Here is a 56,305-nt window from a genome sequence, read left to right as displayed (position 1 = left end):
GGTCGCCCCGCTCGCGCTGCGTTTCTCCGCCCAGGCCATCATCACCGTCTCGTGCGCGGGCATGACGGTGTGCCTGCTGGCCGCGACCGTCCCGGCCCTCGCGCCCTACGCGTACGCCGGTGTCGGTCTGTTCATCGCGCCGATCTTCCCCACCGGGCTGCCCTGGCTGAACCGCGCCGCCCCGCAGGCCCGGAGGGCCGGTGCCCTGGTCATCGCGGCCTCCATGGTCGGCGGTGTCGCCGCGGGGCCGGCCCTGGGCAAGGCCATCGAGTGGTCCGGTGTCCGCGCCGTGCCGCTCCTGCTGTGCGGCATCTCGGCGCTCTGCCTGGCCGCCACGCTCTGGCTGATCCGCGGCACCCGTTCCCGCTGACTCCCCCCTCCCCATACAGAAGGGAAGCTTCCGCATGCCCGCCCTGACGACGACGTCCGACGGATTCCTGCTGCACGGCGAGCCGTTCCGGATCATCTCCGGCGCGCTGCACTACTTCCGCGTCCATCCCGGACTGTGGTCCGACCGGCTGCGCAAGGCCCGGCTGATGGGCCTCAACACGGTGGAGACGTACATCCCGTGGAACCACCACCAGCCGGTCCCCGAGGGCCCCCTCGTCCTCGACGGCTTCCTCGACCTGCCCCGGTTCCTCCGGCTCGCCCAGGACGAGGGGCTGCGGGTGCTGCTGCGTCCGGGGCCGTTCATCTGCGCCGAGTGGGACGGCGGCGGCCTGCCCGACTGGCTGACCTCCGACCCGGACATCCGGCTGCGCACCAGCGACCCCCGCTTCACCGGCGCCGTCGACCGCTACCTCGACCTGCTGCTGCCCGCACTGCGGCCGCACATGGCGCAGGCGGGCGGTCCCGTCATCGCCGTACAGGTGGAGAACGAGTACGGGGCCTACGGCGACGACAGCGCCTATCTGAAACACCTCGCCGACGCCTTCCGCTCCCGCGGCGTCGAGGAACTGCTGTTCACCTGCGACCAGGCCGACCCCGGGCATCTGGCCACCGGAAGTCTGCCCGGTGTCCTGACCACCGGCACCTTCGGCAGCCGCGTCGAGCAGTCCCTGGGACGGCTGCGCGAGCACCGGCCCGAAGGCCCGCTGTTCTGTGCCGAGTTCTGGATCGGCTGGTTCGACCACTGGGGAGGGCCCCACCATGTGCGGGACGCGGCCGACGCCGCCGCCGACCTGGACCGGCTGCTGTCCGCCGGGGCCTCCGTCAACATCTACATGTTCCACGGCGGGACCAACTTCGGTTTCAGCAACGGCGCCAACCACAAGCACGCCTACACGCCCACCGTCACGTCCTACGACTACGACGCGGCGCTCACCGAGTGCGGTGATCCGGGCCCGAAGTACCACGCCTTCCGCGAGGTCATCGCCCGCCACGTCACCGTGCCCGACGAACCCGTCCCGCCGCCGGGTCCCAAACTCCCGCCCGTGCCGGTCGAGTTGGACAGCCGGGCAGCTCTCCTGCCCCTGGCCGGCTCGCTCGCCGCAGCCGTGCGCACTGACGTGCCCGTGACCATGGACGAGCTCGGGCAACGCACCGGCTACGCCCTCTACCGCACCACCCTGCCGGCCGACGGCGACGGGCTGCTGCACTTCGCCCGCGGGGTCGGCGACCGCGCCCAGGTCTTCGTCGACGGCGCGCCCGTCGGCGTACTGGAGAGCGAACGCCACGACGAGTCGCTGCCCGTGCGCGTGCCGCGTCCCGGCGCGACGCTGGAGGTCCTCGTCGAGAACATGGGCGGGGTCAACTACGGCCCCCGCATCGGCGCGCCCAAAGGCCTGCTCGGACCCGTCTCCTTCAACGGCACGGACCTGACGGGCTGGGACTGCCGCCCGCTGCCGCTGGACGACCTGGAGGCGGTGCCGTTCGCCCCGGCCGGCGACGCGGCGGTCACCGTGCCGGCCTTCCACCGCGGCACCTTCGACGTCGGCACCCCCGCCGACGCCTTCCTCTCCCTGCCCGGCTGGTCGAAGGGCCAGGCCTGGGTCAACGGCTTCCACCTGGGCCGCTACTGGAACCGCGGCCCGCAGCGCACGCTCTACGTTCCCGCGCCGGTCCTGCGTCCGGGTTCCAACGAACTGGTCCTGCTGGAGCTGCACGGCACCACCGCCACCCGCGCCCTGCTCACCGACACCCCCGACCTGGGACCGGAGAACACCTGGTGAGGCATCTCCTGCGCGTTCCCCCGCCCGCCGCTCCCCCACTGACCGGCCACCTGCCCTTCACGGACGCGCCCGGCGTGCCCGACCCGATCGAGGTCACCAGCCGCTGGCTCACCCGGGGCGGGCGCCCCTGGTTCCCGGTCTCCGGCGAGTTCCACTACTCCCGCTACCCGAACGGGGAGTGGGAGGAGGAGCTGCTGAAGATGAAGGCGGGCGGGGTGAGGGCCGTCGCCTCCTACGTCATCTGGATCCACCACGAGGAGGTCGAGGGCCGGGTCCGCTTCGACGGCGACCGGGACCTCAGGCGCTTCACCGAGCTCTGCGCCCGCCACGGCCTGGACTTCATCCCCCGGATCGGCCCCTGGTCGCACGCGGAGGTGCGCAACGGCGGACTGCCCGACTGGCTCCTGTCCCGGACCCGCGCACCGCGCACCGACGACCCGGCCTATCTGGAGCCCGTCCGCGTCTGGTTCGCGGAGATCGCGGAGCAACTGAGGGGCCTGGAACGGGCCAACGGCGGCCCGATCGTCGCGATCCAGATCGAGAACGAGCTCTACGACCAGCCCGGCCACCTGCGCACGCTGAAGCGCCTGGCCCAGGAGGCCGGGCTGAGCGCGCCGCTGTGGACGTCGACCGCCTGGGGCGGGGTCCGGCTCCCGGGCGATGATCTGCTTCCGCTGTACGGCGGCTATCCCGAGGCGTTCTGGACGGAGGCCGACGGCGGCTGGCCCGACACCTGCCGCAAGCACTTCTTCTTCACCCACGAGCGCGACGACGAGGGCATCGGCGCCGACCTGCGGCCCACGCGGGTGTCCGCCACCGCCCCTTCGGCGGATCGGTTCCCCTGGGCCACCTGCGAGCTGGGCGGCGGCATGGCCGTGGCCTACCACCGGCGGCCGAGGGTGGAGGCCGCGGACATCGGCGCCCTCGGGCTCACCAAGATCGGCTGCGGGTCGGTGTGGCAGGGCTACTACATGTTCCACGGCGGCACGAACCCGGCCGGCGAGCTGACCTCCCTGCAGGAGTCGCACGCCACCGGCTACCCCAATGACCTGCCCGTCCTGACCTACGACTTCCAGGCCCCGCTCGGCGAGTACGGGCAGGTGCGGCCCTCGTACCACGAACTGCGCCTCCAGCACCTGCTGCTGGCCGAGCTGGGGCACCGGATCGCGCCCATGCGGTCGGTGCTGCCCGAGCGGTCGCCGACCGGGCAGCACGACCGGGACACCCTGCGCTGGGCCGTACGGACCGACGGCGCCTCCGGCTTCCTGTTCGTGACCGGCCATCAGCCGCACGAGCCGCTGCCGGACCATCCGGAGACGTCCTTCACGATCGACTTCCCGCTCGCGCCCTCGCTGACGCTGCCGAGCACTCCCGTCACCGTCCCCTCCGGCGCGTACTTCTGCTGGCCGCTCCGGCTGGACGTGGCCGGGCTGCGGCTGGAGTGGGCCACGGCGCAGCCCGTGTGCACGGTCGAGGCGGACGGCCGTACGGTCCTGGTGCTGGCCGCGACCGACGGCATCGCGCCCGAGCTCGCCCTGGACGCCGACACGGTGGCGTCCGTCGCCGTGAGGGCCGGGGAGATCACTCCGGTCGCCGGCCGTGTCCTGGTCAGCGGAGTGCGGCCCGGCACCGACGCCCTGGTCGAGGTGGAGGCGGCCGACGGGTCGCGCGTCGGCCTGCTGGTCCTGGACGCGGCCACGGCCCGTACGGTCTACCGGGGCCGGGCGTGGGGCGGTGAGCGGCTGGTGCTGTGCGGGGACGGTGTGGTCTTCGACGAGCACCGTGGCGAGGTGCGGCTGCACAGTCCCGCGGCGGAGCCGTCGTTCGCGGTGCTGCCCGCACCGGACGGCGCCCTGGTGGAGGGGGCCCGTGTCCGGGAGGCGGCGGACGGTGTGTTCACGCGCTACACCGTCGAGGCCGGGCCGCCGGCGGGCACCGCCGCGACCGTCTTGTCCGTCAGGCCCGGTGGCCCTGCGCCCGGGCCCGTGACCGGCGTGCGGGGCCGGGCGAGTGTGCCGGCCGAGAAGGACGTGGCCGCGGCGGCCGCCGAGTACCTGGTCGACGTACCGGAGGACCTGCTTCGGAACCCCTCGGGTGTGCTGCTGCGGCTGCGCTGGACGGGGGACCTGGCGCGGGCCTACGTGGGAGATGTGCTGGTCGCCGACCAGTTCTACTCGGGCCGCGTCTGGGACATCGGGCTGGACCGGCTGCCCCTCGAGGCACTGCGCACGGAGGGACTGCGTCTCAAGGTGCTGCCGCTGGCCCCGGACGCGCCCGTGCACGTGCCGGGGCGGCCGGGCGGCGCCTGGCGGGAGGCACACGTACGGGACGCCGAGTGGATGGTCACGCGCCGCTGGACGGTCCGGGCCGGCTGAGGGCCTTCCGGGCAGCGCCCGGCCTATGCTGTGCTCCTGCCGGGCGGGTTCAGGGCCGCCGTACCGACGCCGAGGAATCACCCGCCATGACACCGAGCGCCCCCGACGCTCCTGTTCCCAAGGGCCGCAGCAGGCGCAACTTCGCGGGGGCGCGGCCGGTGATGGCCGACGTGGCCCGGATGGCCGGGGTCTCCAAGCAGACCGTCTCGCGGGTGCTGAACGACCATCCGGCCGTGCGCCCCGGGACACGCGAGGCGGTCCTGGAGGCCATGCGCACGCTCGGCTACCGGCCCAGCCGCAGTGCGCGGTCCCTGGCCAGTGGCAGGACCAGGATGCTCGGGGTGATCTCCTTCGACGCCGCCCGGTACGGGCCCGCCTCGATCCTGACCGCGATCAACACGGCGGCCCAGGAGGCCGGTTACCTCGTCAGCTCCATCGCCCTCGACACGGCCGACCGCGACACCGTCGTCGAGGCCGTGAACCGGTTGTCGGCCGAGGGCGCGGACGGCGTGATCGCGATCGCGCCGCAGCTGTGGGTGGGCCGGGCGCTGGCGGAGACGACCGACCTGGGCACTCCCCTGGTGGTGCTGGAGAGCGCGCTCGACGACGGCACCGCCCTGGTCACCGGCGATTCCCGCACCGGCGCCCGCAAGGCGACCGAGCACCTCCTCGGCCTCGGGCACGCCACCGTGTGGCACATCGCGGGCCCGGCCGGCTGGACCTCCGCCGACCACCGGCTGGCGAGCTGGCAGGCGACGCTCCGGGCCGCCGGTGCCGCCGCCCCGGCCCCCCTCGTCGGGGACTGGAGCGCCGGCTCCGGCTACGACCTGGGCCGTGGGCTGGCCCGGCGCCCCGATGTGACGGCCGTGTTCGCCAGTAACGACCAGATGGCGCTCGGCCTGCTGCACGCCCTGCACGAGGCCGGGCGGTCCGTCCCCGGGGACGTCAGCGTCGTCGGCTACGACGACGTTCCCGAGGCCGCGCATTTCCTGCCGCCGCTGACCACCGTCCGCACCGACTTCGCGGAGATCGGGACGCGTTCGCTGCGGCTTCTCCTCGACCGGATCGACGGCCCGGGCGAACGGCCCCTCGTCGACACCCTCGTGCCCGTGGACCTGGTGGTGCGGGCCAGCAGCGGTCCCCCGCCGGTGCGCTGAGGGGCGTTCGTCAGGCGTCTCCTCCGGCGGGGGCCCGCGTCCCGAGGGCCGAGGGTCAGCGCAGCTTGTCCTTCGCCTTGTAGTAGGCGCCGCCGAACGGCAGGAACCAGGCGGTGCCGTTGTAGAAGGGGACCGGGACCTTGGGGAAGCCGAGGCCGCGCAGGGGGTTGGCCTCGGGCTTGCCGTCCATCATCTCGGCGACCGCCCGGCCCATGTAGGTGGCCATCTGGACACCGTGGCCGCAGTAGCCCATGGAGTAGTACAGGCCGTTCTCCTCGCCCGCGTGCGGGAGGCGGTCCCAGGAGAAGCCGACCATGCCGCCCCAGACGTAGTCGACACGGACGCCGGCCAGTTGCGGGAAGATCTCGGTCATCTCCCGCTTGAGGATGTCTCCGCTCTTGACGTCGGAGGCCGGGTCGGAGGGCGCGAAGCGGGCCCGGCCGCCGAAGGCGAGGCGGTTGTCGGGGGTGAGGCGGATGTAGTGGCCGATGTTCTTGGAGTCGACCACCAGACGGCCGTTGGGGATCAGCGACTTGGCGCGCTCCTCGCCGAGCGGTTCGGTGACGATGATGAAACTGCCGACGTTGATGAGCCGCTTGCGGAACCACGGCAGCGACTTGTCGGTGTAGGCGTCGGTCGCGGCCATCACCTGCTGGGCGCGGATGGTGCCGTTGAGGGTCTCGACCACGAAGCCGCCGCCGGGCAGGCGGGTGAGGCCGGTGGCCGCGTTGCGCTCGTGGATCTCGGCGCCGGCCCGCTCGGCGGCCTCGGCGAGGCCGTGCACGTACTTGCCGACGTGCAGGGCGGCGCTCAGCGGGTCGAGCAGGGCGCCGTGGTAGTAGTCCGAACCCAGCTCGGACTTCAGCTCGCTCCGGGTGAGGAGCTGGGTTTCGTGGTCGAAGTTGTCGGCGAGGTCGCGCTGGGTGGCCCTCATCGACTCGAAGTGCTGCGGTTTGAAGGCGACTCCGAGGCGTCCCGTGCGGTGGAAGTCGCAGTCGATCTTCTCGGTGCGGGTGAGCTCCTCGACCACGTCGACGGCTTCGCGGAAGGAGTCGTAGAGCTCGCGGGCGCGCTCCTGGCCGTAGCGTTTGCGGGCCTCGCCGACACCGATGGTGAGGCCTTGGGTGCACATGCTTCCGTTGCGCCCGGAGGCGCCCGAGCCGACCTTGTCCTTCTCGACGAGGACGACCCGGGCTCCCTTGCGGGCGGCGTGGTAGGCGGTGGACAGGCCGGTGAGGCCGCCGCCGATCACCACCACGTCCGCCTCGACGGGCAGGTCCTTTCCGGAACGGTCGGGCAGGGCGGGAGCGGTGTCGAGCCAGTAGGGAATCTGCTTCATGGCGTGCGTCCTCACATCCGTACGAAAGTTCAGCAGCCGAGCAGCGCCGGCAGGCCAGACAGGTCGGGCAGCTCGTCGTAGGGCTGGTAGTCGGCGCTGCCGGGGCGGCCGAAGCGGTTGATCCACACCCGGCGCTTCAGGCCGAGGTCGCGGGTGGGGATGTGGTCGTACTCCCAGCCCTGGGCGGTGTGGATGACCTGGGAGGGGTCTACGCCCATGGTCTTGAAGGCGTGCTCGAAGGTCTGGCGGTCCGGCTTGTAGGCGCCGGCCTGCTGGGCGGTGATGACGTGGTCGAACTCGACGCCGATGTTCTCGACGTTGCGCGCGATCAGGTCGTCGTCGGTGTTGGAGATGATGGCGATCTCGTACTTGGTCTTGAGCCGCCGCAGGGCGTCCGGGACCTCCGGGAACGGGCCGAAGGTGGGGACGGCCTCCACGAGGGCGTCGCCGTCGGAGGTGCGGTACTCCAGGCCGTGCAGGCGCATGGCGTTGCGCAGGCTGGAGTGCAGGATCTCGTGGTACGGGCGGTAGGTCTCCAGGACGGCCTGGAAGCGCATGACGCGGAAGTCGTCGAGGAACTCGTCGACGTCCAGGTTGTCCAGGTCGAGACGGTCCTGAAGGACCTTCAGGGTGGTGGGGCCGAGCTGGAAGTCGACCAGGGTGCCGTAGGCGTCGAAGGTGACGATCTCTCGCATGGTGGCAAACCTCGGATTCAGGTATGGGCAGGGGGACTTGGGGGTTTCAGACGACGCGTTCGCCGGGGGCGACGATCGCGTCGAGTGCGGCCAGGTCGGCCGCGTCGGGGGTCCAGCCGGCGGCCGCCGCGTTGGCGGTGACCTGGGCGGGGGTCATGGCGCCGCAGATGACGGAGCCGACCGCGGGGAGCGCGGCCAGTGCGCCCACGGCCACTTGGAGGAGGGTCAGGCCGCGTTCGGCGCCGTACGCGGTGAGCGCCTCGGCCTTGTCGAGGGCGGCGTCGGTGAGCCAGCCCTGCCGCCAGGACAGCCGGCTGCCGGGCGGGGGCTCCTCGCCCCGCCGGTACTTGCCGCTGAGCAGGCCGTTGGCCAGCGGGTAGTACGGCAGCAGGCCCAGGCCGTGGCGCAGGCAGGCGGGGACCAGGTCGTGCTCCACACCGCGGTCGAGCAGGTGGTAGCGGGCCTGGGTGGAGACGAAGGCGTCGGTGAGCTGCTCGGGTGGGAGGCTGGAGCAGCCGAAGTACCGGATCTTGCCCTCGTCCACGAGCTCTTGCAGGGCGGCGACCGTCTCCTCCAGCGGGGTGACGCCGTCCGGCTCGTGGTACTGGTACAGGTCGATCCGGTCGGTGCCGAGCCGGCGCAGGGAGGACTCGACGGCGTGCCGGATGTAGGGGCGGGCGCCGCGCCGGCCGTACTGGTCGGCCTCGGGGCTCATCTCCATGCCGAACTTGGTGGCGAGGACGACTCCGTCGCGGCGGCCCTTGAGGGCGGCGCCGAGGAGGCGTTCACCGTCGCCGCGCGTGCCGCCCTGTTCGCCGAAGCCGCCGTACATGTCGGCGGTGTCGAACAGGGTGATCCCGGCGTCGAGGGCGGCGTGGACGACGGCCTTCGTGCCGTCCTCGTCGAGGCGGGAGCCGAAGTTGTTGCCGCCGACGCCGACGACGGAGACGGCAGGGCCTCGTTCACCCAGCGTGCGGTACCTCATGACCGGTCTCCGAATCCGATGCAGACGTTCTTGGTCTGCGTGTAGCTCGCCAGCGCCTCCAGGCCCTTCTCCCGGCCCCAGCCGCTGTGCTTGTAGCCGCCGAAGGGCAGCTCGATGCCGGTGCCGGCGCTGGTGACGTTCACGTAGACCTGTCCGGCGCGGATGCCCTCCGCCAGGCGCATGGCCTTGTCGATGTCGCGGGTCCAGACGTAGGAGGACAGGCCGTAGGGGCTGTCGTTGGCGATCCGCAGGGCTTCGTCCGCGTCGTCGAAGTCGATGACGGTGACGACGGGGCCGAAGATCTCCTCGCGGGCGCAGCGGGCCTGGTTGGTCAGGCCGGTGAGGACGGTCGGCTCGATGTAGTAGCCGTCGGCGAGCTCGGGGGCGGACGGGGCGCCGCCGCCGACGCGCATCACGGCTCCTTCCGTGCGGGCCAGTTCGAGGTAGTCCAGGACGCGGTCGCGCTGCCGGGCGGCGACCAGCGGGCCGATGTCCGGGTCCGTGAGACCCGGCCCGACGCGCAGGGTCGCGATCCGCTCGACCAGCCGGTCCAGGAACTCTTCGGCGCCGCGCTGGAGCAGCAGCCGGGTGCCTGCCGAGCACATCTGTCCGGCGTTGCTGAACGACCAGCCGAGGATCGCGCTGACCGCCAGGTCGAAGTCGGCGTCGGCGAAGACGACGAACGGCGACTTGCCGCCGAGTTCCGTGACGGAGGGCACCACGTTGGCGGCTGCGGCCTGGGCGACCTTGATGCCGGTCGGTACCGAGCCGGTGAAGGTCACCTGGTCGATGCCGGGGTGTCCGGCGAGGGCCGCGCCGGTCTCGCCGTCGCCTGGGACGACGTTCAGCACGCCTGCCGGGAGCCCGCACTCCAGCGCGATCCGGCCGACCTCCAGCGGAGTGAGGGGTGCCTCCGGGGAGGGTTTGAGTACGACCGTGCACCCCGCGGCCAGAGCCGGGGCCGATCCCCGGGCGGTGTTCTGGAGCGGGTAGTTGAACGGGATGATCTGGCCCGAGACACCGATCGGCTCACGGACGGTGTAGTCGATCAGGCCGGTGCCGAGGGGGACCGTGGAGCCGCCGAGCTTGTCGGCGATGCCCGCATAGAACTCGAAGTAGCGGGCGGCGGACTCGACGTCGGCCTTGGCCTGGCGGAGCGGCTTGCCGACGTCCTGGCACTCCAGTCGCGCCAGCCAGTCGCCCTCACGCCGGATCCCCTCCGCGATGCGGTGCAGCAGCCTGCCGCGGTCGGCGGGGCGCATCCGGGCCCACTCGGGTGCGGTGAAGGCCGCGCGGGCCGCCGCCACTGCCCGGTCCACGTCCGCCTGCCCGGCGAGGGAGACCTCGGCGAGGGCCGCTCCGTCGGACGGGTCGAGGACGGTGAAGCTGCGTCCGTCGGCGGCGGGCACCGGCTTGCCGTCGATCAGCAGCAGCTCGGTCAGTGGGAGTTCGCCGCTCATGGCTGGATCTCTCCCTGCACCTCGCCGAAGATGACGACCTCGTCGCCGGGCCGGACGGTGCGGATCCGGCGCACCCAGAGCACGATGCCGTTCTGCGGGGCGCGGACCTCCTCCAGCGTGTTGCCGTAGTGGTCGACGATCTGGCCGATCAGGTCGCCTTCCTTGCAGGTCTCGCCGGGCTCGGCGTGGCCGAGGAAGAAGCCGCCCGCGGCTGACCGGGCGAAGGTGCCCGACACGGTCGTGTACGTGTCGCGCAGTTCCACGTCGCCGTCGATCATGCCGAGTTGGCGCATGACGTTGCGGATCGAGTGCACGTGCAGGGCGACGTTCTGCTCGCGGTAGGTGCCGCCGCCGGCCTCGATGGTGATGGCGGGCTTGCCGGCCGCGAGGGTGGGGTGGCGGACCGTGCCGCCCCACTTGCCGCCCTTCCAGACGAGTTCGTGTCCGGCCGCGAGGGCGAGGTCCGTGGCGAGTTCCTCGTAGCCGCCCTGGAGGATGACGAGCGGGGCGATCTCGCCGAAGGTGCCGCCGGTGTGCAGGTCCACCAGGGCGTCGATGGCGGGGACGACCTCCTCGACGAAGGTGGCGGCAAGGCGCAGGGAATAGGAGCCGTCCGCGTCACCGGGGAAGATGCGGTTGAGGTTCAGGTAGTCCAGGCCGCTGGTGCGGGCCGCCGCCTCGAAGGCGGGGGTGTTCATGCAGGGGATGCCGACGAGGGTGCCGCGCAGAGCGGCCGGGTCGATCGCGGCGAGGACGCGGCGGATGGCCTCCTGCCCGTCGTATTCATCGCCGTGCACACCGGCGTCCACGCACAGGACGGGGCCGTCCTCGCTGCCGTTGACGACGATGAGCGGTATGCCGAGCTCCACGCCGTAGCTGCTGGTGCCGACCGGGATCAGACCCTGGGCGCGCTCGCCGGGGGCGACGGTCAGGGGGCCGATGGAGTACATGTCGTTCCTTTCCAGAACATGGGTCACAGGCGGGCGGAGGCCTCGTCGAGGGTGTCCGCGATGATGTCGGCGATACGGTCCAGCAGTGCGCGGTCGCTGATCAGCGGGGGCGCGATCTGCACCAGCGGGGCGGCGCGGTTGTAGACCCGGGCGAGCAGCCCGGCCTCGCGCAGCCTGCGCGGGATCAGGTCGGCGACGAGTGCGGCGCGGGCGGTGTCGCTGAAGCCGCCGTCGTCGAGGTCGCCGACGAGTTCGAGGGCGTAGAAGTAGCCGGCGCCGCGGACGTCGCCGACGATCGGCAGCTCGCCCAGGGAGGCCATGCGCCGGGCGAGGTGGTCCTGGTGGCCGCGGACGTTCTCCAGGATCCGGTCCCGCTGCATGATCTCCAGGCTGCGCAGGGCGATGGCCGCGCTCAGCGGGTGGCCGCTGAAGGTGTAGCCGTGGTTCAGGACTTCGCCGGGCTGATTGATCACCTCGGTGATGCGGTCCGAGACCAGGGTCGCGCCCATGGGGGCGTATCCGGCGGTGATGCCCTTGGCGACGGTGACGATGTCCGGGCGGGCGCCGTAGCACTCGCCGCCGAACCACTCCCCCAGCCGGCCGAAGGCGGTGATGACCTCGTCGGCGACCAGCAGGAAGCCGTACCGGTCGGCCAGCGCCCGCAGGCCCTGCCAGTAGCCCTCCGGCGGGGTGATGCAGCCGCCCCGGTTCTGCACCGGCTCGGCGATGAGCATGGCGACGCTCTCCGGCCCGGCCGCGAGGACCGTGGCCTCCACGTCGGCGAGCAGGTACGCGGTGAAGGCCGCCTCGTCGAGGGGCTGTTCCAGGGCGCTTCGGTTGGTGTTGGCGACGAAGTGGGTCTCCACGGCGGGCGGCCCGTACGGCTCGGTGAGGCCGGGGTCGTCGGTGAAGGACAGCGCCCCCAGGGTCAGGCCGTGGTAGGCGCCGCGCCGGGCGATGGCCTTGATGCGACCCGCCTCGCCGCGCAGGGTGTGGTACCTGCGGGCGATCTTCCAGGCGGTCTCCACGGACTCGGCGCCGCCGCCGCTGAAGAAGACGTGCTCGATGCCGTCCGGGGCCAGGGCTGCCAGACGCTCCGCGAGAGCCAGGCCGGTGGGGTGCGCGGAATCCGACCACAGCGGGCTGTAGCACAGTTCGCGCAGCTGCTTCTGGGCCGCTTCGGCGATCTCGTCGGCGTAGGAGTAGCCGATCTGGCAGCAGTACAGCCCGGACAGGCCGTCGATGAAGCGGTTGCCGGCCGTGTCGTCGACGTAGGGGCCCTCGCCGTGGCGCACGACGAAGAGGTCCTTGCCGGGCTCGGCGAGCGATCCGTTGGCGGTCATGTTCAGCAGCAGGTGCCGCTGAGCGGTGGCGGTCATACGGCCTCACCTCCGGGGGCGGCGATCCCTGCCGTGTTCTCGACCGACAGCAGGGACTCCTGCCGTCCGGAGCCGAGCCAGCGCACCAGGGCCACCAGGGCGAGGGCGAGGATCGCGAAGGCGATGAGGATCGCGCTGATCGCGGTCACGCTGGGGTCGATGTCGAAGGTCAGGGAGTTGTAGATCTGCACCGGCAGGGTGACGGTGTCGACCGAGGACAGGAACTGGGAGATGTAGAACTCGTCGAAGCTGGTGATGAAGGAGAAGATCGCCGCGGCGATCATGCCGGGTGCGGCCAGGGGGAAGGTGATCCGCCGGGCGATGGTCAGCCGGCCGGCTCCCATGCTGGCGGCGGCGTCCTCCAGCCGTTCGTCGATCCCGCGCAGGGTGGCGATCAGGATCAGCACCGCGATCGGTGAGGCCAGCACGGTGTGCCCCAGCGCGATCGCGAGCGGGCTGCCCAGCATCGCGGCCGGCTCGAACAGCAGGAACAGGCCCAGGGCGGTGACGATCTGCGGGATGAGCAGCGGTCCGAGGACCAGGGCGTAGACCGCGGAGCGCAGCGGCAGTTCGCTGCGGGTCAGCGCCGTCGCCGCGGTCACACCGATGACCAGCGAGAACACGGTACTCAAGGCGGCGACCAGGGCGCTCAGCGACAGCGCCGCCGGCCACTTGCTGCCGTCGGCGAACAACGACGTGTACCAGGTGAACGTCCACGCTTTGGGCGGGAACGCGGCGAAGGCGTTGCTGCTGAAGGAGGTGACGATGATGACGATGATCGGCAGCGCCAGGAACAGCAGGATGACGGTGGCGACCGCGGTCAGGGTGATCCGCCCGGCGACGGTTCTGCGCAGCTCCATCATGACGCGCTCCTCTTCTTCCGGCTCGCGCCGAGGGAGGTGATGAGCTTGACCAGCAGCAACCCGGCGAAGGTGAGCAGCAGCAGGATCACGCCCTCGGCGGCCGCGCCGTTCCACTGGTTCTGCTTCATCACTTGCTGGTTGATGAGGGAGGCGATCATCGTCTGCTGCGGGCCGCCCATCAGGGCCGGGGTGATGTAGTAGCCCAGCGAGAGGATGAAGCTGAGCAGTCCGGCACTGGCCAGGCCGGGAGCGACCAGCGGCAGGTAGACCCGGCGGAAGATCGTCACACGCCCGGCGCCCATGCTGGCCGCGGCGGCCAGCAGGCGGCGGTCCACGCCGCGCATCACTCCGTACAGCAGCAGCACGGTGTAGGGGAGCATCACGGAGGTGGTGCCGATGACCACGCCGATCTCGTTGTAGAGCAGTTGGAACGGCGCCCCGGGGACCCACAGCTTGGCCATGGCCTCGTTCACCAGGCCCTTGTCACCGAGCAGGATGATCCAGCCGTAGGTGCGCACCAGAGCGCTGATGAAGTGCGGGACGACCACGATCAGCATCGCCACGCCCGCCCACAAGGGCTTCAGCCGCGAGATCGCGTTGGCCAGGATGAACCCGAAGACGAGGCTGAACAGCGCCGTCTCCGCGGAGATCCGCAGCGTCGTGAACAGCACGGAGAGGTTGACGCCCGTCAGCGCGTCGACGTACCAGTGCAGGGTCAGGGAGCCGTCGGTGTTCTTCAGGCTGAGGAAGAGCGTGCTGAGGATCGGGTAGACGAACAGCACCAGCAGATAGACGACGACCGGCAGCGCGTAGAGGATGCCGACCCTAGTTCTGCGGGAGGCCAGCAGCTTGCGCGGACGGGCGGGGGCGTTGGCGGTCAGTGTGGCGGCCATGGCTCACCCGCCCTGTTCGACGGGGAAGAGGTTGACGTCCTCGGGGTCGACGGTGAGACCGATCCGCTCGCCTGCGACGGGCCCGCGGCCGGCCGGTACTTCGAGGCGGAGCAGCGGCGCGTCACCGCCGTCGATGCGTACGCCGGCGCGGACCAGAGTGCCGACGTACGTGGCGGTCTCGACCGTGCCGGTACAGAAACCGTCGTCCGGGGCGCAGGCGCGCAGCCGGCCCGGCTGGACGGCGACCTTGACCGGGGTGCCGGAGGCCAATTCGTGGCGTCGTGCCTTCAGCAGGCCGCCGGACTGGTCGAGGCGGACCACGGTGTGCTCATCGGTGCTCTGCAGCACGCGGCCGGGCAGGAAGTTCGCCGCACCGAGGAAGTCCGCGACGAACGGGGTCCTCGGCCGCTCGAACAACTCGCGCGGCGTGTCGAACTGCTCGATCAGGCCGTTGCGCATCACCGCGATCCGGTCCGACAGGACCAGCGCCTCCTCCTGATCGTGCGTCACGTAGATGACGGTCAGGCCGAGTTCCTGCTGGATGGCCTTGATCTCGATCTGGAGCTGGTCGCGCAGCTTCTTGTCCAGGGCGCCGAGCGGCTCGTCCATGAGGATCACCGGCGGCCGGTAGACCAGTGCGCGGCACAGGGCGACGCGCTGCTGCTGTCCACCGGACAGCTCGCGGGGGCGGCGGCCGCCGAAGCCGGACAGGCCGGCGATCTCCAGGGTCTCCCCCACCCGCCTGCGGATCTCGTTCTTCGGCACTCCGCGCAGAGTGAGCGGGAAGGCGACGTTCTCGCTGACCGTCATGTGCGGGAAGAGCAGATACTGCTGGAACACGAAGCCGAGGTTGCGCTTCTGCGGAGCGAGCCGGGTGACGTCGCGGTCCCCGACGGTGATGGTGCCGGAGTCGGGTTCGCAGAACCCGGCGATCATCATGAGGGTCGTGGTCTTGCCCGACCCGGAGGCGCCGAGGAAGGTGACGAACTCCCCGGCTGCGATCTCCATGGACGCCTCGTCGACGGCGACGACGTCCCCGTACGTCTTGCGCAGGGCCACCACCGACAGCGGTTTGCCGGTCGCGGTGGGCAGCTTGCCACCGGCCACCTCGACGGATGGTGCGACTACACCGAATTCAGCCACGAGCCCACTCCAACCAGCGCTTGGTGACGGTCGCTTCGTTCTTGATCCACCAGTTGATGTCCGCGTCGAAGCCCTTGTCGTAGTACTGCGGCGCACCGGCGAGAACGTTGCGCTCCTCCTTGGTGAGCTTCTGGTAGGCCACCGGGGAGGACGGGTTCGACGGGAAGGTCTTCGCCAGGCGGGCCTGGACCTCGGGCTGCAGCGAGTAGTCCATGAGCCGGTAGGCGGCGTCCACGTGGGCGGCGCCCTTGGCGATGCCGTAGCCCTGGAACTGGCGGCGCATGCCGCCCAGCTGCCGCGCGACGGGGACGCCCTGCTTCTGCAGGTCGGCGATCCGGCCGTCCCAGACGGTGGACATCGTCACTTCCTGGCGGCTGAGGAGCACACCGGGGAGCGGGCCGCTGTCCCAGAACTTCTTGATGTCGGACCGCAGCCGGGTCAGCGACTTGAAGGCGCGGTCCAGGTCGAGCGGGTACAGCTTGTCCATCGGGACGCCGTCGGCCAGCAGCGCGAACTCCAGTTCGGGCAGGTCGGCGTCCGGGTTGCACATCGAACGGCTGCCCTTGAACGCCTTGGTGTCCCAGAAGTCCGCCCACGACTCCGGCTTGCGGCCGCCGAAGGCGTCGGTGCGGTACGCCATGCACTGGCCGTAGAAGCTGTTGCCGACGGCATGGTCGGTGATCTGGTTCTGCGGGATCTTGGCGCTCTTCAGGCTCTTGATCCGGTCGGTGTCCAGTCGCTCCAGTGCGTCCTGGGCCGCGAACTTGGTGTGGTCCATCATCGAGTTGTTGATGAGGTCGAACTGGGGGCGGCCCTGCTTGATCTGGGCCAGCATCTGGGTGCCCTGGAGGTTGACGACCTGGACATTGATGCCGGTCTCCTGGGTGAACGGCGTGTAGACCGCCTTCTGGAGAGCCTCCCCGAAGGTGCCTCCGCTGTCGCGGACGACCACCGACTTGCCGCCGCCCTTGGCGCTGCCGGACGCGGCCCGGCTGGTGCCGGTTCCGCAGGCGGCGAGGGAGGGCACGGCGGCGAGGGCGGCGAGGCCGCCTGCTCCGCGCAGGAGCGCTCTGCGGCCGATCATGGGATCACTCATGACAAATCTCCTGAAATGGCACGTGGGGACCAGCTGTTCGAGGGGAGTGGTGGTTCGGGGGGCGGGTCTGTGGGCGGTGCCGGTCAGTCGTGCGGCACCGCGATGGCGGCGAGTTCCGCGCCGGGGGCGACGGTGAGCCCGTTCATGCCGTAGAGGATCTGTCCGGTGGCTGTGGCGGTGACCTTGTGTTCGCTGCCGTCGGCCAGGTCGATGACGCGGCCGACGGGCTGACCCGCGGTCACCTCGTCGCCGGTCGCGGCGTCCGGGTACCACAGGCCGGTGGCCGGTGAGACGACGGAGCCGGTCCAGACCCAGTCGCGCGGCTGCGCGGTCACCGGTGCGACGTGCTGCGGCGCGTCGATGACGCCGAGGTGGTGCAGCAGCCGGTACAGGCCGTCGAGCAGGGCCCGCGCCTGGGCGGGGTCTCGTTCGCCGAGCTGGCCGGTCTCGATGAGGATGGCGGGAATGCCCAGCCGGGCGGCCGCGGCGTGGCTGTTGCCGCCTTCGGCGTTGCGGCCGAACAGTACTCGTTCGTAGCCGACGGCGTGGGCCAGGGCCCGCGTTCGGGCGTCCAGTTCCGCGTCGGAGGTCAGGCGGTAACCGACGAAGTCGAGCAGGGTCTCGTCGATGCCGCCGCTGTGCAGGTCCGCGTACGCGTCGGCACCGGAGATGACGTGCTCGAACAGCCAGGCCGCCAACCGTTCGGTGGGCCCTGCCGCGGGGTCGCCGGGAAAGACGCGGTTGATGTTGACGTCGTCCAGCGGGGACTTGCCCAGACGACCGTCGTACACGGCCGGCGGGTTGGCCACGGGACAGATCACCACCTGGCCGGTGACGTCGTCCGGCTCCAGGAACCCGGCCAGGCGGGTGGCCGCGTCGATGCCGACGAACTCGCCGCCGTGGACGCCGCCGGTGATGACGACCCGGGGTCCGGGGCGGGAGCCGTTGACGAGGACGAGGGGGATCTCGACGGTCGTGAGTCCGAGGTCCACGGGGATCACCCCGCGGGTCTTGCGGCCCGGCTCGGCCCGCAGCGGGCCTACGGTGAGTGTCATGTCGTTCCTCATTCAGGCGGTGGTGCGGCCGAGCGTGCTGATGAAGTCGATCGGCCGGCAGGTGCGGCCTTCCAGGGCGAGGTCCGCGGCGATGGCGGTCGGGGCCGGTTCAGGACGCGGTGCGGCCGACGGTCGACAGGAAGTCGATGGGCTGGGAGGAGGTGCCGTCCAGCGCCAGGTCGGCTGCGATGTCCCCGAAGGCGGGTGAGAGTTTGAAGCCGTGGCCGGAGAAGCCCGCGAGCAGTACGACGTTGTCGGCGCCGGGCAGCGGGCCGATCAGCGGGCGGCTGCTCTCGGTGTAGCCCTCCATGTAGACGGCCAGGCGGGTCGGGTCCGGGTGCAGGTCCGGCAGGTAGCGGCGGATCTGCTCGGTGAAGATGTCCAGCTCCTCCGGCTGGACGCTGCGGTCCAGAGCGTTGGGGTCGCCGGCGGGCTTGTGCAGCGCGCGGGACAGGCCGAGCTTGACGGAGACGCCGTCCGGGGAGGGCAGTCCGTAGCAGTGCGTGGGGGTGGTGCGGATGAACGCGGGGCGCTCCTCGCCGAACCAGGCGTCGGTCGTGGGGACGTACCAGGCGCTGATCAGGCGGCGGATGTCCACCTCCCACGGCAGGTCGGGAAGCAGGTCGTTCACCCAGGGGCCGACGGTGACGACGACCGCGTCGAAGCGCTCGCTGCCGGCGTCGGTGCGTACCTCCACCCCGCCGCCGGCCGGGGTGATCTCGCGCACCGGCGTGTAGCGCTCGATACGGGCACCCAGCTGCTCGGCGCGCCGGGCCGCGGTCTGGACGGTCAGCTCGGGCCGGATGAAGCCGGCACGGCGGTCGAGCACGGCCGCGTCGCCGTCCTCCAGCCGGTACTGCGGGAAGCGCTTGGCCATGGCCTCGGCGTCGAGCACCTCGTGGTCGAGGCCGTGCTCGGCGATGGACTCCAGGACCGTGGCCATCTGCTGGTGCTCGGTGGACCCCATCAGCAGGCATCCGGTCAGGCGGCGCAGCTCGCGGCCGGTCTCCTGCTGGAGCTGCCCCCACAGGGTGTCGGCGTGCTTGAGGAGCGGGACGTAGCGGGAGTCCTCGAAGTGCGCGCTGCGGAAGATGCGGGTCTCGCCGCCGGCGGCGCTGCGGTCGTGGCCGGGGGCGAAGCGGTCGTAGGCGACGACCTCCGCACCACGGGCCGCGAGGCGCCAGGCGGCCTGGCTGCCCATGGTTCCCACGCCGACGACGGCGACTCGCTTCCTGGCAGCTGACACGGGGCTTTCCTTTCGTATCGCCGGGGCGCATGCTGAGCCCCTGCGTGAGGCTGTTCGATTCGAGGTGGTTTCGGGCGGAGGGGGCGGGTCCTTCGGGGGACCTCGGCTCACGAACGCCCTGTCTCGGAGTTCCGGCTGCGTCCTCGGGATCTTCCGGCGAGCCGTGCCACATTGTGGAATACTGTGCTAGTATCTGGCACAGAGAATGACAGTGGGCCCCAGGGGAGTCAAGAGGTGTCCGTGAGAAATTCTGAGGATTAACAGGGGGAAACCGGATGGAAATGAAGAGCGTCACCAGGTCGCTGCGCATCCTGGAGGCGGTCGCCCAGCATCAGCCGGTCACCGTGGGGGAACTGACGAAGCTCTTCGGCCTTCCGAAGTCGACCGTGCAGCGCACCCTGGTCACGCTGGCCGAGGCCGGCTGGCTGCGGGCCAGCCGCAAGGACACCACCCGCTGGGAGATCGGCGCCCGCGTCCTGGCCGTGCGGCCCGCCGCGCTCCAGGGGTCCAGCCTGTTCGCCGCGGCGCGCGAGCCCATGGTCCGCCTGAGGGACACGGTGAACGAGACGATCCACCTGTCGGTGCCGGACGCCCTGCAGTGCATGGTCGTCGTCGACCGCGTGGACTGCAGTCACGCCGTACGGACGTTCCACACCGTCGGCGACACCTCACCCCTGCACGCCACCGCCACCGGACGCGCCGTCCTGGCCCATCTGCCGAAGCAGGACGTCGAGGAGCTCATCGCGCAGGGGCTGGAGCGCTACAGCGACACGACGCCCACCGACCCGGACGAACTGCGCGCCGAGCTGGACCGGATCCGCATCGACGGATACGCGGTCAACCGCAACCAGTACCGGCCGGACGTCTGCGCGATCGCCGCGCCCGTCCTCGACGAGGAGGGCACGCCACTGGCCACCGTGGCCATCTCCATGCCCGACTCGCGCTACGACGCGAACCGGCTGCCCGAGTGGGGCCGCCTGGTCGCCGACGCCGCCACGGAGATCACAGGGCGCCGCATGGGCGACTGAACGAGCACCTCCGGTAAAGGGCCGCCCTCACGCATCAGCGTGGGGGCCGGCCCTTTTCTCACGTCGGACAGCAGCCGCCGCCCTGCGCCCGGCCGGGGGAATGGCCGGGCGCAGGGGGCTGCCCCGCGGGGGCAAGCGCAGTCAGGGCGCTACCACCGTCCATCACCGCGGGGGGATCCCGCATGCGTGCCGTATTGTGGAACGCCATGCTAGAATCCGGCACGATCATCCCCTCGACTCCGGGAAGGAGTCAAGAGGCTGAGACCGACGAACGAAAACTGACGGGGCCCCGATGGAAATGAAGAGCGTGACCAGGTCGCTGCGCATCCTGGAGGCGGTGGCCCTCCACCAGCCCGTGACGGTGGGCGAGTTGACCAAGCTCTTCGGTCTGCCCAAGTCGACGGTGCAGCGCACGCTGGTCAGCCTCAACGAGGCGGGATGGCTGCGGGCCAACCGCCAGGACACCACCCGCTGGGAGATCGGCGCCCGGGTGCTCGCCGTACGTCCGGCGGCGCTTCAGGGCTCCAGCCTGTTCGCGGCGGCGAGGGAACCCATGATCCGGCTGCGGGACGCGCTGAACGAGACGATCCACCTGTCGGTGCCGGACGCCCTGCAGTGCATGGTCGTCGTCGACCGGGTGGACTGCGCTCACGCGGTGCGGACGTACTACGCGATCGGCGACACCTCTCCCCTGCACGCCACCGCCACCGGGCGCGCGATCCTGGCCCATCTGCCGCCAGCCGACGTGGACGAACTGGTCGCCCAGAGGCTGGAGCGCTACAGCGACGCGACGACGGTCGACCCGGCCGAGCTGCGCGCCGAGCTGAAGCGGGTGCGCACGGACGGCTACGCCGTCAACCGCAACCAGTACCGCCCCGATGTCTGCGCGATCGCCGCACCCGTCCTCGACGAGAACGGCTCACCGCTCGCCTCCGTGGCCGTCTCCATGCCGGACTCCCGCTACGACGCCGACCGGCTGCCCGAGTGGGGCCGCCTGGTCGCCGACACGGCGTCCGGCATCAGCGACCGCCGGCTGGGCGCCTGACAGCCCGGCGCACATGACAGCCGCCCCCTGCTGCCGACGGCAGGCAGGGGGCGTGACGCGTTTGCGCGTCAGGAGCGGCCCGCGCTCTGCTTGTCCACCACTTCCGCGAGAGCGTCCACAAAGCGGTCGAGCTCGCTCTCGCGCATGTAGATGTGGGGCGACACGCGCATGCCGCTGAGGTGCCGCACCTCCCGTTACTTCACATGCACCTGGTGCGCGTCCCGGAGCTCCTGCTCCACGGCTCTGGCGTCCAGGCCGTCGACGGAGAAGAGGCTCACCGCGCCGAGGGTCTCCGTGTCCAGCGGTGTGTGCAGCCTGAACCCGGGATCGCGGCGGCGCGCTCCACCCAGTACCGGGTCAGCTCCCGTACCCGCGCGTGGACGGCCCGGGCCCCGATCTCCCGGTGGAAGCGCGCCGCCGGCAGGATGCCGGCCTGCAGGGCCGAGTTGTACGTACCGAGGTTCCAGTGGTCGAACTTGTCGACGCGCAGCGGCGGCGGATCGAAGGGGGCCAGCAGGGGCCACGTACGGTCGATGACTCCCTCCCTGACGACCAGCATGCCGTTGCCGACCGGCGCGCCCATCCACTTGTGGAGGCTGGTGACGAAGAAGTCGCAGTCCAGGTCACGGAAGCTCACCGGCATCTGCGCGAAGGTCTGGGCGCCGTCCACCACGGTGAGCGTCCCGCTGTCCCTCGCCAGCCGGCACAGCCTCTTCGCCGGCACGACCCGCCCCGTCCAGTGGGACATGTGGGTGATCTGAAGGACACGGGTGCGCGGTGTCAGGACCGCCGCGTACGCCTCGACGATCTCGTCGTCGCTGTCCATGAGGTCGTAGTCGGCGGTGACGACCTCGACACCCTCGCGTTCCTGCCGCTGTAACCAGGCGGCGCGCACGCTCGGGTAGTCCCAGTGCGAGACCACGACCTGGTCGCCGGCGGCCAGCGGGATACCGAAGATCGCCGTGCACAGGCCCTCGGTGGAGTTCCGGTTCAGCGCGATCTCGCCGGGGTCGCAGTCGATCAGCTGGGCGAGTTCCGCCTTGGCCTCGGGGAGCGCGAGGTCGAGGTTGCTCCACATGGTGCGGTCGGGGTTCCGGTTGACCAGCCGGTAGGCGTCGATCGTCACCTGCTCGACGACCAGGGGTGGCGGGCTGACCGCCGCGTTGTTCAGGTGAGCAGGGGCTGCTGCTCCGGGTAGGCCGCGCGGACGTGCTCCCAGAAGTCGTCCTGGCCGGAGGTGGGACTCGCCATGGTGCTCTTCTCCGATGTCATGGGGTCGCCGCCGCCGGTGCGCCCGGCGTGTCGGCCGTGTGCCCCGTGCCCGGCCGGGGGGGGAGGCCGGGCACGGGGCGGCCCGCGTGCGGCCCGGGGGGAGCGGGCCGGTTACGCGGGGGCTTCCCGCGCGGTGCGCGATGGTGCGTGTGTCAGGACGGAAACCCGGTCATCGCACGGGCACCGCGACGTACTGGTACTCCAGGAACTCATCGATCCCCACCCGGCCGCCCTCACGGCCGAGCCCGGACTGCTTGACGCCGCCGAACGGCGCGGCCGGGTTGGAGACGAGGCCGGTGTTCAGGCCCACCATGCCCACTTCCAGAGCCTCGCTGACGCGCAGCCCGCGGTCCAGCCCCTGGGTGAACACGTAACCGACCAGACCCCAGGGCGTGTCGTTCGCCCGGCGCAGGACCTCGTCCTCGTCGTCGAAGGTGAGGATCGCGGCGACCGGCCCGAAGATCTCCGTGTCCATCAGACGGCTCTCGGGAGAGACATCCGCGAGCACGGTCGGCGGGTAGAAACAGCCGGGCCCTTCCGGAGTGCGCCCGCCGACGAGCACCTGGGCGCCGCGTTCCACCGCGTCGGCGACCAGCTCCTCCACCTTGGCGCGTCCGGTGGCGTCGATCAGCGGGCCGACGTCGACACCGCTGCGGGTGCCGGGGCCCACCACGAGCGCACCCATCCGCCCGGCGAGCCGCCGCCCGAACTCGCCGGCGACCGACCGGTGCACGAAGAAGCGGTTCGCGGCGGTGCAGGCCTCGCCCATGTTGCGCATCTTGGCGATCATGGCACCGTCCACGGCCACGTCCAGGTCGGCGTCGTCGAAGACGATGAACGGGGCGTTGCCGCCCAGCTCCATCGAGGTGCGTACGACGGTGTCGGCGCACTGGGCGAGCAGCAGCCGGCCGACGGCCGTGGAGCCGGTGAAGGACAGCTTGCGGATCCGGCCGCCGCGCAGCAGCGGCTCGCACACCTCTGCGGCGCGCGACGTGGTGACGACGTTCAGGACGCCGTCCGGCAGTCCCGCCTCCTTCAGGATCCCGGCGAGGGCGAGGCTGGACAGCGGGGTCTGCGGGGCGGGCTTGAGAATCATGGTGCAGCCCGCCGCGATGGCCGGGCCGATCTTGCGCGTCCCCATGGCCAGCGGGAAGTTCCACGGCGTGATCAGCAGGCAGGGGCCGACCGGGCGGCGGGAGAGCAGCATGCGGTTGCGGCCGTCGGGCAGCGTGCCGTAGCCGCCGTCGATGCGCACGGCCTCCTCGGAGAACCAGCGGAAGAACTCGGCGGCGTACGCCACCTCTCCCCTGGCCTCGGCGAGCGGCTTGCCCATCTCGGAGGTCATCAGGTGCGCGAGTTCGTCGGTGCGTTCCAGGATGATCTCGTGCGCGCGGCGCAGGATCTCGCTGCGCGCCCGGGGTGCCGTACGGGCCCACTCCGCCTGGGCCTGGACGGCCGTCTCCTCCGCGAGCCGGGCGTCCTTCGCGCCGGCGTCGGCGACGTGGCAGAGGATCTCGCCGGTGGCGGGGTCGTCGACGGGCATGGTGGCGCCGTCCGCGGCGTCCACCCAGGCACCGCCGATGAACAACTGGTTCAGTACCTCGGTCATGATGTCTCTCCTGGTTGATCGGCGGCGGGGTCGAGGAGTTCCGCGAGGTGCAGGGCGCGGGTGCCCTGGTCACCGGCGAGGTGGTCGATCTGAGTGGCGCAGCTGAAACCGTCGGCGACCACGGGCCGCCCGCCGAGGGCGTCGAGGCGCGGCTTGAGGGCCAGGTCCGCGACGGCCATCGAGGTGTCGTAGTGCTCCGCCTCGAAGCCGAAGTTGCCGGCGAGTCCGCAGCATCCCTCGGCCTCGTCGACCGTGCCTACGCCGAGGCGGCGCAGCAGGTCGGCGGGGCGGCGGCCCTTGAAGGTGGCGTACTCGTGGCAGTGGGTCTGGAGCACGATGTTCTCGGGCAGGGGCGGCGGGCACCAGTCCTGGTCGGCGAGATCGGTGAGAGCCCCGGTGAAGGTGTGGACACGGCTCGCCACGCGCTGGGCGGCCTCGGTACCGAGCAGTTCGGGGACGTCCCGCTTCAGCGCGGCGGCGCAGCTCGGCTCGGCCACGATGATCGGCCGGTCGTCACCGTCGTCGAGCGCGGCGACCGTGCGGGCCATGATCTTGCGGGCGACGTTCAGCTGTCCGGTGCTGACCCAGGTCAGCCCGCAGCACAGTCCGTCCTGCGGCGCGCAGGAAATACCGGCGTCTGCGAGCACACGGCTCGCCGCTCCCGCGACCTGGGGGCGGAAGGCGCGGGTGAAGCTGTCGACGAAGAGCACGGCCTTCGCCGGCTCCGCGGTCCGGGCGGCGCGCAGAGTCCTGCGCAGGGTGCGGCGGGAGGCGAAGGCGGGGATCGTGCGCTTCGTCGTGACGCCGCCGAGACGGGCGAGGAGCCTGCCGACCGGCCCGCGCAGCAGTGCGTTGACCGGCCGGGCGGCGTATCCGGCCAGGGCGGAGGTCCTGGGCAGCCAGCCGAGCGAGTAGTGGGAACGCGGGCGCAGGCGGCCCTTGTAGTGCTGGTGGAGGAACTCCGCCTTGTAGGTGGCCATGTCCACGCCGACCGGACAGTCGCTGGAGCACGCCTTGCAGGACAGGCACAGATCGAGGGCGTCCTTGACCTCGGTCGAGCGCCAGCCGTCGGTGACTGCTTCGCCGCGGACCATTTCCTGGAGCATGCGGGACCGGCCGCGGGTGGAGTCGTTCTCCTCGCCCGTGGCCCGGTAGCTGGGGCACATCACCCCGCCCGCATCCGAGCGGCAGCGGCCGACCCCGACACAGCGGCGCACGGCACCGGCGAAGCCGTCCTTGTCGTGCGGGAAGCCGAACGTCGTCTCCACCAGCGGTAGTTCGCGCAGTGCGAGGTCGGTGTCCAGCGGGGCCGGGTCGATGATGACGCCGGGGTTGAGCAGCCCGTCGGGGTCGAAGACCCGCTTGACCGCGGCGAACGCGGCGATCATGCGGTGGCTGTACATCACCTTCAGCAGCTCGCTGCGCGCCCGGCCGTCACCGTGCTCACCGGACAGCGTGCCGCCGTGCTCGACGACCAGCGCTGCGGCCTCGGTCAGGAAGCGGCGCATGACCGCCCGCCCGGCCTCGGTGGCCGGGTCGAAGTCGATGCGTACGTGGACGCATCCCGCGCCGAAGTGCCCATACAGCACGCCGGTCAGGTCGTGGGTGGTCAGCAGCTTGCGGAAGTCGCGCAGGTAGGCGGCGAGGTTCTCGGGTGCGACGGCGGCGTCCTCCCAGCCCGGCCAGGACTCCCCGCCGTCCACCAGCCGGGCGGCCAGACCGGCCCCGTCCTCACGCACCCGCCACAGCGAACGCCGCTCGGCCGGGCTCTCTACGACCCGGCCGCCGGTCATCCGCCCCCGGGCCTTGAGCACATCCAGCAGCTCAGCGGCCCGGGCGTCGACCGCGACCTGGTCGTCACCTTCGAATTCGACATACAACCAGGCCCGCCCCTCGGGCAGGCCGGTGACGGAGTCCGGGCCGCGGCGGGCGCGCATGGTGGCCACGATCGCCTCGTCCATGCCTTCGACCGCGCTGGGCGCGAAGCGCAGGATCTCCGGCACGTCCTCGGCCGCCTGGACCACATCCTCGTAGCCGAGCGTGAGCAGTGTGGATGCCTGTGCGGTCGCCACCAGGCGGACCGTCGCTGCGGTGACGACCGCACAGGTGCCTTCGGTGCCCACGAGCGCGCGGGCCATGTCGAAGCCGTTCTCGGGCAGCAGGTGCTGCAGCTGGTAGCCGGAGACCTGGCGCGGGATGCGGCCCAGCTCGGTCCGGATCAGCGCCAGGTTGTCCTCGACCAGCCGCCTGAGGCCGGCTTCGAGCCGGGCGACGCGCCGCACAGCCTCTGCGTCGCCCGGCTCTGCGGCACGCAGCCCGGAGTGGTCGGCGACGGCCCGCACGCCGTCCGCCGTCACGATCTCCAGGGCCTCGACGTGGCCGCTGGTCCGCCCGTCGCGCACCGACCGGTTGCCGCACGCGTCGTTGCCGATCATGCCGCCGAGGGTGCAGCGGCTGTGCGAGGACGGATCCGGACCGAAGTCGAGCCCGTGCAGGGCGGTCGCGCTGCGCAGCGCGTCGAGGACGACACCGGCCTCGATCCGCGCGGTGCGCGCCTCCTCGTCGAGGTCCAGGATCCGGTTCATGTACCGGGAGAAGTCCAGGACCACACCAGGCCCGACGGCATTGCCCGCCATGCTGGTGCCGCCGCCCCGGGCCGTGACCGGGATGCGCGCCTCACGGCAGGCCCGCAGCACCGCGACCACGTCGTCGGCGGTGCGCGGGAAGGCCACGGCGCGCGGCAGCACACGGTAGTTCGAGGCGTCGTAGGCGTAAGGACCCGTGGCCCCCGGACCTGTCTCCACCCGCAGGCCGGGCGCGATCTCGGCGATGCGGTCCGTCAGACCCGCCAGGTCGCGGGTGGCTGTCGTCATCGCTCCGCCGCTCCCGAGGCACCGGCCTCCACGGCGTTCGCCCACGCCTGGAGGCCCTCGTCGACGCCCGCCTCGTCGATCACGAGCGCCGGGATCATACGGACGACCTGGTTCGAGGCGCCGCACAGCAGCAGAAGCAGGCCTTCGTCGATCGCGGCGCGCTGCACGCGGGCGGCGGTCTCGGGGTCGGGGCTGCCGTCCTCGGTGACGAACTCGGTGGCGAGCATGAGGCCGAGGCCGCGGACGTCGCCGATGCCCGGGGTCCGGTCGGCCACGGCCTCCAGGCCCTGGCGGAGCCGCTTGCCCATCGCCTCGGCGTTCTCGACGAGCTTCTCGTCGCGGACGACGTCCAGCGTCGCGCAGGCGGCGGCGCAGGCGACGGCGTTGGCGCCGTACGTGCCGCCCTGCGAGCCGGGCCACGCCTTGGCCATCAGCTCCTCGGAGGCGGCGATGCCGGAGAGGGGGAAGCCGCTGGCCAGCCCCTTGGCGGTGACGAGGATGTCCGGGGTGACGCCGAAGTGGTCGTGGCCCCAGAAGCGTCCGGTGCGGCCGACGCCGGTCTGCACCTCGTCGAAGATCAGCAGGAAGCCGTGCCGGTCCGCCCGCTCGCGCAGCCCCTCGATGAAGGCGCGGTTCGCGGGGACGTAGCCGCCCTCGCCGAGGACCGGCTCGACGATGATCGCGGCCGTGTCGGCGGGCGACGAGATCGTCTGGAGGGTGTAGTCGAGTTCCTTCAGGGCGAAGCGGGTGGCGGTCTCCTCGTCCCAGCCGTAGCGGAAGGCCGTCGGGAAGGGGGTGACGACCACGCCGCTCATCAGCGGTGAGAACCCGGACCGGAAGCGGGTGCCGGAGGTGGTCATGGAGGCGGCGGCGACGGTACGGCCGTGAAAGCCGCCGTGGCAGACGATGACGTTCGGCCGGCCGGTGGCCTGGCGGGCCAGCCGCAGCGCCGCCTCGACGGCCTCGCTGCCGGAGTTGGTGAAGAAGAGGCTGTCCAGGCCGGCCGGCAGCACCTCGCCCAGCTTGTCGACCAGGCGGCGCAGCGGCTGGTGCATCACGGTGGTGTACTGGCCGTGGATCAGCGTGCCCACCTGCTCCTGCGCCGCCGCCACGACCTTGGGGTGGCAGTGCCCGGTGCTGGTGACGCCGATGCCGGCGGTGAAGTCGAGGTAGCGGCGGCCGTCCTCACCGTAGAGGTGGACGCCCTCGCCCCGGGCCGCCACGACGGGCGTGGCCTGGCGAAGGTGCGGCGACAGTGCGGTCATGGTGTCTCCTGGCCGTACGACGAGGTGTGGTTGGTTGGCTCAGCTCCGGTGTCCGAGCATCCAAGCCGCCGCGAAACGCGACAACGCCTGATCTGTCCAGCCGGAACCCGTTGTTCGGACGTTGTGTCAGCCACCGAACCTCCCCGGCACCGCCTGTCCCTCCCGTGGCCAGCTCTTGCGCAGGTCAGCCCCGCTTGTCAGAGTGACCGGGCACGCAGGGAGGCACCGTGAAAGATCACCCCCCGACGGTCGGCCGGGGCCCCGCCCCGGCCGGTCGCGCACCCACCCTCGCCGATGTCCTCGCCCTGCCGGTCCTGGCCGCCGGACAGCCCCAGGTCGTCACGGGTCTGACCGCGCTGGACCGGCCGGTGCGCTGGGTGCACATCACCGAGCTGACGGACCCGGCCTCCTTCCTCAAGGGCGGCGAGCTGGTCCTGACCACGGGCATGCCCCTGCCCGAGGACGCCGCGGGTGTGCGCCGTTACGTCGACGAACTGACCGAGGTGGGAGCGGCCGCCCTGGTCATCGAACTCGTACGCCGCTATCACCGGCCTCCCGATGCCCTCGTGCAGGCATGCAGGGCCCGGGGGCTCCCCCTGGTCACCCTCGCCCGGGACGTGAACTTCCTGGAGGTGACGCAGGTCGTGCACGCGCTGATCCTCGGCAACCAGGCCGACGCGATGCGGCGGACCCAGCGGATCCACGAGGCGTTCACGGCTCTGACGTTGCGCGGGGCGGGGCCGGAGGACGTGGTGCGCGCGGCGGCGGAGATGAGCGGCCGGACGGTCGTGCTGGAGAACCTGGTGCACCAGGCACTGATCTGCGAGCCCTCGGGGAGCACGGTGGAGGAGGCGCTCGGGGACTGGGAGCGGCGTTCCCGGGCGGCCGCACCCGGCGACCACACCGAGGTGGCCGGTCCGGAGGGCTGGCTCACCGCGCCCGTCTCCTACCAGGGCGAACGCTGGGGCCGTCTGGCCATGCTGCCCGCGGACGGGCCGGCTTTCGAGCCGGAGCACATCACCGTCCTGGAGCGGACGGCGATGGCCCTGACCGTGGCCCGGCTCATCCACTCCACGCTGTGGGAGCGCACGGCCCACCGCAGCGTCCTGCGGGAGCTGGCGGAGCAGCGCCACCATTCCGCCGAGGACGTCCACGCCCGCTGCGCCGCGCTGGGCCTTCCTACCGAGGCCGGCGTCTTCCTGGCGATCCTCGTGGACCTGGGCCCCGGCGGGGAAGGCGCCGAGCCGGAGACCCGGCTGCACCGGGAGCTGAGGTCGGCCGGAGTCCCGGCCCTCGTCGGCGAGCTGTCCCACGGCCGCCTCGGCGTGCTGCTGGCCCTGCGCCCTGCCCAGCCCTGGCGGCCCGTGGCCGAACGGCTGAGCCGCACCGCACTGGCCCTGGCGCCGGAGGCGATCGTCGGAGTCGGCTCGGAGGTGGCGGATCTCGCCGACACCGCACGCTCGTTCCGGGAGGCGGCCCGGGTCATAGAGGCCACCCCGCCCGGCCAGAGCCTCCCGGCGGACCGTTCCTTCCACGAGCTGCCGGACATCGACCTGCGCCGGCTGCTGTACACGCTGCGCGAGGACACCCGGATCCAGGACTACACGGAACGCCGGCTCGGCCGGCTCATCGACCACGACACCCGGCATGGCACCGACCTGCTGACGACCCTGGGCCACTACCTCGACGCCGCCGGCAACAAGACCACGGCGGCCCGTCGCGGCGGCCTGTCGAGGGAGACCATGTACCAGCGCCTGCGCACCATCGAACGCCTCCTCGACACCGACCTGGAATCCGGCGAACGCCGCACCGAACTCCATGTCGCCCTCACGGCGTTGCGGGTACTGCGCGCCGGCTAGGGCGGAAGGCCGGCACATCCTGTAACGCTTTGCGCGCCCCGTTCCAAGAACAAGTGACAGGCACCTGTCGACGAGGAGGGGACGTTCGTGGACGACGCGGAACGGTTACGGGGTGGGCCCGCTGCGGCGGTCGGTGATCCGGGGCTCTTCGAGGAGTTCTACCGGCGTCACGTCGACGCGGTGCTGCGCTTCGTGGCCCGGCGGGTCGACGATCCGCACACGGCGGCCGACCTGACGGCCGAGATCTTCCTCGCGGTCCTCGACTCGGCCGGGACCTACCGCCCGCACCTCGGCAGCGAGACCGCCTGGCTGTACGGCATCGCGCGCAACGTCGTGTCGTCGGAGCGCCGCCGGGTCGCCCGGGAGACCGAGCGCGACCGGCGCATCTCCGGGCGCCGGTTGCTGGAGCCGGACGACATCGCCCGCATCGAGGACAAGCTCGACGCGGAGAGCCCCGGGCGACGGGTGCTGGCCGCGCTGGCGCGGCTCCCCGAGGGCGAGCGGGCCGTCATGGAACTGATCGCGGTCGACCAGCTCACGGTCACCGAGGCCGCGGCCGCACTGGGCATCCGCCAGGTCACGGCCCGGGTCCGGCTGCACCGGGCGCGCAAGGCACTGCGCGAGGAGACGCACTGCCGCGCCGCGCAGACGCCGGAGGCATCGCTGGTGTACGTGGCAAGGGGGGAAGCATGAGCACGAGGACGACGTTCGAGGACCGGCTGCTCGGTGAGCTGAAGAGGGAGATCGAGCTGCGCGAGACCCCGGCCCGCACGACCGGGGGCCGGGCGAGGACTTCCGTGCTCCGCCGGTTCACTCCGCGCCGGATCGCCGTGGTCACGGCGGCCTGCGCGGCGGCGTGGACGGCGACGGTGGTGGTGCCCGGTTCGCCGGCGGACGCGGGCGCGTACGCGGCGGAGCGCCACGACGACGGCAGTGTCGAAATCACCGTCAGGGATCCGAGCTTCGGCATTGACGCCCAGCTGGCGCTGGCCGAGCGCGTGCGCCCGTGGGGCATCAAGGTGAACGTGGTCGCTCGCGAGGACGTGTGCAGCTCGTGGGGTGTCCCCCGGGTCATGGTTCTCACCGCTGCGGGCGATCCGATCCGCAGCTGGCCGGTCACTCTGCGCCGGGGCAGCACGCTGGTGATCGACAACTCCTGGGGCGAGCCGGTGTCCAAGGACGAGATCGAGCACTACGAGGTCAAGCCCTGCGACCGGTGAGCCGGCGGCTGGGCTGGCTCGACGCGTTGCGCGGCCTCGCCGCGCTCGTCGTGGTGTTCGACCACTCGTCCCACACCTTCATGCCGGACTTCCGGGCGGAGCTGATGCCGCAGTTCAACACCAGCCGCTACGGCATCATGGTGTTCTTCCTGGTCAGCGGCTACATCATCCCGGCATCCCTGGAACGCCGGGGCTGCGTGCGGGCGTTCTGGATCGGTCGGGTCTTCCGGGTGTACCCGCTGTGGGCGGTCGTCGTCACGGTGTTGCTCGCCGTCGACTTCCTGGGTCTCGCGGAGCTGCGCGGCTTCGGCTCGCAGAGCGCTGTCGCCGTGGCCGTGGCCCACGCCACCATGCTCCAGGAGCTGCTGGGGACACCCAATGTCCTGCTCGTCCTCTGGACGCTCTCGTACGAGATGTGCTTCTACCTGCTGGTCGTCGCCCTCTTCACGGTCCGGCTGCACCGGCGGTCCGCCGCGGTCGCGGTCGTCCTGGCCGTGCTGGCCGTGGTGAGCGCGACGGCGGGGGCCGTGCTGCCGGTCTCCGCCCTGTCCGGACTGACCGGCACCGGCCCGCTGATCACCTTCGCGTCGATCGCCATGGGGGTCGCCCTGTGCTGTGCGAGCTCCGGCTCACCCGCGGTGCGGGTGTTCGGGGGTGTGCTGGGCGGCGTACTCGCACTCGTCCTGGTTCCGTTCAATGGCACGGTCCCTCTGTGGGAGGGACTGGTGATCCTCGCCGTCATGTTCCTGGGTACCGCGGTCCACCGTGCCGAGCGGGGGCAGAGCACCTGGCACGGCGCAGGGGGCAGCGCCGTCCTGGTGATCGCCTGTGCCGTGGGGAGTGCCTACCGGTACGGCGACGGCCACCACTTCACACGGCGCGGCTGGATCGTGGCGTTCCTGCTGGCCGTGCTCACCTTCGCGGCCGGACTGGCGCGGCGCCACCGGCGCGTACCGCGGCTGCTGACCGGTCTGGGGGCGATCAGCTACTCGGTCTATCTGGTGCATCCGGTGCTGCTGGCGGTGATCGACGGCACCGTCGGCCGCAGGCGTGACGACGACGCCGTGCTCGAAGTGGCTTTCTTCGCCCTCCTGTTGCCCCTGTGCGTACTGACCCACCGCTTCGTCGAAGCTCCGGGCCAGGGCTGGGGACGCAGGCTGGCGTGCCGGTCGGGTGGTCAGGTGTCGAAGTCCACCGTCAACGCCTCGGACACCGGGAACGACTGGCAGGTGAGGACGTAGCCCGCGTCGACCTCGGACGGTTCGAGGGCGAAGTTGCGGCGCATCTCCGCCTTGCCGTCGGTGACCTGGGCGCGGCAGGTGCCGCAGACTCCGCCCTTGCAGGCGAAGGGCAGGTCGGGGCGGGTCTGCTGGGCGCCTTCGAGGATGCTGCGGTCGCGGGGCAGGGGGGACGTGGTGGAGCGGCCGTCGAGGGTGACGGTGACCTGGCTGACCGGGCCGGTGGGACCCGCCTCGGTGTGCTGGACCTCGCGGACGGGCTCGTCGTCGGCGTAGAAGAGCTCCTGGTGGACGCGGTCGGCGGGCACGCCGAGGCCGGTCAGGACCTGCTGGGCGGCGCGGACCATGCCGTGCGGGCCGCACAGCCACCAGTGGTCGGCGGACTCCACGTCGACCAGCGCGTCGACGAGGGCGGCCAGCCGCTCGGCGTCGAGGCGGCCGGAGAGCACCTCGGCCTCGCGGGGCTCGCGGGAGAGGACGTGGGCGAGCTGGAACCGCGTCGGGTAGAGGTCCTTCAGGTCGGCGAGTTCGTCGGCGAACATCACCGTGCCGGTGCGGCGGTTGCCGTAGAGGAGGGTGACGCGCGAGCGGGAGTCTGCGGCCAGGACGGACTCGGCGATGGAGACCATGGGCGTGATGCCGGAACCGGCGGCGATCAGGACGTGGTGGCCGTGGGTGGTGAGGTCGGGCGTGAAGGCGCCGGTGGGTGCCATCACCTCGACGGTGTCGCCGGGACGTACGTCGTGCACCAGCCAGGAGGAGAACAGGCCGCCCGGCACCACCCGGACGCCGATGCGCGGCGCTGTGCCGGCGGGTGCGCAGATCGAGTAGGAGCGGCGCTCGTCCCGGCCGTCGATGTCGCGGCGCAGGGTGAGCGACTGGCCGGGCGCGAAGGTGAACTCCTCGGCCAGCTCGGCCGGGATGTCGAAGCTCACAGCTGCCGCGTCCTCGCACAGCGGCTGCACGGCGGCGACCCGCAGGGGGTGGAAGACCGGACGTCGGCGGGCAGGCGGGCGTGCCGCCGGGGCGGGGGCCGGCTCCATCAGGTCCTCCATCAGATCTCCTTGACGTACTCGAACGGCTCGCGGCAGGCGAGGCAGCGCCACAGGGACTTGCAGGACGTGGCGCCGAAGCGGGAGGTCTCCTCGGTGTCGGGGTGACCGCAGCGGGGGCAGGGCACCGAGCGGCGGGCCGGCGACAGCACGAGCGGGACCGGGCCGGCGGGGCGTGCGGGCGCGGCGCCGGGCGGGGCGATGCCGTGCTCGGCGAGCTTGCGCCGGCCGGCCGCCGTGATCCAGTCACTGCTCCACGGCGGGTCGAGGACGGTGCGGATCTCCACGCGCGCGTACCCCGCCTCGCGCAGCCGGGCTGCCACGCCGGCGCGCATCTCCGCCATCGCCGGGCAGCCCGAGTAGGTCGGGGTCAGGTCGGCGACGACCGTGCCGTCCGGGGTCAGGGCCACCTCGCGCAGCACTCCGAGGTCGGCCAGCGTGAGCATGGGCAGTTCGGGGTCGGGTACCTGCTCGGCGATACGCCGGGCCCGTCGCGCGTCCAGGAGTGCCGTCACCATGTCGCCTCCGGGTGAGCGCGGGCCACGCCCTGCAACTCGGCCAGCAGCGGGGCGAGATGCTCGGTGTGTTCCCCGGCGCGGCCCGAGCCGGGCAGCGGCCGGTAGACGGGCATGGGCAGTCCTGCCGCCTCGGTGACCTGGCGCAGGACGGCGACGACCTCGTCGCGGACGTCGTACGCCGTGAACAGCTCGCCCAGGTAGGGCGCCACCTGTTCCTGCGCCTTGCGCGTCCGGCGGTGCGACTCCTCGGTGCCGTCGCCGAGGCGCACGGCCCACTCGGCCGCGTACTGGCGGTGGTACGCCAGTTCCTTCACGCCCTTGGCGGCGATCGCCGCGAGCACCGGGTCGCGGTGCGCGGTGAGCCGCTCGAAGTGCGCGAGGCGCCAGCTGGCGAACACCAGCAGCCGCACGACGGAGAACGCGAAGTCGCCGTTGGGGAGTTCGGCCAGGCGTACGTTGCGGAAGTCGCCGGCGTCACGGAAGTAGGCGTAGGCGTCCTCGTCGCGGCCGGTGCCGTCGGCCTGGCCCGCGCGGGAGTACAGCAGACGGGCCTGGCCGAGCAGGTCGAGCCCGATGTTGGCCAGCGCCACCTCCTCCTCCAGCTCGGGGGCGCGGGTGGTCCACTCGGCGAGCCGCTGGGCGGCGACCAGGGCGTCGTCGGCCAAGGTCACGCAGAGGGCGGCCAGTTCACCGGCGTCCACTCCCTCGGGCACGGCGGTGTCGACGCCGTGCAGGGGGTCCTCGAAGCCGGTGCCGTAGGCCCAGCGGGTGTCGTCCTCATGTCCCTCGGCGAGGGTCAGGTAGACGTGGTCGTCGCTCATGCCCTCTCCTTCAGATGTGGGGGACGTCGTCGGGGATGTCGTAGAAGGTCGGGTGCCGGTAGACCTTGTCGGCGCTGGGCTCGAAGAAGGGGTCCTTCTCGTCGCGGGTGGAGGCGGCGATGTGCTCGGAGCGCACGACCCAGATCGACACGCCCTCGTTGCGGCGGGTGTACAGGTCGCGGGCGTGGGTGAGCGCCATGCGGTCGTCGGCGGCGTGCAGCGATCCCACGTGGACGTGGTTCAGCCCGCGCTTGCCGCGCACGAACACCTCGTACAGCGGCCAGTCCTGCTTGTCGGCGGTCATGCCACCGCTCCCTTCCGCTCGCGGGCCGCCTGCTTGGCCGCGTGGGCGGTGGCCGCCTCGCGTACCCAGGCGCCCTCCTCGTGGGCCGTGCGGCGCCGTTCCATCCGCTGGTCGTTGCACGGGCCGTCGCCCTTGATGACCCGCATCAGCTCGTCCCAGTCGGGCGTGCCGAAGTCGTGGTGGCCCCGCTCCTCGTTCCAGCGCAGCTCCGGGTCGGGGAGCGTCACGCCGAGCTTCTCGGCCTGCGGGACGGTCATGTCGACGAAGCGCCGGCGCAGTTCGTCGTTGCTGTGCCGCTTGATCTTCCAGGCCATGGACTGCGCCGAGTTGGGCGAGGCGTCGTCGGGCGGGCCGAACATCATCAGCGACGGCCACCACCAGCGGTTCACGGCGTCCTGCACCATCTCGCGCTGCTCGGGGGTGCCGCGCATCATCGTCATCAGCAGCTCGTAGCCCTGCCGCTGGTGGAAGGACTCCTCCTTGCAGATCCGCACCATGGCGCGTGCGTACGGCCCGTACGAGGAGCGGCACAGCGGCACCTGGTTGCAGATCGCGGCGCCGTCCACGAACCAGCCGATCACCCCGACGTCCGCGAAACTCAGCGTCGGGTAGTTGAAGATCGAGGAGTACTTCTGGCGGCCCTCGATCAGCCGCCCGGTCAGATCGGCGCGGTCGGCGCCCAGCGTCTCCGCCGCCGAGTAGAGGTACAGCCCGTGCCCGGCCTCGTCCTGGACCTTCGCGAACAGAATGGCCTTGCGGCGCAGCGACGGGGCGCGCGTGATCCACTCGCCCTCCGGCTGCATGCCGATGATCTCCGAGTGCGCGTGCTGCGCGATCTGGCGGATCAGTGTCTTGCGGTAGCCCTCCGGCATCCAGTCACGCGGCTCGATCCGCTGGTCCCGCGCGATCGTCGCGTCGAAGTGCTGCTGGAGATCCGGCTCGGCGCCGTCCGTCCCCGCGGGGCTGGAGCGTGTCGTGTCCATCCGTCTCACTTCCCAACCGACCATTCGTTCGGTTCATCATAGAACAGGCACGGGTGCCGTGGTAGATGTTCGGTCGGGCCAGGAGAATTTCCGGGCCGCAGCCGTAGCATCGGCTGCACGAGGCCGGAGGAGTCCCGAATGACCAGCGAGACCACCCCCTCCCGGGCGCCGGTGCCGGAGCCGGGAGAGCAGCGGCGCGGCGAGCCCCTCCCCCACGACCTGCTCGACGACGGCGAGCGCCTGACACGCGAGCAGTTGCGGAAGCTCCAGCTCGACCGCCTGCGCCGGAGCCTGCGGCATGCCTACGACAACGTGGAGGCCTACCGGCAGAAGTTCGACGCGGCCGGGGTCTCCCCCGACGACTGCCGCTCGCTGGAGGACCTGTCCCGCTTCCCCTTCACCACGAAGGCCGATCTGAGGGACACCTACCCGTTCGGCATGTTCGCCGTCCCCATGGACCGGGTGCGCCGCGTGCACGCCTCCAGCGGCACCACCGGCCGCCCCACGGTGGTCGGCTACACGGAGAACGACCTGTCGATGTGGGCGGACCTCGTCGCCCGCTCGATCCGCGCCGCCGGCGGCCGCCCGGGCCACAAGGTGCACATCTCCTACGGGTACGGGCTGTTCACCGGCGGCCTGGGCGCGCACTACGGCGCGGAGCGCGCCGGCTGTCTGGTGATCCCGGCCTCCGGGGGCATGACCGCGCGCCAGGTGCAGATCATCCAGGACTTCCGGCCCGAGATCATCATGGTCACCCCGTCCTACATGCTCACCCTGCTCGACGAGTTCGAACGGCAGGGCATCGACCCGCGCGGCAGCGGTCTGCGGGTGGGCATCTTCGGTGCCGAGCCGTGGACGGAGGAGATGCGCCGCGAGATCGAGGAGCGGATGGGCATCCACGCCGTCGACATATACGGCCTGTCCGAGGTGATCGGGCCCGGCGTCGCCCAGGAGTGCGTGGAGACCAAGGACGGACTGCACGTGTGGGAGGACCACTTCTACCCCGAGGTCGTCGACCCGGTCACGGGTGAGGTGCTGCCCGAGGGCGAGACGGGGGAGCTGGTCTTCACGTCCCTGACCAAGGAGGCCCTCCCGGTCGTCCGCTACCGCACCCGCGATCTGACCCGGCTGCTGCCCGGCACGGCCCGGCCCGCGTTCCGCCGCATCCAGAAGATCACCGGCCGCTGCGACGACATGATCATCCTGCGCGGGGTGAACGTCTTCCCCACCCAGATCGAGGAGATCGTGCTGCGCACGCAGGGTGTCGCCCCGCACTTCCAGATCCAGCTGACCCGGCGCGGCCGCCTGGACCACATGACGGTGCGTGTCGAGGCACGCCCCGGCACCGGTCCCGGGCAGTGCGAAGCCGCGGCCGGGACGATCGCGAAGGGCGTCAAGGACGGCATCGGCATCACCGCCGACGTGACGATCGTCGAACCGGAGACCCTGGAGCGCTCCGTCGGCAAGATCCGCCGGGTGAAGGACCTGCGCGAGACGTGACCCGGGGCGGTCGCGGCGGCTCTCAGGAACGGCACTTCGCCTCGCGCACCGGGACGGGAGCGGTAGGGCCGGGGCCGCTCGCTTCAGGGCCGTCTGCTTCCGTGATGCGTGCGGCCTGCTTGCGGATGAGGAGCAGGGCCGCGTCGTCGTGCAACCGGCCGCCCACATGGGTCAGGAGTTCGTCGTGCAGGGCGTCGAGGGTGCGCCCGGGCTCATGGGAGACGTGGCGGGCCAGCCCGTCCGCGAGCGGATAGAAGGCCCGTGCGCCGTCGCGGGCCTCGGTGACCCCGTCGGTGTAGAGCAGCAACTGGTCGCCGTCGGCGAAGGGCAGCGTCCGGAGCGCGGGAGTGTGACCGGTGAGGGCGCGCAGACCCAGCGGGGGAGCCGGGTGCGGGGGCTCCACGGCGCTGATGCTCCCGGAGGCACGGACCAGCAGCGGAGGCGCGTGCCCGCAGTTCACGACCTCCAGGTGCCCGGCCCGCGGGTATCCGGCGACCACGGCGGTGACGAAGTCGTCGTGCCCGAGGTTGCGGGCGAGGCTCCGCTCGATCCGCTCGACCACGGCGAGGAGGTCGGGCTCGTCGTGGGCGGCTTCCCGGAAGACACCGAGCACCAGCGCCGCGGTTCCCACGGCGGGCAGCCCCTTGCCGCGCACATCGCCGACGATCAGCCGGACCCCGTGCGGGGTGGGTATCAGTGCGTACAGGTCCCCGCCGATGCGGGCCTCGGCCGCCGCCGCGCTGTAGCGGACGGCCGCCTGGAACGGCCCGACCGTCGCCGGTACGGGCTTGAGCAGCGCGTGCTGGGCGGTCTCCGCGACCGAGCGGACGGCCGCGAGCACCCGTTCCCGCCGCCCACGCAGGACGCTGGCCAGGCCACTCGCCAGGGTGACCGTCACCAGGGCCGTCAGCACGGCGGTCAGCTCCCGGCCCGGCACACCGTCCCGGAACCCGAGCACGGCGCCGAGCACCGCGGTGAGGAATCCGACCCAGAAGACACCGCGCGGCCCGTTGGTCGTGGCCGCCAGCGCGGGGCCGGCCACGAGCAGCGGCAGCCAGATCATCCCGGCGCCCTCGGCGAGACCGGCGAGCACGACGACGAAGACGACCAGCGCGGGCAGGACGGGAGAACCGGCGGCCAGCTGCGCGAGGGCGCGTCTGCGGGCCGGCGTCCTGGCACCGGCCACTCGGAAGCCGAAGGGCCGTGCAGGCCGGTGGTCGCCACCAAGGTCTCGCGCATGGCTCATGTTCTTATCGAAGTCCTCACCTGTGAACGGGGCGCGAGGCTCGGGATGCACCCTCGGAATGTCCGTTTCATCCAGAGAACGGGGTGAGCCCAGGCGCGGGCAAGGAGAGGTTTTTCAGATAGTGAGCGAGAGGCCCCTCGTCACCCGGCTCGCGGTCGGAAGCAGCCGTTCGCGGATCTCCGGCAGCCGGGAGAGCCGGTTCGACGGCAGCGAGACACCGAGTGAGCCGAGCGTGTCCCCGCTGTAGACCGGGACGGCGACGCAGACCGTGCCGAGGGCGTACTCCTCCAGGTCCGTGATGGCCGGGGCCAGGGGCGGGGCCTCCAGCCGCCGGAGCAGTTCGGGGAGGCTGGTGATCGTCCGCGGGGTGAGGTCGGCGAGGTGGTGGCGGGAGAGGTAGTCCTGACGGGCCTCTTCGTCCATTTCCCGCAGTACGGCCTTGCCCAGCGCCGTGGCGTGCCCCGCGTCCTCGAAGCCCACCCAGAGGTCGACGCGGGGGGTGCCGGGGCCGTCGACGATCTCGGCGACCCGGATCTCGCCCTCCTCGTAGAACGTGAGGTAGGCGGCGCTCGCGAGCTCGTCCCGCAGTGCGGCGAGGCTGGGCCGGACGCGGCTGAGCAGCGCCTGCGCACGGCCGGTGGACCGGAGGGTCTGGAGCTTGTCGCCGAGGACGAAGCCGCCGTCGTCCAGCTTCCGCACGTACCCGTCGTGCACCAACGTCCGCAGCAGGTGGTAGGCGGTGGCCAGGGGCAGGCCGGTCTCACGCGCCAGCTGCTTGGCCGGCGCGCCGTTCTCGTGCGCGCTCACCGCCTCCAGCAGCCGCATGGCCCGCTGGACGGAGTTGATGAGCGTAGGGCCGTCCTGCGTCCCCATAAGAACAGCGTGCGTCAGGCCTGCTGCCCGGGCAAGGCGAGACCCGGTGGACGCCCGGACGACGAGGTCGACGGGCGGGTCGTCCGCCGGCGGCAGGCCCGCCCCCGGCTTCTCGATGGCCTGCACCAGGAGCCGGAGCCCCTCCCGCACCACGGCGTCGAACAGCTGCCGCACCGTGGCCGATCATGCCCAGCGTTCCACACCCCCCACGCACCGAACGCGCGCTCAGTGCCCGGTCCGGTGCGTCACCTCGTCGAGTCCGGCGTGCCCGATCCGGCGGGAGCCGGTAGTCCGTCGCAGCACGGTCAAAACTCGGCCGAGTCCGCTTACCCGTTCGGCCGGAAGCGGCTGAGGACCGCGAAACGCCGCCGTGGTCCTTCGCGGCCCTCCCCCGACGGGCGACCATCCGTGTCATGGACATCTTGCTCGTCGCCAGCGCGTTCAACAGCCTGTCCCAGCGTGTGTTCGCCGAACTGTCGGACGAGGGGCACCACGTGGACGTCGTGCTCGCCTCGCACGGCCCCGACGCGGTCCGGGCCGCCGTCACCGAGGTGTGCCCGGAGCTGATCGTCGCCCCGATGCTGAAGTCGGCCCTGCCGGAGGACGTGTGGCGGGAGCACACCTGCCTGATCGTGCACCCGGGGCCGCCCGGGGACCGGGGGCCGTCGTCGCTGGACTGGGCCATCGCCGAGGAGGCGTCCGAGTGGGGCGTGACGGTGCTCCAGGCCGAGGCTGCCATGGACGCGGGGGACGTGTGGGCGGACGGCTCGTTCCCGGTGCCGGCGGCAGGCAAGAGCGACCTGTACCGCAACGAGGTGTCGGACGCCGCCGCGGCCGCCGTGCTGCTGGCCGTGCGGCGCTACGCCGACGGATCGTACAAACCGCGCCCGCAGAGCGAACCCGGCATCCACGTGGTGTGGCGGGACTTCTTCCGCCAGGAGCAGCGGCGGATCGACTGGGAGAACGACAGCACGGCGACGGTGCTGCGCAAGCTCCGCGGGGCCGACTCACAGCCCGGCGTCCGGGACGAGATCTGCGACCGGGAGGTGTTCCTGCACGGCGGGCACCCCGAGGACCGGCTGCGCGGGGAGCCCGGGGAACTGCTCGCGACCCGGGCGGGCGCGGTCTGCCGGGCCACCCGGGACGGCGCGGTGTGGATCCCGGAGCTGCGGCCCCGCAAGAGCTCCGGTGACCCGGCACCGTTCCGCCGCCCGGCGGCCTCGGTGCTCGCCGGCTTCCCGGCCCCGCCCGGCAGTAGCCCGGGCATGCCGGGTTCGAACGGCCGCCCGTACTGGCTGCCTGAGATCGCCGCCCCGCTCGAACTGCCCCCGGGCCGCACCACCTGGACCGACATCCGCTACCGGCAGCACGGCCGCATCGGCTTCCTGACCTTCTCGTTCCCCGGCGGGGCCATGAGCACCACCCACTGCCGCAGACTGCTCGCCGCCTGGCGGTACGCCCTCACCCGCCCCACCTCGGTGCTGGTGCTCGGCGGCACCCGCGACTTCTTCTCCAACGGCATCCACCTCAACGTCATCGAGGCGTCGAGCGACCCGGCGGGTGAGTCCTGGTCCAACCTGAACGCCATGAACGACCTGGTCGAGGCGGTGCTGCGCACCACCGACCGGATCGTGGTGGCGGCCCTGGGCGGCAACGCGGCGGCCGGCGGCGTCATGCTCGCCCTGGCCGCCGACGAGGTCTGGTGCCGCACCGGCAGCGTCCTCAATCCGCACTACCGGAACATGGGGCTGTACGGGTCGGAGTACTGGACGTACTCGCTGCCCCGCCGGGTGGGCGCCGAGACGGCCGAGCGGCTGACGGCCGAGGCGCTGCCGGTGAGCGCCGCGACCGCCGAGCGGATCGGACTGGTGAACCGTCTGGTGCCGGTCGCGCCCGAGGAGTTCGCCGCCGAGGTGGGGCGCCTGGCCGCCGACATGGCTGATGATCCGGATCTCCCGCGCCGGATCACCGCCAAGGCCACGGCACGGCACGCGGACGAGCTCCACCGGCCCCTCGCCGAGTACCGGCGGGCCGAACTCGCCCGGATGCGCGCCGTCTTCTTCGACCCCGAGGCGCCGTACCACGCGCTGCGGTCCGCGTTCGTCCGCAAGCTCCCGAACGGCTCCCCCAGGCCGCTGGCGACCGGAGACACGCGATGAGCGCCCGGCTGCTCGTGGCGGGCGTCGGCAACATCTTCCTCGCGGACGACGCCTTCGGCCCCGAGGTGATCCGCGCCCTGGACCGGCACCCGCTGCCGCCGGAGGTGCGGGTGCGGGACTTCGGCATCCGCGGCATGGACCTGGCGTACGAGCTGCTCGACGGCTACGACACGGCCGTCCTGGTCGACGCGGCCGTACGGGGGCACGAGCCGGGCACGCTGTCGCTGATCGAGCCGGACCCGCCCGGCGGGTCCACGACGGGCGCCCCGCCCGAGGCGCACGGCATGGACCCGGCGAAGGTCCTCGCCCTGGCCGCCCACCTGGGCGACGAGCCGCTCCCCCGCGTCCTGGTGCTGGCCTGTGAGCCCGAGCTGCGGGCACTCGCCGACGAGGACATCGCCCCGGGCGTCAGCGCGACGGTGCGCGAGGCGGTCGGACGGGCCGTCGCGGCCCTGCACACCATGGTGCCGGTGCTGCTCGCCGACCCGGCTGCCACGCCCCCGTTGAGCCGCCCGGACGAATCCGCCACCCTGTCGTCGGCCGGGCTGCCGGGCATGGTGAGCGGCGGCGCGGAGGATCGGTAGCGGAACGATTTCCCTACCGACCCGCGAGGAGCGGCACCCATGTGCGATTCCGTGGACGAGGTCACTCAGGCCGTCCTGGCGAAGAACGACGGTCTGGCCGCGGACCTGCGTGACGCGTTGGCCCGGCGCGGAGTGAGCGTGGTCAACCTGCTGTCCAGCCCGGGCAGCGGCAAGACGGAACTGCTCGGGCGGGTGCTGGCCAGGGCGGTGGAGCGGACCCTTCCGGTGGCCGCGCTCACCGCCGACCTGGCGACCGACAACGACGCCGACCGGCTGTCCCGTTCGGGAGCCCCGGTGAAGCAGCTGCTGACGGACGGGCTGTGCCATCTGGAGGCGCGGCAGCTGCGCGGCCACGTGGAGAGCTGGCTGCCCGGGGGCACCTCGCTGCTGTTCGTGGAGAACGTCGGCAATCTCGTCTGCCCCGCGTCCTACGACCTCGGAGAGAGCATGCGGATCGTGCTCATGGCGGTGACGGAGGGCGAGGACAAGCCGCTGAAGTACCCCACCGCCTTCGGGTCCGCCCATCTTGTGGTGCTGACCAAGACCGATCTGGCCGGACCGGCCGGGTTCGACGAGGCGGCCTTCGAGGCGAACGTGCAGCGGGTCAATCCCGGGGTGGAGGTCGTGCGGTCCTGCGCCCGCACCGGCGCCGGCGTCGACACCCTCCTGGAACGGGTGCTCGCCGTCCGGGACGGAGCCCCTGTCCACCGGCCGCCCCTGGCGCCCCGGCCGCACACCCACACGCACACCCATGAGGACGCCGAAGCCGGCCTCCTCTCGTGACAGCGCCCGCCACCCGGGCGGTGCGCCGTCGTGTCACCGTGTGCGGCACCGTGCAGGGCGTGGGCTTCCGCCCCTTCGTGCACCGCCTCGCCACCGACCTCACGCTCGCGGGATTCGTGAGCAACACGGCGAGCGGCGTCCTCATCGAGGTGGAGGGCCCGCCGGACGATGTCGCCGCCTTCTGCGACCGGCTGGCCGAGGAGCCGCCGCCGCTCGCCGCCGTGCTCGGCGTCGAGGTCGAGGACCTGCCCGTCGCCGGGACCGACGGCACTTTCGGCATCCGCTCCACCGACCGCTCCCCCGGCAGCACCCTGCTCCCGCCCGACACGGCGACCTGCGCCGACTGCCTGCGGGAACTGGGCGATCCCGCCGACCGCCGGTACCGGCACCCGTTCGTCACCTGCACCCACTGCGGGCCCCGCTTCACCATCGCCACGGGCATGCCGTACGACCGGTCGGCCACGACCATGTCCGGCTTCCCGATGTGCGCCGCGTGCGCCCGGGAGTACGGCGATCCCCTCGACCGGCGCTTCCACGCCCAGCCCGTGGCCTGCCCCGGCTGCGGTCCCCGGCTGCGCCTGGTGCCGACGTCCGGGAGCGGGATCCGTCCTGCCCGGGACGCCGAAGCGCTGGCATCGGCACGGGCGCTGCTGGCAGCCGGGCGGATCGTCGCCGTCAAGGGCCTCGGCGGCTATCACCTGGCCTGCGACGCCACCGACGCACCGGCCGTGGACACGCTGCGCACCCGCAAGGCGCGCGGCGGCAAGCCGTTCGCGGTGATGTGCGCGGACCTCGACGACGTACGGCGGATCGCCGAAGTCTCCACGTCCGGGCTGGCCGCCCTCACCAGCCCTCGGCGCCCCATCGTCCTGCTGCGCCGGCGCTCGCAGGCGAACGTCCTGGCGCCCGGCGTCTGCCCCGGCAGCCCGCACCTCGGCGTGATGCTGCCCTACACGCCCGTGCACACCCTGCTGTTCGGCCTGCCCGGTGATCCGCCGGGCCCGCGCGTGCTGGTCATGACGAGCGGCAACCGCTCCGGGGAGCCGATCGTCACGGACGACGACGAGGCGCTGACCCGGCTCGCCGGGCTGGCCGACGCCTGGCTCGCCCACGACCGGCCCATCGCCTCGCCCTGCGACGACTCCCTGCTGCGGGTGCGGCCCGACGGTACCGAGCAGGTGCTGCGCCGGTCCCGGGGCTATGTGCCCCGCCCGCTGCGGCTGCCGGTCCCGGTGCGGCCCGCGCTCGCCGTGGGCGGCGACCTGAAGAACGCCCTGTGCCTCGGCGCGGGCGACCACGCCTGGTTCGGGCCGCACATCGGCGACATGGGCGATCTGACCACCCTGGAGGCGGCCCGGCGGGCGGACGCGCACCTGCGGGGTCTGACCGGCGTGAGCCCCGAACTGGTCGCCGCCGACCGGCACCCCGGCTACCACTCGACACGGTGGGCCTCCCGGCCGGCCGGACGCGCTCCCGTGCTGGTCCAGCACCACCACGCGCACATCGCCTCCGCCATGGCCGAGCACGGCCTCGACGGCACGACCCCGGTGATCGGTGTCGCCTTCGACGGCACGGGCTACGGCGACGACGGCACCGTCTGGGGCGGCGAGATCCTGCTCGCCGACTACACCGGTTTCCGGCGCTACGCCCACCTCTCCCCCGCCCCGCTGCCCGGTGGCGACGCGGGCGTCGCCAACCCGTGCCGTCTGGCCCTGGCCCGGCTGTGGGCGGCGGGACTGCCGTGGGACGCCGACCTGCCGTGCGTGACCGCCTGCGCGCCGGAGGAACTGGCGGTGCTCGAACGGCAGTTGTGCGGCGGTCTGGCCTGTGTGCCGACCTCCAGCATGGGTCGCCTCTTCGACGCCGTGTCGTCGCTCGTCGGCGTGTGCCATCGCGCGGGGTACGAGGCGCAGGCCGCGCTGGAGCTGGAGGCGACGGCCGCCACGGCGTGGGGCGACGACACCTCGGCGTACGCCTTCGCCGGCGGGCTAGACCCGGCGCCCGTGCTGGCCGCGCTGGTCGCCGATCTGCGGCGCGGCACCCCGGCCGCCGTGCTCGCGGCCCGCTTCCACCGCGGTGTGGCGGGGGCGGTGGCACAGATCTGCCGGCGGGCGCGCCGGGACACCGGCCTGGCCACCGTCGCCCTCAGCGGCGGGGTGTTCGCCAACGCGCTGCTGGAGGAGGAGTGCGCGCGGCTGCTGACCGAAGACGGTTTCGCGGTGCTCCGGCACGGCGAAGTCCCGCCGAACGACGGCGGGCTGGCCCTGGGCCAGCTGCTGGTCGCGGCGCACCTACGACAGGAGGAGTGACCCATGTGTCTGGCAGTCCCCGGCAAGGTCGTGGCCATCGACGACACCGCCGACCCGCTCACCGGGCTGATCGACTTCGGCGGAGTGCAGAAACAGGCGTGCCTGGAGTACGTGTCCGACGTGCGGGTGGGTGAGTACGTCATCGTGCACGTCGGATTCGCGCTCCAGCGTCTGGACGAGGAGTCGGCCCTGGCCTCCCTGAAGCTGTTCGAGGAACTGGGGCTTTTGGAGGAGGAGTTCGGGGACGCCTGGAAGCAGGCCGAGAAGGAGGCGGGAACGGCGTGAAGTACATCGACGAGTTCAACGACCCCCAGCTGGCGCGGCGCCTGCTGGACGAGATCCGCGCCACCGCCACCCGGCCGTGGGCCCTGATGGAGGTGTGCGGCGGGCAGACCCACTCGATCATCCGGCACGGCATCGACCAACTGCTGCCGGAGCAGGTGGAGCTGATCCACGGCCCCGGCTGCCCTGTCTGTGTCACGCCGCTGGAGGTCATCGACAAGGCGCTGGAGATCGCCTCGCGGCCCGGGGTGATCTTCTGCTCCTTCGGCGACATGCTGCGGGTGCCGGGCACCGACCGCGACCTGTTCCGGGTCAAGGGCGAGGGCGGCGACGTGCGCGTGGTGTACTCGCCGCTCGACGCCCTGGAGCTGGCCCGCCGCAACCCGGACCGCGAGGTGGTGTTCTTCGCGATCGGCTTCGAGACCACCGCCCCGGCCAACGCGATGGCCGTGCACCAGGCGCGCCGGCTGGGCCTGTCCAACTTCAGCCTGCTGGTGTCGCACGTGCGGGTCCCCCCGGCCGTCGAGGCGATCATGACGGCGCCCGAGTGCCGGGTGCAGGGCTTCCTGGCCGCCGGGCACGTGTGCAGCGTGATGGGGATGGCCGAGTATCCGGAGCTGGCCGAGCGGTTCCGGGTGCCGATGGTGGTGACGGGCTTCGAGCCGCTGGACATCCTGGAGGGCATCCGCCGGGCGGTCCGCCAGCTGGAGCGCGGTGAGCACCGGGTGGAGAACGCCTACCCGCGTGCCGTGCGCGAGGAGGGCAACCCGGCAGCGGTGCGCATGATCGAGGAGGTGTTCGAGGTCACCGACCGGTCCTGGCGCGGCATCGGGCGAATCCCGGCCAGCGGCTGGCGGCTGACCGACGCCTTCCGCGCGTACGACGCCGAGCACCGCTTCGACGTCAGCGGGATCCGTACCGAGGAACCCGCCGAGTGCCGTGCCGGTGAGGTCCTCCAGGGCCTGATCAAGCCGACCGAGTGCGGCGCGTTCGGCACCACCTGCACCCCGCGCACCCCGCTCGGCGCGACCATGGTCTCCAGCGAGGGCGCCTGCGCGGCCTACTACCTGTACCGCCGGATGAACGCCCCGGCGCCGCAGGCCGGCGGCGGGGCGCAGCAGCAGCAGGAGGTGGCTCCCGTTGCCTGAGCGACTCGCCGATGTGGTCGACCCGGCCAACTGGAGCTGCCCGGCCCCGCTGCGCGACCAGGGGGTCGTGGTCATGGGGCACGGCGGAGGGGGTGCGCTGTCGGCGGAGCTGATGGAGCAGATCTTCACCCCCGCCTACGGCAATGCCACCCTGTCCGGTCTCGCCGACTCCGCCGTCCTCGAACTGGGCGGTGCGCGGCTGGCCTTCTCCACCGACTCCTACGTGGTCCGGCCGCTGTTCTTCCCCGGCGGGTGCCTCGGCGACCTCGCGGTCAACGGGACCGTCAACGACCTGGCGATGAGCGGTGCCGTGCCCGCGTATCTCTCCGCGGCCTTCGTACTGGAGGAGGGCGTGGAGCTGACGGTCGTCGAACGGATCGCGCGCTCCATGGGGGCGGCGGCCGAGACGGCCGGGGTCACGATCGCCACGGGTGACACCAAGGTGGTGGAGTCCGGGCACGGCGACGGGGTGTACGTCACCACCGCCGGCGTGGGGCTCGTGCCCGACGGGGTGGACATCCGGCCCCAGCGCGCCCGGCCCGGCGACGCGATCATCGTCAGCGGCCCGATCGGGCTGCACGGCGTGGCGATCATGAGTGTCCGGGAAGGGCTGGAGTTCGGGGTGGAGATCGCCAGCGACAGCGCGCCGCTGGCGGATCTGGTGGCGGCGATGCTGGCCGTCACTCCGGACGTCCATGTGCTGCGCGACCCCACCCGGGGTGGTCTGGGCGCGTCCCTCAACGAGATCGCACGGGCTTCCGGGACCGGTGTCCGGCTTCAGGAGCGGGCGATCCCGGTGCCGGACGCGGTTTCGAACGCCTGCGGGTTCCTCGGGCTCGATCCGCTCTACGTCGCCAACGAGGGGCGGCTGGTCGCCTTCGTGCCCCCGACGGAGGCGGAGGAGGGCTGACGGGAGAACGGCAGGGGGGGCCCCGCCGCCGGGCGGGCGGGGCCCCCTGCCTGTCTATGCCGGTACGGGCTCGATCCCGGCGATCTCCAGTTCCCGGCCGCTGCGCAGGTCGCTGGAGGGCTGGTCGCAGCGCGGGCACCAGAAGAACGGGGGCATGCCCACCGGGAACTCCTCGGCGCACGGGCCGCACCAGGCCTGCGCGGGGATCTGCTCGACGACGAGGTGGGCCCCCGCGAGGGCGGTGCCGTCACGGGCCACCTCGAAGGCGAAGCCGAGGGCGTCGGGGACGACGCCCGCCAGCTCGCCGACCCGGACGGTCACCTTCGAGACGGCGTCCGTCCCGTCCGCCCGGGCCAGCTCGTCGGCCCGCTCGATGATCGCGGTCGCGATCGACAGTTCGTGCACGGCCGGCTCACGGGTAGCGGTTGCCGGCGCGGAATCCGCCGGACATCCGCCAGATCCGCATCTCCCGCCTCAGGCTGGGCCACTCCCAGCACAGCAGTGCCAGTGCCACACCGCCCACCAGGACGGCCTCGGCCTTCAGCACCCGCTGCCCGCTCATCCCGCCCCGCCTGCGCGCGACGGGTCTGCGTACTCGTTTCATTGCGGCGACTCCCTGCTCGTTCTCATCACGGTGTTCATCCCGGCGAGATGTTCGGCATGGTCTCCGCGAGGGCGTCATGCCGTTTCCAGTGGATCCCCGTGGAGCGGCGCGCGTCGGCGGTGCCGTCCTCGTGGTGCCCCTTCTGCTGCTCGCGCGGTCCCTTGTTGCCCTGGTGCATGCCCGCGACGTGCCCGGGCGTGTCGGGCTTCGCCTGGGGCCGGCCCACTCTGATGTTGCCCATGAGGTGCTCTCCTTCCTCGCCTCCGACCTGCGGAGTACGTGGCTATGGCCGCTCGGTGAGGTCCTCGAAGAACTGCTCGAGGGCGGGCCAGATCCGGCCGCCGCCGGACATGCCGCGCCACTCCCGGCGAACGACGGCGATCATCCGGTAGCAGTCGTCGACCGGCACGATCCAGTGCTCGTCGAGGCCGTGGACGGTGTTCACCAGGAGGGCCTCCACCTCGGGTTCCACGGTTGCGAGCTGCGGACACGTCTCGGCCAGCTGCTGCCAGGCCGCCGCGTCCACCTCCCACCGCATGGCTCCCGCGGGGCTCGGGCCCTCGGCGGTGACGGTGCCGTCCGCCCGGGGCACGAAGAAGACCAGGCCGACGGGTACGCCCAGCACGGCCGTGTCGACCTTGGGCAGCCGGACCCGGCGCCGGGGCACGAGCCGGTACTGGCCGTCCCCCGCCGCCGCGTCGGCGAACAGCACCGAGCAGGGGCCGCAGACGCAGCGCACCTCCTGCTGGCCGGTGTCGTACAGGTGGGCGTGCTCGTCGGCGACCGGTGCGGCGCACAGGTCGCACACCTCCCGCTCGGCCGCCGCCGTGCGGTCGGCCGAGGAGCGGATGAGGCGGGCCAGCGCTCCTTCGGTGGTCACGGTGCGCCCCGGTGCGTCAGCGTGGTCAGCGGTACGAAGGCGGGGGCCGTCTCGGTCAGGGGTTCCACCGCCGTCAGCTCGGGCGCCGCCGCGAGCACCGCCGCGCGGACCGCGTCGGTGACCTCGGAACCTCCGCCGCCGCAGCCGGACCCGCATCCGCTGCCGCCCGTGGTCAGACGCACCCGGGCGACCTGGCCTTCCACCCCGGCCCACTCCACGTCACCGCCACGTTCCTGCACGGCGGGCCGCAGCCGTTCGACCGCGCGGGCCGCCCGGCGTTCGGCGGGCTCGGGGTGGATGTCGTGCAGCACCATGAGGTGCCCGAGCAGCTCGTCCTCGGCGAGGCGTTCGGCGAGCTGCTCGTCCGCGTGGTCCAGGACGCGGGCCAGGGCCTCGCCGTAGACCTCGGTCAGCAGTGCCACCGCCTGGGTCGCGGAGCGTGTCGTGGGGCCGGGGGCGGACTCCAGGCTTTCCAGCAGTTCGTCGAGCCGGCCGAGGCGGGCCTCGACGTCCGGGTCGGCCAGCCGCGCGGTGGCGGCCTCAGCCATGGTTCGCCCCGTAGGTCGGCGAGTGCAGGGTCGTCAGCGTCTTTCCCTTGCCGACGTACATGTGCACACCGCACGGCAGACAGGGGTCGAAGCTGCGGACGGTGCGCATGATGTCGACGCCCTTGAAGTCGTCCGGCCCGTTCTCCTCGAAGATGGGCTGGCCCTGGACGGCGTCCTCGTACGGGCCGGGGGTGCCGTACATGTCGCGGGGGCTGGCGTTCCACGGGGTGGGCGGGTACGGGTGGTAGTTGGCGATCTTCTTGTCCTTGATCACCAGGTGGTGGGAGAGGACACCGCGCACCGCCTCGTGGAAGCCGCAGCCGATCGCCTCGTCGGGCACCTCGTAGTTCTCGAACACCTTGGTCTCGCCCGCGCGCACCATGCCCATGGCCTCTTCGATGAACTGCAGGGCCATGGCGGCCGCGTAGGCGACGAAGTACGGCCGGGCGCGGTCGCGTTCGATGGTGTTGCTCCACTGCGGGATGCGCCACTCCAGGGTGGTCTCCGGCAGGGACTCGCCCTTGGGCAGGGAGATGCGCACGCTGTGGCCGGTGGACTTGATGTACGGGGTGTTCACCAGGCCGCTCAGCGCGGTCGACCACAGTCGGGCGAGGGGGCCGCCGCCGGTGTCGAGGGCGAGGTGGTCGCCGGTGCGCTGGTCGAACCAGCGGGGGCTCATCACCCAGCTGTACTTGTCGTCGAAGTCGCGCTTCTGCGGCACCGGGACGGTGGTCTGGTTCCACGGGTGGCGCATGTCGACGGGGTTGCCGAGCGGGTCGTGGGTGACGAAGGGCTGCTCGTTGACCCAGTCCTCGTAGTAGGAGCTGCCGAGCATGATGCGCAGGCCGAGGTTGATGTCGACGAGGTTGTTGGTGACCAGTTCGCCGTCGACGATGATGCCCGGGGTGACGTACATCGCCTTGCCCCAGGTGTTCATCGTCTCGTAGCGGTAGTCGACGACCTTGGGGTCCTGGAAGGCGCCCCAGCAGCCCAGCAGGGTGCGGCGGCGGCCGACCTCCTCGTAGCCGGGCAGCGCCTCGTAGAAGAAGTCGAAGACGTCGTCGTTCATGGCGACGGCCTTCTTCACGAAGTCGATGACCCGCATGAGGCGGCTGAGGTAGTCGGTGAAGACGGTCGGCTGCGGCATCGTGCCGACGCCGCCCGGGTACAGCGTGGAGGGGTGGACGTGCCGCCCCTCCATCAGGCAGAACATCTCGCGGGTGACCCGGCTGACCTTCAGGGCCTCCTTGTAGACCTCGCCCTCGAAGGGGTTGAAGGCCTTCATGATGTCGGCGATCGTCCGGTAGCCGTGGATCTCGCCGCGGGGCGCCTCGGTGCGCTCGGCGCGGGCCAGCACACCGGGGTTGGTGGCCTTGACCATCGCCTCGCAGAAGTCCACGAAGACCAGGTTGTCCTGGAAGATCGTGTGGTCGAACATGTACTCGGCGGCCTCGCCGAGGTTGACGATGTGCTCGGCCAGCGGGGGCGGCTTGACTCCGTAGGCCATCTGCTGGGCGTAGTCGGAGCAGGTGGTGTGGTTGTCGCCGCAGATGCCGCAGATCCGGGACGTGATGAAGCCCGCGTCGCGCGGGTCCTTGCCCTTCATGAACACCGAGTAGCCGCGGAACAGCGACGAGGTGCTGTGGCACTCGACGACTTCCCGGTTGGCGAAGTCGATCTTCGTGTAGATGCCCAGGTTGCCGATGATCCGCGTGATCGGATCCCAGGACATGTCCACGAGCTGTGGCGGCTTGCGGTCCGTGGGCCGGGCCTCGGTGGTGGTCATCTGCGGTACTGCCCCTCGCTGTCGGTGGTGTGTGGGGTGGTGGGCTGCATCCGGGGACGCTTCATCAGGGGCGCCAGCGCGGGTCGTAACCGCTGGTCAGCTTCCGCTTGTTGTGGCGCCACTTGGGCTCGTGGTTGACCAGTTCGTTGGTCACGCCGCGCAGCCGTCGGATGACGGCCCCGTACGGCTTGACGACGAGGGAAGACAGGGTGCTGCCAGGAGGCTCGTCCATGAACGGCATGAACGCGTCGGGGAAGCCGGGCATCGTGCAGCCGATGCAGATGCCGCCGACGTTGGGGCAGCCGCCGATGCCGGCCATCCAGCCGCGCTTGGGCACGTTGCAGTTGACGACCGGACCCCAGCAGCCCGTCTTGACCAGGCATTTGGGCGAGTTGTAGTCCGTGGCGAAGCTGGCCTGCTCGTAGTACGAGCCGCGGTCGCAGCCCTCGTGGACCGTCTTCCCGAACAGCCACTGCGGGCGCAGCATGTGGTCCAGCGGCGGCGGGGGCGCGGAGCCGGCCGCGTGGTAGAGGACCCAGACCAGGGTCTCCATGAAGTTCTCGGGCTGGATCGGGCAGCCGGGCACGTTGACGATGGGCAGGCCGGCCTGGGAGGTGTAGTCCCAGCCCAAGTAGTCGGCGAGGCCCATGCAGCCCGTCGGGTTGCCGGACATGGCGTGGATGCCGCCGAAGGTGGCGCAGGTGCCGGCGGCCACCACCGCCCAGGCCTTGGGGGCCAGTTGGTCGATCCACCAGTTGAGGGTCTGCGGCTCGCCGGTCTCCGGGTCGTTGCCGAAGGAGGTCCAGTAGCCGTCGCCCTCGATGATGTTCTGGTTGGGGATCGAGCCCTCGATGACAAGGATGAACGGACCCAGTTCGCCTCGTACGGCCGCCCGGTAGGGCGCGAGGAAGTCCTCGCCGCCCAGGCTGGGCGAGAGCACCTTGTTGACCAGGTTCACCTTGGGCAGGCCCGGGATCAGCCCGAGCACCAGGTCCTCGATGGAGGGCTGGTCGGCGGCGGTGAGCGAGACGGTGTCGCCGTCGCAGCTCATGCCCTCGGAGATCCAGAGGATGTGGATCTCGTCGATGCCCTGCCGGTCCTCGGACCGTTCGGGTTCCTTGCTGACTTCGGTGGTGCTGCTGTGGGTTGTCATGTCACTCGGCCTCCGCTGCGGGGGTCTCGGAGTCGGTCGTGTGCCGCGATGGAACCGCGGCGGGAGCCGGTGCCGACGGCTCGTCCGGGGATCCGGCGGGCTCGAGGGGTTCGAGCTCGTCGGGCCGGAAGTAGTGGAAGCGGCCGTACCAGTTGTTCAGTTCGGCGGCCGGGTCGTCGTCGAGGGTGACGGCGAGGTGCACGCTGCCGTCCACGTCGTGGAAGACGGCGGCGACCTCGGCGGTCCGCCCGGCGAGAAACATGTCCTGGGCGTCGGCGCCGCGTCCCCGGGGGCGGAGCCGTACCCGGCTGCCGCCGCCGAGGGGGACACCGTCGACGAGCACGGTGTCGGTGGTCGGGGAGAGACCGTCGTCGGCGCCCTCCTGCCACCAGGCGGCGCGGTCGGCCGGCGCCGTGGGGGTGACCGGTGCCAGGGACCGGACGGCACCGTGCAGCCGTTCGAAGACCTCCTGCGGCATGGTGTCGACCCGGTCGAGGATCGCCGCCGCCCGCGCATCGGTGGCCCGCGCCTCGCGCTTCTCCTCGTCGGTCAGCAGCATCGTGCGCAGTGTGAGGATCTCGTCGATCTCCGCGGCGTCGTGCAGGTCGCCCGGGCTCTCGGGGGCGACCCGGGGGTGGTCGGGCAGGATGATCGGCGCGGACAGCAGGACGTGTCCGGTGTCCCCGGCCCCGTCGCCGAGCACGGGGAAGGTGAACTCGTTGCGGCACGCGCGCACGGGTCCTTGCAGGTCCGCCGGCGGATCGATGAGCGAGACGAACTCCACTTCGTCGCCGCCGACGAGGGTGTGGGTGGCGATGAGGGCCCTGCGCAGTGCCTCGTCGCGTGCCGTGCCCGGGTGCGGGGCGGGCGCGGTGTTCGTGGTCCGTACGCGGATCCGGCAGAGGTCGTCGGAGAGCCGCTCGGCGGTGACGGTGGTCTCGGCCCGGATCTCCTCGCGGGTGCGCACCACCCGCCCGGCGCCTTCCGGCAGCGGCTCGATGTCCTCACCCGCCGCGGCGCCCACCGCGACGGTGCGTCCGCCCCGGAGGAGTTCGTCGAGCGTGACGTCGATCCCGCACTCGCGCGGCAGGGCCTCGTCGAAGGTCAGATGCACCGTGCCGTCGCCGGTGCGCAGCGACTCTACGGGGCGGTGGCCTGCTTCCTCCACCTGCTTGCGCTGCATCTGCAGGTAGCGCACCCGCACCCGTACGCAGGCGCTGCCCGGCCGGCGGACCCGCAGCAGGCACTCGGTCTGCTGGTACCAGGAGTCTGCCGAGCCGGAGACACCGGGGACGACGGGGCCGTCCGCCTCCACCCAGTCCCGGGGGAACAGCACGCCGAACTGCCAGCGGACGCGGTTCTTGGCGGAGGAGCGGCGGTAGGGGTAGAGGAGGTAGCCCTCGTAGAGGACGGCGTCGGCGACGGCGCTGAGCTGCTCGAAGACGCCCGGGGACGGGTCCGCCCCGCCGCTCGTGGCAGCGCTCCTCGTACCGGCCGGTGCTTCCACCATCGCGCCTCCTCGTCCCTGTGTGCACCCGCATTCCTTCCACCACGGTCACACCGCTCACCCCCTGTCGCCTCCTCCGGCGCAGCGTTGTTGGGCCGTTCGGGGTGGGCGCGGGTCGGCCCCGGGTCCGGTGTCTCGTCCGGATGGCACACGTCACCCGCACGAACCGGCGCATCAGGGGAAGGCGTCACCTCATGGACCAGCCGACGCGACACCCCCACCCCAGCACCAGCCCCGCCGTCACGACCCTGGCCGACCCGCTGGTCAACAAGGGCACCGCCTTCAGCCGGCACGAACGTGAGGAACTGGGACTCGACGGGCTGCTGCCGCCCGCCGTGGAGACCCTGGACGAGCAGGTCGCCCGCGCGTACGAGGCGTTCCACGGCTACGACAAGCCCCTCAACCGGCACATCTACCTGCGGCAGCTCCAGGACACCAACGAGGTGCTCTTCTACCGTCTCGTCACCGACTACCTGGAGGAGCTGCTGCCCGTCGTCTACACACCGACGGTGGGCGAGGCCTGCCGGCGGTTCAGCGAGATCTACCGCCGGCCGCGCGGTCTGTTCCTGACCTGGGAGGACCGGCACCGCTTCCGCGACATTCTGCGCAACCGCCCGCACCGGGACCACGACGTGGACGTCGTCGTCGTCACCGACGGCCAGCGCATCCTCGGCCTGGGCGACCAGGGCGTCGGCGGCATGGGCATCCCCATCGGCAAGCTCAGCCTCTACACGGCCATCGGCGGCATCCATCCCGCCCGCACCCTGCCGATCCTGCTGGACGTCGGCACCGACAACGAGACCCTGCTCGACAACCCCCGCTACCTGGGCCGCCGCGCACGGAGGCTGACGGGCGCCGAGTACGACGAGATGATCGAGGCGTTCGTCTCGGCGGTCGAGGCGGAGCTGCCCGGGACGCTGCTGCAGTGGGAGGACTTCGCCACCGCCCACGCCCTCCCGATCCTCTCCCGCTACCGCGACCGGCTGCTCACGTTCAACGACGACATCCAGGGCACCGCGGCCGTCACGCTCGGCGCCCTGTCCACCGCGGCGAACGTGGCCGGGACGCCCCTGCCCGAGCAGCGCGTGGTGATCCTCGGCGCGGGGTCGGCCGCCATCGGCGTCGCCGACATGATCCGGACGGCCATGATCGACGAGGGCCTGTCTGAGGACGAGGCCACGGCACGGTTCTGGATCCTCGACGTCGACGGCCTGCTGGTGTCCTCACGCTCCGAACTGTCCCCGCAGCAGCGGATGTTCGCGCGCGACGAAAGCGAGGTGGCCGACTGGGACGGCACCGGCCTCGCCGAAGTGGTGCGCCGTGTCGAACCGACGGCGCTCATCGGGCTGTCGACTGCGCACGGCGCGTTCACCGAGGAGATCGTGCGGCAGATGGCCTCGACCTGCGAACGGCCCGTCGTCTTCCCGCTCTCCAACCCCACCTCGCACTCCGAGGCCGAGCCGGCGGACCTCACCCGCTGGACCGACGGGCGGGCACTGATCGCCACCGGATCGCCCTATCCGCCGGTGACGGTGGACGGACGTGACGTGCCCGTGGCGCAGTCGAACAACGTGTACGTCTTCCCGGCCATGGGCCTCGCGGTGACCGCGAGCCGGGCCACGCGGGTCACGGACCGCATGCTCGTGGCCGCCGCCCGAGCCGTCGCGCGGTGCGCGGTGCGGGCGGCGGACGGCGCCGACGGTCCCGTGCCGCTGCTGCCGCCCCTGACCGGGATGCGGGAATCCGCCCGCGAGATCGCCCTGGCCGCGGCCCTCGCCGCCGTCGAGGACGGGGTGGCCCCGCAGGCGACGGAGGAGGAACTGCGCAAGGCCGTCACCCGGGCGCAGTGGACGCCCCTGTACGAGGACTAGGCCGTGTCCGCAGAGTCCCGTCGTCCGCCCGGAGGGCGGGCCCCGCGGCGTCTGGTGCGTGCTCTCGGCGTGCCGGACGGAGACCTTCGTACTGGATGTACTTGGGGCTTCGCCCGGTGCGGCGAGAGTGCGTGCCAGGCGTCGCGGGGCAGGCGGGACTTTGCGGACACGGCCTAGAAGGCTGATGAAGATCTTGTTGAGGGGCTGTCCGGCCGGAGGCCGGATGGCCCTTCTTTGCTATGGGGTGGCTGGGGCGAGGTGCCAGGCG

General features: G+C 71.9%; 50 protein-coding genes (1 of these 50 cut by a window edge). 19 read left to right on the top strand and 31 right to left on the bottom strand.

Going from position 1 to position 56,305, the window contains the following annotated elements; genetic code table 11:
- From IO24_RS0133025 to IO24_RS0133010, 4 genes are all read left to right on the top strand, one after another.
- Positions 1-370: the end of an MFS transporter gene (locus IO24_RS0133025; protein WP_234335321.1), read on the top strand. The gene continues 812 nt to the left of window position 1, outside the view; the window shows 370 of its 1,182 coding nt (coding positions 813-1,182); its start codon lies beyond the left edge, outside the window; it ends in the stop codon at positions 368-370.
- 34 nt (positions 371-404) lie between these two features.
- Entirely contained in the window at positions 405-2,171 is a 1,767-nt protein-coding gene (locus IO24_RS0133020; protein ID WP_031142230.1) for a glycoside hydrolase family 35 protein, read from the top strand.
- A complete protein-coding gene (locus IO24_RS0133015; protein WP_031142228.1) occupies positions 2,165-4,546 on the top strand; it encodes a beta-galactosidase in 2,382 nt (793 codons plus the stop codon). Before IO24_RS0133020 ends, IO24_RS0133015 begins: the two co-directional genes overlap by 7 nt.
- Before the next feature lie 86 nt (positions 4,547-4,632).
- Positions 4,633-5,703 carry a LacI family DNA-binding transcriptional regulator gene (locus IO24_RS0133010; RefSeq protein WP_031142226.1) on the top strand — a complete coding sequence of 357 codons (1,071 nt, stop codon included), beginning with the start codon at positions 4,633-4,635 and terminating at the stop codon, positions 5,701-5,703.
- Between the two features lie 55 nt (positions 5,704-5,758).
- On the opposite strand, the gene IO24_RS0133005 is transcribed toward IO24_RS0133010, so the two are convergent.
- The 12 genes from IO24_RS0133005 to solA form a co-directional block, all read right to left on the bottom strand.
- Entirely contained in the window at positions 5,759-7,042 is a 1,284-nt protein-coding gene (locus IO24_RS0133005; protein WP_031142224.1) for an NAD(P)/FAD-dependent oxidoreductase, read from the bottom strand.
- A 29-nt stretch (positions 7,043-7,071) separates the two neighbouring features.
- Positions 7,072-7,737 (bottom strand): haloacid dehalogenase type II, encoded by a 666-nt coding sequence (locus IO24_RS0133000; RefSeq protein WP_031142223.1) that lies wholly within the window; start codon positions 7,735-7,737, stop codon positions 7,072-7,074.
- Between the two features lie 46 nt (positions 7,738-7,783).
- Complete coding sequence (locus IO24_RS0132995) at positions 7,784-8,722, bottom strand: aldo/keto reductase (RefSeq protein WP_031142221.1); 939 nt, start codon at positions 8,720-8,722, stop codon at positions 7,784-7,786.
- Positions 8,719-10,182, bottom strand: a complete 1,464-nt coding sequence (locus IO24_RS0132990) for an aldehyde dehydrogenase family protein (RefSeq protein ID WP_031142218.1) — start codon at positions 10,180-10,182, stop codon at positions 8,719-8,721. Before IO24_RS0132990 ends, IO24_RS0132995 begins: the two co-directional genes overlap by 4 nt.
- Positions 10,179-11,132: a succinylglutamate desuccinylase/aspartoacylase family protein gene (locus tag IO24_RS0132985; RefSeq protein ID WP_031142217.1), complete on the bottom strand. Its 954-nt coding sequence runs from the start codon at positions 11,130-11,132 to the stop codon at positions 10,179-10,181. The genes IO24_RS0132990 and IO24_RS0132985 overlap by 4 nt, the downstream gene beginning before the upstream one ends.
- 23 nt (positions 11,133-11,155) lie before the next feature.
- Entirely contained in the window at positions 11,156-12,511 is a 1,356-nt protein-coding gene (locus IO24_RS0132980) for an aminotransferase class III-fold pyridoxal phosphate-dependent enzyme (protein WP_031142215.1), read from the bottom strand.
- A complete protein-coding gene (locus IO24_RS0132975; RefSeq protein WP_031142213.1) occupies positions 12,508-13,374 on the bottom strand; it encodes an ABC transporter permease in 867 nt (288 codons plus the stop codon). Before IO24_RS0132975 ends, IO24_RS0132980 begins: the two co-directional genes overlap by 4 nt.
- A complete protein-coding gene (locus IO24_RS0132970; protein ID WP_031142211.1) occupies positions 13,371-14,267 on the bottom strand; it encodes an ABC transporter permease in 897 nt (298 codons plus the stop codon). Before IO24_RS0132970 ends, IO24_RS0132975 begins: the two co-directional genes overlap by 4 nt.
- A 3-nt stretch (positions 14,268-14,270) precedes the next feature.
- The gene (locus tag IO24_RS0132965; RefSeq protein WP_031142209.1) at positions 14,271-15,410 is read right to left on the bottom strand and encodes an ABC transporter ATP-binding protein; all 1,140 of its coding nucleotides are present in this window, start codon (positions 15,408-15,410) and stop codon (positions 14,271-14,273) included.
- Entirely contained in the window at positions 15,403-16,506 is a 1,104-nt protein-coding gene (locus IO24_RS0132960) for an ABC transporter substrate-binding protein (protein ID WP_031142207.1), read from the bottom strand. The genes IO24_RS0132965 and IO24_RS0132960 overlap by 8 nt, the downstream gene beginning before the upstream one ends.
- 83 nt (positions 16,507-16,589) lie before the next feature.
- Entirely contained in the window at positions 16,590-17,561 is a 972-nt protein-coding gene (locus IO24_RS0132955) for a succinylglutamate desuccinylase/aspartoacylase family protein (protein ID WP_063768080.1), read from the bottom strand.
- Between the two features lie 109 nt (positions 17,562-17,670).
- Complete coding sequence (gene solA / locus IO24_RS0132950; protein ID WP_031142204.1) at positions 17,671-18,807, bottom strand: N-methyl-L-tryptophan oxidase; 1,137 nt, start codon at positions 18,805-18,807, stop codon at positions 17,671-17,673.
- 281 nt (positions 18,808-19,088) lie between these two features.
- Here solA and IO24_RS0132945 point away from each other — a divergent pair, with 281 nt between their 5' ends.
- Entirely contained in the window at positions 19,089-19,835 is a 747-nt protein-coding gene (locus tag IO24_RS0132945) for an IclR family transcriptional regulator (RefSeq protein ID WP_031142202.1), read from the top strand.
- A gap of 298 nt (positions 19,836-20,133) precedes the next feature.
- Positions 20,134-20,880 (top strand): IclR family transcriptional regulator, encoded by a 747-nt coding sequence (locus IO24_RS0132940; protein ID WP_031142200.1) that lies wholly within the window; start codon positions 20,134-20,136, stop codon positions 20,878-20,880.
- A gap of 274 nt (positions 20,881-21,154) precedes the next feature.
- Here the strand turns inward: IO24_RS0132940 and IO24_RS41135 are convergent, their stop codons facing one another.
- The 4 genes from IO24_RS41135 to IO24_RS0132920 all read right to left on the bottom strand — a co-directional run bounded on the left by IO24_RS41135 (position 21,155) and on the right by IO24_RS0132920 (position 27,899).
- The gene (locus IO24_RS41135; RefSeq protein ID WP_234335320.1) at positions 21,155-22,006 is read right to left on the bottom strand and encodes an aminotransferase class V-fold PLP-dependent enzyme; all 852 of its coding nucleotides are present in this window, start codon (positions 22,004-22,006) and stop codon (positions 21,155-21,157) included.
- Positions 22,007-22,321: 315 nt separating this feature from the next.
- Positions 22,322-23,761 (bottom strand): NAD-dependent succinate-semialdehyde dehydrogenase, encoded by a 1,440-nt coding sequence (locus tag IO24_RS0132930; protein WP_031142198.1) that lies wholly within the window; start codon positions 23,759-23,761, stop codon positions 22,322-22,324.
- On the bottom strand, positions 23,758-26,634 hold the full coding sequence (locus IO24_RS0132925; protein ID WP_031142196.1) for an FAD-binding and (Fe-S)-binding domain-containing protein: 2,877 nt from the start codon (positions 26,632-26,634) through the stop codon (positions 23,758-23,760). Before IO24_RS0132925 ends, IO24_RS0132930 begins: the two co-directional genes overlap by 4 nt.
- Positions 26,631-27,899 carry an aspartate aminotransferase family protein gene (locus tag IO24_RS0132920; RefSeq protein ID WP_031142194.1) on the bottom strand — a complete coding sequence of 423 codons (1,269 nt, stop codon included), beginning with the start codon at positions 27,897-27,899 and terminating at the stop codon, positions 26,631-26,633. Before IO24_RS0132920 ends, IO24_RS0132925 begins: the two co-directional genes overlap by 4 nt.
- Positions 27,900-28,126: 227 nt before the next feature.
- Here IO24_RS0132920 and IO24_RS0132915 point away from each other — a divergent pair, with 227 nt between their 5' ends.
- The 4 genes from IO24_RS0132915 to IO24_RS0132900 all read left to right on the top strand — a co-directional run bounded on the left by IO24_RS0132915 (position 28,127) and on the right by IO24_RS0132900 (position 32,219).
- Positions 28,127-29,758: a PucR family transcriptional regulator gene (locus IO24_RS0132915; RefSeq protein ID WP_031142190.1), complete on the top strand. Its 1,632-nt coding sequence runs from the start codon at positions 28,127-28,129 to the stop codon at positions 29,756-29,758.
- A gap of 87 nt (positions 29,759-29,845) precedes the next feature.
- Complete coding sequence (locus IO24_RS0132910; protein ID WP_031142188.1) at positions 29,846-30,451, top strand: RNA polymerase sigma factor; 606 nt, start codon at positions 29,846-29,848, stop codon at positions 30,449-30,451.
- The gene (locus tag IO24_RS42225) at positions 30,448-30,978 is read left to right on the top strand and encodes a hypothetical protein (RefSeq protein ID WP_045296869.1); all 531 of its coding nucleotides are present in this window, start codon (positions 30,448-30,450) and stop codon (positions 30,976-30,978) included. Before IO24_RS0132910 ends, IO24_RS42225 begins: the two co-directional genes overlap by 4 nt.
- A complete protein-coding gene (locus tag IO24_RS0132900; RefSeq protein ID WP_234335319.1) occupies positions 30,975-32,219 on the top strand; it encodes an acyltransferase family protein in 1,245 nt (414 codons plus the stop codon). Before IO24_RS42225 ends, IO24_RS0132900 begins: the two co-directional genes overlap by 4 nt.
- Here the strand turns inward: IO24_RS0132900 and paaE are convergent.
- The 5 genes from paaE to paaA are packed head-to-tail and all read right to left on the bottom strand — an operon-like array spanning position 32,156 to position 35,894.
- The gene (paaE, locus tag IO24_RS0132895) at positions 32,156-33,271 is read right to left on the bottom strand and encodes a 1,2-phenylacetyl-CoA epoxidase subunit PaaE (RefSeq protein ID WP_031142181.1); all 1,116 of its coding nucleotides are present in this window, start codon (positions 33,269-33,271) and stop codon (positions 32,156-32,158) included. The two genes, IO24_RS0132900 and paaE, sit on opposite strands and share 64 nt — an antisense overlap.
- Positions 33,271-33,786 (bottom strand): 1,2-phenylacetyl-CoA epoxidase subunit PaaD, encoded by a 516-nt coding sequence (gene paaD, locus IO24_RS0132890; protein WP_031142179.1) that lies wholly within the window; start codon positions 33,784-33,786, stop codon positions 33,271-33,273. The genes paaE and paaD overlap by 1 nt, the downstream gene beginning before the upstream one ends.
- Positions 33,780-34,607, bottom strand: coding sequence for a 1,2-phenylacetyl-CoA epoxidase subunit PaaC (gene paaC / locus IO24_RS0132885; RefSeq protein WP_031142177.1), 828 nt, complete (start codon positions 34,605-34,607; stop codon positions 33,780-33,782). The genes paaD and paaC overlap by 7 nt, the downstream gene beginning before the upstream one ends.
- Positions 34,608-34,617: 10 nt before the next feature.
- Positions 34,618-34,911 carry a 1,2-phenylacetyl-CoA epoxidase subunit PaaB gene (paaB, locus tag IO24_RS0132880; RefSeq protein ID WP_031142175.1) on the bottom strand — a complete coding sequence of 98 codons (294 nt, stop codon included), beginning with the start codon at positions 34,909-34,911 and terminating at the stop codon, positions 34,618-34,620.
- On the bottom strand, positions 34,908-35,894 hold the full coding sequence (gene paaA, locus IO24_RS0132875) for a 1,2-phenylacetyl-CoA epoxidase subunit PaaA (RefSeq protein WP_031142173.1): 987 nt from the start codon (positions 35,892-35,894) through the stop codon (positions 34,908-34,910). The genes paaB and paaA overlap by 4 nt, the downstream gene beginning before the upstream one ends.
- Positions 35,895-36,032: 138 nt before the next feature.
- Here paaA and paaK point away from each other — a divergent pair, with 138 nt between their 5' ends.
- A complete protein-coding gene (gene paaK, locus IO24_RS0132870; protein WP_031142171.1) occupies positions 36,033-37,394 on the top strand; it encodes a phenylacetate--CoA ligase PaaK in 1,362 nt (453 codons plus the stop codon).
- 22 nt (positions 37,395-37,416) lie between these two features.
- Here paaK and IO24_RS0132865 read toward each other — a convergent pair whose 3' ends face one another.
- Both IO24_RS0132865 and IO24_RS0132860 read right to left on the bottom strand, forming a co-directional pair.
- On the bottom strand, positions 37,417-38,640 hold the full coding sequence (locus tag IO24_RS0132865) for a PP2C family protein-serine/threonine phosphatase (protein ID WP_078899453.1): 1,224 nt from the start codon (positions 38,638-38,640) through the stop codon (positions 37,417-37,419).
- A gap of 114 nt (positions 38,641-38,754) precedes the next feature.
- Positions 38,755-39,513, bottom strand: a complete 759-nt coding sequence (locus IO24_RS0132860; RefSeq protein ID WP_031142167.1) for an IclR family transcriptional regulator — start codon at positions 39,511-39,513, stop codon at positions 38,755-38,757.
- A gap of 413 nt (positions 39,514-39,926) precedes the next feature.
- Here IO24_RS0132860 and IO24_RS0132855 point away from each other — a divergent pair, with 413 nt between their 5' ends.
- From IO24_RS0132855 to hypE, 7 genes are read left to right on the top strand one after another with little or no spacing between them, the layout of a single operon-like run.
- Positions 39,927-41,672 carry a hydrogenase maturation protein gene (locus IO24_RS0132855; protein ID WP_031142165.1) on the top strand — a complete coding sequence of 582 codons (1,746 nt, stop codon included), beginning with the start codon at positions 39,927-39,929 and terminating at the stop codon, positions 41,670-41,672.
- Positions 41,669-42,256 carry a hydrogenase maturation protease gene (locus IO24_RS0132850; RefSeq protein WP_031142163.1) on the top strand — a complete coding sequence of 196 codons (588 nt, stop codon included), beginning with the start codon at positions 41,669-41,671 and terminating at the stop codon, positions 42,254-42,256. Before IO24_RS0132855 ends, IO24_RS0132850 begins: the two co-directional genes overlap by 4 nt.
- A gap of 39 nt (positions 42,257-42,295) precedes the next feature.
- Positions 42,296-43,039 (top strand): hydrogenase nickel incorporation protein HypB, encoded by a 744-nt coding sequence (gene hypB, locus IO24_RS0132845; RefSeq protein WP_031142161.1) that lies wholly within the window; start codon positions 42,296-42,298, stop codon positions 43,037-43,039.
- Complete coding sequence (gene hypF, locus IO24_RS0132840; protein WP_031142159.1) at positions 43,036-45,348, top strand: carbamoyltransferase HypF; 2,313 nt, start codon at positions 43,036-43,038, stop codon at positions 45,346-45,348. Before hypB ends, hypF begins: the two co-directional genes overlap by 4 nt.
- A 3-nt stretch (positions 45,349-45,351) precedes the next feature.
- On the top strand, positions 45,352-45,633 hold the full coding sequence (locus tag IO24_RS0132835) for a HypC/HybG/HupF family hydrogenase formation chaperone (protein ID WP_031142157.1): 282 nt from the start codon (positions 45,352-45,354) through the stop codon (positions 45,631-45,633).
- Complete coding sequence (hypD, locus tag IO24_RS0132830) at positions 45,630-46,778, top strand: hydrogenase formation protein HypD (RefSeq protein WP_031142154.1); 1,149 nt, start codon at positions 45,630-45,632, stop codon at positions 46,776-46,778. Before IO24_RS0132835 ends, hypD begins: the two co-directional genes overlap by 4 nt.
- Positions 46,771-47,688, top strand: coding sequence for a hydrogenase expression/formation protein HypE (gene hypE, locus IO24_RS0132825; RefSeq protein WP_031142152.1), 918 nt, complete (start codon positions 46,771-46,773; stop codon positions 47,686-47,688). The genes hypD and hypE overlap by 8 nt, the downstream gene beginning before the upstream one ends.
- A gap of 54 nt (positions 47,689-47,742) precedes the next feature.
- Here hypE and hypA read toward each other — a convergent pair whose 3' ends face one another.
- The 8 genes from hypA to IO24_RS0132785 all read right to left on the bottom strand — a co-directional run bounded on the left by hypA (position 47,743) and on the right by IO24_RS0132785 (position 54,169).
- Positions 47,743-48,093 (bottom strand): hydrogenase maturation nickel metallochaperone HypA, encoded by a 351-nt coding sequence (gene hypA, locus IO24_RS0132820; RefSeq protein ID WP_031111009.1) that lies wholly within the window; start codon positions 48,091-48,093, stop codon positions 47,743-47,745.
- A gap of 7 nt (positions 48,094-48,100) precedes the next feature.
- Positions 48,101-48,292, bottom strand: coding sequence for a hypothetical protein (locus IO24_RS45305; protein WP_031142149.1), 192 nt, complete (start codon positions 48,290-48,292; stop codon positions 48,101-48,103).
- Between the two features lie 34 nt (positions 48,293-48,326).
- On the bottom strand, positions 48,327-48,533 hold the full coding sequence (locus IO24_RS0132810; protein ID WP_031142147.1) for a hypothetical protein: 207 nt from the start codon (positions 48,531-48,533) through the stop codon (positions 48,327-48,329).
- A 42-nt stretch (positions 48,534-48,575) separates the two neighbouring features.
- Positions 48,576-49,172: a DUF5947 family protein gene (locus IO24_RS0132805; protein ID WP_031142145.1), complete on the bottom strand. Its 597-nt coding sequence runs from the start codon at positions 49,170-49,172 to the stop codon at positions 48,576-48,578.
- Positions 49,169-49,720: a NifU family protein gene (locus IO24_RS0132800; RefSeq protein ID WP_031142142.1), complete on the bottom strand. Its 552-nt coding sequence runs from the start codon at positions 49,718-49,720 to the stop codon at positions 49,169-49,171. The genes IO24_RS0132805 and IO24_RS0132800 overlap by 4 nt, the downstream gene beginning before the upstream one ends.
- The gene (locus IO24_RS0132795) at positions 49,713-51,506 is read right to left on the bottom strand and encodes a nickel-dependent hydrogenase large subunit (protein WP_031142140.1); all 1,794 of its coding nucleotides are present in this window, start codon (positions 51,504-51,506) and stop codon (positions 49,713-49,715) included. Before IO24_RS0132795 ends, IO24_RS0132800 begins: the two co-directional genes overlap by 8 nt.
- A gap of 64 nt (positions 51,507-51,570) precedes the next feature.
- Positions 51,571-52,659: an NADH-quinone oxidoreductase subunit B family protein gene (locus IO24_RS0132790; protein WP_031142137.1), complete on the bottom strand. Its 1,089-nt coding sequence runs from the start codon at positions 52,657-52,659 to the stop codon at positions 51,571-51,573.
- A gap of 1 nt (position 52,660) precedes the next feature.
- A complete protein-coding gene (locus IO24_RS0132785; RefSeq protein WP_031142136.1) occupies positions 52,661-54,169 on the bottom strand; it encodes a hypothetical protein in 1,509 nt (502 codons plus the stop codon).
- A 191-nt stretch (positions 54,170-54,360) separates the two neighbouring features.
- Here IO24_RS0132785 and IO24_RS0132780 point away from each other — a divergent pair, with 191 nt between their 5' ends.
- Positions 54,361-56,037, top strand: coding sequence for an NAD-dependent malic enzyme (locus IO24_RS0132780; protein WP_031142133.1), 1,677 nt, complete (start codon positions 54,361-54,363; stop codon positions 56,035-56,037).
- Positions 56,038-56,305 lie beyond the last annotated feature (268 nt).

Origin of the sequence: Streptomyces flavovariabilis (assembly GCF_000725785.1) — a bacterium.
Lineage (GTDB): Bacteria > Actinomycetota > Actinomycetes > Streptomycetales > Streptomycetaceae > Streptomyces > Streptomyces hawaiiensis.
Note: the sequence above shows the minus strand (reverse complement) of the source record. Positions and strands in the feature narration are given on the sequence as shown.

Excerpts from the sequence above, each read along its gene's own strand:
- IO24_RS0132790 (WP_031142137.1), bottom strand. The coding sequence starts at position 52,659 with ATGACAACCCACAGCAGCACCACCGAAGTCAGCAAGGAACCCGAACGG.
- paaB (WP_031142175.1), bottom strand. The coding sequence starts at position 34,911 with ATGACCGCCGACAAGCAGGACTGGCCGCTGTACGAGGTGTTCGTGCGC.
- hypB (WP_031142161.1), top strand. The coding sequence starts at position 42,296 with ATGTGCGATTCCGTGGACGAGGTCACTCAGGCCGTCCTGGCGAAGAAC.
- IO24_RS0132800 (WP_031142142.1), bottom strand. The coding sequence starts at position 49,720 with ATGGCTGAGGCCGCCACCGCGCGGCTGGCCGACCCGGACGTCGAGGCC.
- IO24_RS0132975 (WP_031142213.1), bottom strand. The coding sequence starts at position 13,374 with ATGATGGAGCTGCGCAGAACCGTCGCCGGGCGGATCACCCTGACCGCG.
- IO24_RS0132860 (WP_031142167.1), bottom strand. The coding sequence starts at position 39,513 with ATGGGGACGCAGGACGGCCCTACGCTCATCAACTCCGTCCAGCGGGCC.
- IO24_RS0132955 (WP_063768080.1), bottom strand. The coding sequence starts at position 17,561 with ATGACACTCACCGTAGGCCCGCTGCGGGCCGAGCCGGGCCGCAAGACC.
- IO24_RS0132995 (WP_031142221.1), bottom strand. The coding sequence starts at position 8,722 with ATGAGGTACCGCACGCTGGGTGAACGAGGCCCTGCCGTCTCCGTCGTC.
- IO24_RS0132855 (WP_031142165.1), top strand. The coding sequence starts at position 39,927 with ATGGACATCTTGCTCGTCGCCAGCGCGTTCAACAGCCTGTCCCAGCGT.
- paaD (WP_031142179.1), bottom strand. The coding sequence starts at position 33,786 with ATGGTGACGGCACTCCTGGACGCGCGACGGGCCCGGCGTATCGCCGAG.
- IO24_RS0132795 (WP_031142140.1), bottom strand. The coding sequence starts at position 51,506 with ATGACCACCACCGAGGCCCGGCCCACGGACCGCAAGCCGCCACAGCTC.
- IO24_RS0132835 (WP_031142157.1), top strand. The coding sequence starts at position 45,352 with ATGTGTCTGGCAGTCCCCGGCAAGGTCGTGGCCATCGACGACACCGCC.
- IO24_RS0132990 (WP_031142218.1), bottom strand. The coding sequence starts at position 10,182 with ATGAGCGGCGAACTCCCACTGACCGAGCTGCTGCTGATCGACGGCAAG.
- IO24_RS42225 (WP_045296869.1), top strand. The coding sequence starts at position 30,448 with ATGAGCACGAGGACGACGTTCGAGGACCGGCTGCTCGGTGAGCTGAAG.
- IO24_RS0132940 (WP_031142200.1), top strand. The coding sequence starts at position 20,134 with ATGAAGAGCGTGACCAGGTCGCTGCGCATCCTGGAGGCGGTGGCCCTC.
- IO24_RS0132960 (WP_031142207.1), bottom strand. The coding sequence starts at position 16,506 with ATGAGTGATCCCATGATCGGCCGCAGAGCGCTCCTGCGCGGAGCAGGC.
- IO24_RS0132850 (WP_031142163.1), top strand. The coding sequence starts at position 41,669 with ATGAGCGCCCGGCTGCTCGTGGCGGGCGTCGGCAACATCTTCCTCGCG.
- IO24_RS0132920 (WP_031142194.1), bottom strand. The coding sequence starts at position 27,899 with ATGACCGCACTGTCGCCGCACCTTCGCCAGGCCACGCCCGTCGTGGCG.
- IO24_RS45305 (WP_031142149.1), bottom strand. The coding sequence starts at position 48,292 with ATGAAACGAGTACGCAGACCCGTCGCGCGCAGGCGGGGCGGGATGAGC.
- paaE (WP_031142181.1), bottom strand. The coding sequence starts at position 33,271 with ATGGAGGACCTGATGGAGCCGGCCCCCGCCCCGGCGGCACGCCCGCCT.
- IO24_RS0132810 (WP_031142147.1), bottom strand. The coding sequence starts at position 48,533 with ATGGGCAACATCAGAGTGGGCCGGCCCCAGGCGAAGCCCGACACGCCC.
- IO24_RS0133000 (WP_031142223.1), bottom strand. The coding sequence starts at position 7,737 with ATGCGAGAGATCGTCACCTTCGACGCCTACGGCACCCTGGTCGACTTC.
- IO24_RS0132780 (WP_031142133.1), top strand. The coding sequence starts at position 54,361 with ATGGACCAGCCGACGCGACACCCCCACCCCAGCACCAGCCCCGCCGTC.
- IO24_RS0132785 (WP_031142136.1), bottom strand. The coding sequence starts at position 54,169 with ATGGTGGAAGCACCGGCCGGTACGAGGAGCGCTGCCACGAGCGGCGGG.
- IO24_RS0132980 (WP_031142215.1), bottom strand. The coding sequence starts at position 12,511 with ATGACCGCCACCGCTCAGCGGCACCTGCTGCTGAACATGACCGCCAAC.
- IO24_RS0133020 (WP_031142230.1), top strand. The coding sequence starts at position 405 with ATGCCCGCCCTGACGACGACGTCCGACGGATTCCTGCTGCACGGCGAG.
- paaA (WP_031142173.1), bottom strand. The coding sequence starts at position 35,894 with ATGGACACGACACGCTCCAGCCCCGCGGGGACGGACGGCGCCGAGCCG.
- IO24_RS0132865 (WP_078899453.1), bottom strand. The coding sequence starts at position 38,640 with ATGAGCCATGCGCGAGACCTTGGTGGCGACCACCGGCCTGCACGGCCC.
- IO24_RS0132925 (WP_031142196.1), bottom strand. The coding sequence starts at position 26,634 with ATGACGACAGCCACCCGCGACCTGGCGGGTCTGACGGACCGCATCGCC.
- paaC (WP_031142177.1), bottom strand. The coding sequence starts at position 34,607 with ATGAGCGACGACCACGTCTACCTGACCCTCGCCGAGGGACATGAGGAC.
- IO24_RS0133010 (WP_031142226.1), top strand. The coding sequence starts at position 4,633 with ATGACACCGAGCGCCCCCGACGCTCCTGTTCCCAAGGGCCGCAGCAGG.
- IO24_RS0132970 (WP_031142211.1), bottom strand. The coding sequence starts at position 14,267 with ATGGCCGCCACACTGACCGCCAACGCCCCCGCCCGTCCGCGCAAGCTG.
- IO24_RS0132985 (WP_031142217.1), bottom strand. The coding sequence starts at position 11,132 with ATGTACTCCATCGGCCCCCTGACCGTCGCCCCCGGCGAGCGCGCCCAG.
- IO24_RS0133005 (WP_031142224.1), bottom strand. The coding sequence starts at position 7,042 with ATGAAGCAGATTCCCTACTGGCTCGACACCGCTCCCGCCCTGCCCGAC.
- IO24_RS0132930 (WP_031142198.1), bottom strand. The coding sequence starts at position 23,761 with ATGACCGAGGTACTGAACCAGTTGTTCATCGGCGGTGCCTGGGTGGAC.
- IO24_RS0132945 (WP_031142202.1), top strand. The coding sequence starts at position 19,089 with ATGAAGAGCGTCACCAGGTCGCTGCGCATCCTGGAGGCGGTCGCCCAG.
- paaK (WP_031142171.1), top strand. The coding sequence starts at position 36,033 with ATGACCAGCGAGACCACCCCCTCCCGGGCGCCGGTGCCGGAGCCGGGA.